Source organism: Rothia sp. HMSC072E10, from assembly GCF_001813965.1.
Lineage (GTDB): Bacteria > Actinomycetota > Actinomycetes > Actinomycetales > Micrococcaceae > Rothia > Rothia mucilaginosa_A.
In genome coordinates this window covers 33,299-90,969 of record NZ_KV814491.1, presented here as the reverse complement: position 1 = coordinate 90,969, position 57,671 = coordinate 33,299, and the positions used below count along the sequence as shown (strand labels likewise).

General features: G+C 63.7%; 42 protein-coding genes. 7 read left to right on the top strand and 35 right to left on the bottom strand.

All coding sequences use genetic code 11. The features are described 5' to 3' along the window. Window positions 1-99 precede the first annotated feature (99 nt). Both map and ppgK read left to right on the top strand, forming a co-directional pair. Complete coding sequence (gene map / locus HMPREF2944_RS05825) at window positions 100-1,011, top strand: type I methionyl aminopeptidase (protein ID WP_049332674.1); 912 nt, start codon at window positions 100-102, stop codon at window positions 1,009-1,011. 99 nt (window positions 1,012-1,110) lie between these two features. Beyond that, window positions 1,111-1,962: a polyphosphate--glucose phosphotransferase gene (ppgK, locus tag HMPREF2944_RS05820; RefSeq protein WP_049346112.1), complete on the top strand. Its 852-nt coding sequence runs from the start codon at window positions 1,111-1,113 to the stop codon at window positions 1,960-1,962. Between the two features lie 137 nt (window positions 1,963-2,099). On the opposite strand, the gene nrdR is transcribed toward ppgK, so the two are convergent. The 24 genes from nrdR to dinB form a co-directional block, all read right to left on the bottom strand. Beyond that, window positions 2,100-2,555 carry a transcriptional regulator NrdR gene (gene nrdR, locus HMPREF2944_RS05815; protein WP_005506525.1) on the bottom strand — a complete coding sequence of 152 codons (456 nt, stop codon included), beginning with the start codon at window positions 2,553-2,555 and terminating at the stop codon, window positions 2,100-2,102. Window positions 2,556-2,762: 207 nt separating this feature from the next. Continuing rightward, window positions 2,763-6,305 carry a DNA polymerase III subunit alpha gene (gene dnaE / locus HMPREF2944_RS05810; RefSeq protein ID WP_070649067.1) on the bottom strand — a complete coding sequence of 1,181 codons (3,543 nt, stop codon included), beginning with the start codon at window positions 6,303-6,305 and terminating at the stop codon, window positions 2,763-2,765. A gap of 171 nt (window positions 6,306-6,476) precedes the next feature. Next, window positions 6,477-7,451 carry an RluA family pseudouridine synthase gene (locus tag HMPREF2944_RS05805; protein ID WP_070681436.1) on the bottom strand — a complete coding sequence of 325 codons (975 nt, stop codon included), beginning with the start codon at window positions 7,449-7,451 and terminating at the stop codon, window positions 6,477-6,479. Between the two features lie 79 nt (window positions 7,452-7,530). Then, window positions 7,531-8,178 carry a signal peptidase II gene (gene lspA, locus HMPREF2944_RS05800; RefSeq protein WP_070681433.1) on the bottom strand — a complete coding sequence of 216 codons (648 nt, stop codon included), beginning with the start codon at window positions 8,176-8,178 and terminating at the stop codon, window positions 7,531-7,533. A gap of 265 nt (window positions 8,179-8,443) precedes the next feature. After that, window positions 8,444-8,977 (bottom strand): DivIVA domain-containing protein, encoded by a 534-nt coding sequence (locus HMPREF2944_RS05795; RefSeq protein WP_070681430.1) that lies wholly within the window; start codon window positions 8,975-8,977, stop codon window positions 8,444-8,446. A gap of 325 nt (window positions 8,978-9,302) precedes the next feature. Beyond that, on the bottom strand, window positions 9,303-9,602 hold the full coding sequence (locus tag HMPREF2944_RS05790; RefSeq protein ID WP_049332665.1) for a YggT family protein: 300 nt from the start codon (window positions 9,600-9,602) through the stop codon (window positions 9,303-9,305). A gap of 10 nt (window positions 9,603-9,612) precedes the next feature. Further along, window positions 9,613-10,419, bottom strand: coding sequence for a cell division protein SepF (locus HMPREF2944_RS09505; protein ID WP_070681425.1), 807 nt, complete (start codon window positions 10,417-10,419; stop codon window positions 9,613-9,615). A 225-nt stretch (window positions 10,420-10,644) separates the two neighbouring features. Then, window positions 10,645-11,496: a YggS family pyridoxal phosphate-dependent enzyme gene (locus HMPREF2944_RS05780; RefSeq protein ID WP_070681423.1), complete on the bottom strand. Its 852-nt coding sequence runs from the start codon at window positions 11,494-11,496 to the stop codon at window positions 10,645-10,647. Between the two features lie 20 nt (window positions 11,497-11,516). Further along, on the bottom strand, window positions 11,517-12,368 hold the full coding sequence (locus HMPREF2944_RS05775) for a purine nucleoside phosphorylase YfiH/LACC1 family protein (RefSeq protein WP_070682494.1): 852 nt from the start codon (window positions 12,366-12,368) through the stop codon (window positions 11,517-11,519). Window positions 12,369-12,507: 139 nt separating this feature from the next. Then, the gene (gene ftsZ, locus HMPREF2944_RS05770; protein ID WP_049332658.1) at window positions 12,508-13,689 is read right to left on the bottom strand and encodes a cell division protein FtsZ; all 1,182 of its coding nucleotides are present in this window, start codon (window positions 13,687-13,689) and stop codon (window positions 12,508-12,510) included. Between the two features lie 198 nt (window positions 13,690-13,887). Beyond that, a complete protein-coding gene (locus HMPREF2944_RS05765; RefSeq protein WP_083313082.1) occupies window positions 13,888-15,411 on the bottom strand; it encodes a cell division protein FtsQ/DivIB in 1,524 nt (507 codons plus the stop codon). Between the two features lie 9 nt (window positions 15,412-15,420). Beyond that, complete coding sequence (gene murC, locus HMPREF2944_RS05760; RefSeq protein ID WP_070681418.1) at window positions 15,421-16,923, bottom strand: UDP-N-acetylmuramate--L-alanine ligase; 1,503 nt, start codon at window positions 16,921-16,923, stop codon at window positions 15,421-15,423. Continuing rightward, window positions 16,923-18,023, bottom strand: a complete 1,101-nt coding sequence (murG, locus tag HMPREF2944_RS05755; protein WP_070681415.1) for an undecaprenyldiphospho-muramoylpentapeptide beta-N-acetylglucosaminyltransferase — start codon at window positions 18,021-18,023, stop codon at window positions 16,923-16,925. The genes murC and murG overlap by 1 nt, the downstream gene beginning before the upstream one ends. A 174-nt stretch (window positions 18,024-18,197) precedes the next feature. Further along, on the bottom strand, window positions 18,198-20,201 hold the full coding sequence (ftsW, locus tag HMPREF2944_RS05750; RefSeq protein WP_083313081.1) for a putative lipid II flippase FtsW: 2,004 nt from the start codon (window positions 20,199-20,201) through the stop codon (window positions 18,198-18,200). 175 nt (window positions 20,202-20,376) lie between these two features. Further along, complete coding sequence (gene murD, locus HMPREF2944_RS05745) at window positions 20,377-21,966, bottom strand: UDP-N-acetylmuramoyl-L-alanine--D-glutamate ligase (protein WP_070681409.1); 1,590 nt, start codon at window positions 21,964-21,966, stop codon at window positions 20,377-20,379. Next, the gene (gene mraY / locus HMPREF2944_RS05740) at window positions 21,966-23,171 is read right to left on the bottom strand and encodes a phospho-N-acetylmuramoyl-pentapeptide-transferase (RefSeq protein WP_070681406.1); all 1,206 of its coding nucleotides are present in this window, start codon (window positions 23,169-23,171) and stop codon (window positions 21,966-21,968) included. The genes murD and mraY overlap by 1 nt, the downstream gene beginning before the upstream one ends. Before the next feature lie 6 nt (window positions 23,172-23,177). Further along, entirely contained in the window at window positions 23,178-24,788 is a 1,611-nt protein-coding gene (murF, locus tag HMPREF2944_RS05735; RefSeq protein ID WP_070681403.1) for a UDP-N-acetylmuramoyl-tripeptide--D-alanyl-D-alanine ligase, read from the bottom strand. Then, complete coding sequence (locus tag HMPREF2944_RS05730; RefSeq protein WP_070681400.1) at window positions 24,781-26,526, bottom strand: Mur ligase family protein; 1,746 nt, start codon at window positions 26,524-26,526, stop codon at window positions 24,781-24,783. The genes murF and HMPREF2944_RS05730 overlap by 8 nt, the downstream gene beginning before the upstream one ends. Window positions 26,527-26,694: 168 nt before the next feature. Next, window positions 26,695-28,560 carry a peptidoglycan D,D-transpeptidase FtsI family protein gene (locus tag HMPREF2944_RS05725; RefSeq protein ID WP_070681397.1) on the bottom strand — a complete coding sequence of 622 codons (1,866 nt, stop codon included), beginning with the start codon at window positions 28,558-28,560 and terminating at the stop codon, window positions 26,695-26,697. Between the two features lie 54 nt (window positions 28,561-28,614). Beyond that, on the bottom strand, window positions 28,615-29,535 hold the full coding sequence (locus HMPREF2944_RS05720) for a cell division protein FtsL (protein WP_246826272.1): 921 nt from the start codon (window positions 29,533-29,535) through the stop codon (window positions 28,615-28,617). Between the two features lie 62 nt (window positions 29,536-29,597). Further along, the gene (rsmH, locus tag HMPREF2944_RS05715; RefSeq protein WP_070681393.1) at window positions 29,598-30,656 is read right to left on the bottom strand and encodes a 16S rRNA (cytosine(1402)-N(4))-methyltransferase RsmH; all 1,059 of its coding nucleotides are present in this window, start codon (window positions 30,654-30,656) and stop codon (window positions 29,598-29,600) included. A gap of 163 nt (window positions 30,657-30,819) precedes the next feature. Further along, complete coding sequence (gene mraZ, locus HMPREF2944_RS05710) at window positions 30,820-31,251, bottom strand: division/cell wall cluster transcriptional repressor MraZ (protein WP_049332640.1); 432 nt, start codon at window positions 31,249-31,251, stop codon at window positions 30,820-30,822. A gap of 640 nt (window positions 31,252-31,891) precedes the next feature. Continuing rightward, the gene (locus HMPREF2944_RS05705; RefSeq protein ID WP_049332637.1) at window positions 31,892-32,293 is read right to left on the bottom strand and encodes a DUF3040 domain-containing protein; all 402 of its coding nucleotides are present in this window, start codon (window positions 32,291-32,293) and stop codon (window positions 31,892-31,894) included. A 266-nt stretch (window positions 32,294-32,559) separates the two neighbouring features. Next, window positions 32,560-33,948 (bottom strand): DNA polymerase IV, encoded by a 1,389-nt coding sequence (gene dinB, locus HMPREF2944_RS05700; RefSeq protein WP_246826271.1) that lies wholly within the window; start codon window positions 33,946-33,948, stop codon window positions 32,560-32,562. Window positions 33,949-34,231: 283 nt separating this feature from the next. On the opposite strand from dinB, the gene HMPREF2944_RS05695 reads away from it, so the two are divergent. Then, window positions 34,232-35,314 (top strand): polyprenyl synthetase family protein, encoded by a 1,083-nt coding sequence (locus HMPREF2944_RS05695; protein ID WP_371440419.1) that lies wholly within the window; start codon window positions 34,232-34,234, stop codon window positions 35,312-35,314. 211 nt (window positions 35,315-35,525) lie between these two features. Here HMPREF2944_RS05695 and HMPREF2944_RS05690 read toward each other — a convergent pair whose 3' ends face one another. Beyond that, a complete protein-coding gene (locus HMPREF2944_RS05690) occupies window positions 35,526-35,894 on the bottom strand; it encodes an Rv2175c family DNA-binding protein (protein ID WP_049332634.1) in 369 nt (122 codons plus the stop codon). A gap of 166 nt (window positions 35,895-36,060) precedes the next feature. Here HMPREF2944_RS05690 and HMPREF2944_RS05685 point away from each other — a divergent pair, with 166 nt between their 5' ends. Then, window positions 36,061-37,818, top strand: a complete 1,758-nt coding sequence (locus HMPREF2944_RS05685) for a serine/threonine protein kinase (protein WP_083313079.1) — start codon at window positions 36,061-36,063, stop codon at window positions 37,816-37,818. Window positions 37,819-38,075: 257 nt separating this feature from the next. Here the strand turns inward: HMPREF2944_RS05685 and HMPREF2944_RS05680 are convergent, their stop codons facing one another. Together HMPREF2944_RS05680 and HMPREF2944_RS05675 are read right to left on the bottom strand one after the other, a co-directional pair. Next, window positions 38,076-39,449, bottom strand: coding sequence for a class II 3-deoxy-7-phosphoheptulonate synthase (locus HMPREF2944_RS05680; protein WP_070681387.1), 1,374 nt, complete (start codon window positions 39,447-39,449; stop codon window positions 38,076-38,078). A 173-nt stretch (window positions 39,450-39,622) separates the two neighbouring features. Next, window positions 39,623-40,381, bottom strand: a complete 759-nt coding sequence (locus HMPREF2944_RS05675) for a lysophospholipid acyltransferase family protein (protein WP_070681384.1) — start codon at window positions 40,379-40,381, stop codon at window positions 39,623-39,625. 276 nt (window positions 40,382-40,657) lie between these two features. Between HMPREF2944_RS05675 and HMPREF2944_RS05670 the strand changes: the two genes are divergently transcribed. Next, on the top strand, window positions 40,658-41,587 hold the full coding sequence (locus HMPREF2944_RS05670; RefSeq protein ID WP_049343469.1) for an alpha/beta hydrolase: 930 nt from the start codon (window positions 40,658-40,660) through the stop codon (window positions 41,585-41,587). Window positions 41,588-41,669: 82 nt separating this feature from the next. Next, the gene (locus tag HMPREF2944_RS05665; RefSeq protein WP_070681379.1) at window positions 41,670-43,865 is read left to right on the top strand and encodes an AMP-binding protein; all 2,196 of its coding nucleotides are present in this window, start codon (window positions 41,670-41,672) and stop codon (window positions 43,863-43,865) included. 144 nt (window positions 43,866-44,009) lie between these two features. Here the strand turns inward: HMPREF2944_RS05665 and HMPREF2944_RS05660 are convergent, their stop codons facing one another. The 6 genes from HMPREF2944_RS05660 to HMPREF2944_RS05635 all read right to left on the bottom strand — a co-directional run bounded on the left by HMPREF2944_RS05660 (window position 44,010) and on the right by HMPREF2944_RS05635 (window position 53,753). Then, window positions 44,010-45,470: a mycothione reductase gene (locus HMPREF2944_RS05660; protein ID WP_070681376.1), complete on the bottom strand. Its 1,461-nt coding sequence runs from the start codon at window positions 45,468-45,470 to the stop codon at window positions 44,010-44,012. A gap of 219 nt (window positions 45,471-45,689) precedes the next feature. Further along, the gene (locus tag HMPREF2944_RS05655) at window positions 45,690-46,502 is read right to left on the bottom strand and encodes a ParA family protein (RefSeq protein WP_070681373.1); all 813 of its coding nucleotides are present in this window, start codon (window positions 46,500-46,502) and stop codon (window positions 45,690-45,692) included. A gap of 297 nt (window positions 46,503-46,799) precedes the next feature. Then, the gene (locus HMPREF2944_RS05650) at window positions 46,800-47,369 is read right to left on the bottom strand and encodes a MerR family transcriptional regulator (RefSeq protein ID WP_141754217.1); all 570 of its coding nucleotides are present in this window, start codon (window positions 47,367-47,369) and stop codon (window positions 46,800-46,802) included. Between the two features lie 816 nt (window positions 47,370-48,185). After that, window positions 48,186-48,959: a transcriptional regulator FtsR gene (locus HMPREF2944_RS05645; protein ID WP_049332614.1), complete on the bottom strand. Its 774-nt coding sequence runs from the start codon at window positions 48,957-48,959 to the stop codon at window positions 48,186-48,188. 580 nt (window positions 48,960-49,539) lie between these two features. After that, window positions 49,540-49,932, bottom strand: a complete 393-nt coding sequence (gcvH, locus tag HMPREF2944_RS05640; RefSeq protein ID WP_049343473.1) for a glycine cleavage system protein GcvH — start codon at window positions 49,930-49,932, stop codon at window positions 49,540-49,542. Window positions 49,933-50,261: 329 nt separating this feature from the next. Beyond that, window positions 50,262-53,753, bottom strand: coding sequence for a bifunctional proline dehydrogenase/L-glutamate gamma-semialdehyde dehydrogenase (locus HMPREF2944_RS05635; protein WP_070681370.1), 3,492 nt, complete (start codon window positions 53,751-53,753; stop codon window positions 50,262-50,264). 564 nt (window positions 53,754-54,317) lie between these two features. Here HMPREF2944_RS05635 and HMPREF2944_RS05630 point away from each other — a divergent pair. Further along, window positions 54,318-55,256: a LysR family transcriptional regulator gene (locus tag HMPREF2944_RS05630; RefSeq protein ID WP_070681367.1), complete on the top strand. Its 939-nt coding sequence runs from the start codon at window positions 54,318-54,320 to the stop codon at window positions 55,254-55,256. Here the strand turns inward: HMPREF2944_RS05630 and HMPREF2944_RS05625 are convergent. Next, entirely contained in the window at window positions 55,253-56,017 is a 765-nt protein-coding gene (locus HMPREF2944_RS05625; RefSeq protein WP_070681363.1) for a transcriptional initiation protein Tat, read from the bottom strand. The genes HMPREF2944_RS05630 and HMPREF2944_RS05625 overlap by 4 nt on opposite strands. 13 nt (window positions 56,018-56,030) lie before the next feature. Further along, the gene (locus tag HMPREF2944_RS05620) at window positions 56,031-57,407 is read right to left on the bottom strand and encodes a 6-pyruvoyl tetrahydrobiopterin synthase (RefSeq protein ID WP_070681360.1); all 1,377 of its coding nucleotides are present in this window, start codon (window positions 57,405-57,407) and stop codon (window positions 56,031-56,033) included. Window positions 57,408-57,671 lie beyond the last annotated feature (264 nt).

Here is a 57,671-nt window from a genome sequence, read left to right as displayed (position 1 = left end):
TTTATTCACAATCTGGGAAAAAGGTACGGGTTTCGGTTCGCCCGATTTTCCGCGTCCCCGCACCGGACAGATACCCCTTAAGCCCGGTAAGATGAAGCTATGTCTTCAACCAAAAAGAATACTTCGCACAACCTGCCCGCCGAACCCGGTCACGCACCTGTCGGTTGCCTGACCCCCGGACGCGTCAGCCCGATGCGCCCGGTCCCCTCGCACATTGTTCGCCCCGAGTACGTGGGTAAGCCCACCGCCAACGAGGGTAACGACTCGAACATGTACACCCCCGAGGAAGTTGAGCGGGTCCGTGCCGCCGGCAAGATTGCCGCCGGCGCCATCGTTGAAGCATCTAAGATTTGCGTGCCCGGCACCACCACCGACGAGATTGACGTGCTGGTCCACGAGTACATCTGCGATCACGGCGCCTACCCCTCGACCGTGGATTACCGCGGCTACCCTAAGTCCGTGTGCACCTCCCTGAACGAGGTCATCTGCCACGGTATTCCGGACACCACGGTGTTGGAGGACGGCGATATCCTCAACCTGGACGTGACCGCCTACCTGGACGGCATGCACGGCGATACCAACAAGACCCTGCTCATCGGCAACGTGGACGAGGAGTCCCGACTGCTGGTCGAGCGCACCGAGGAGGCCCTCAACCGCGCGATTAAGGCCGTGAAGCCCGGCCGCCAGGTGAACGTCATCGGCCGCGTCATCGAGAAGTACGCCGCCCGCTTCGGTTACGGCGTTGTCCGCGACTACACCGGTCACGGCGTGGGTCGTGAGTTCCACTCGGGCCTCATCATCCCCCACTACGATGCGGCCCCCGCCTACGACACCGAGATTCGCGAGGGCATGATTTTCACCATCGAGCCCATGCTCACCCTCGGCACCATCCAGTGGGATCTGTGGGATGACGACTGGACCGTCGTCACCCGCGACCGCAAGCGCACCGCCCAGTTTGAGCACACCCTCGTGGTAACCGCCGACGGCGCGGATATCCTGACCCTCCCCTAGGTCAGCCCAGTTCTTTCGGCGAACGCGCCGAATCGATTCATTATCACTCGTTATCACAGACACGTGCCTCCGCGAGCGCGGAGGACAGAAAGGGAAATCATGGCTAACTACGCCGAGCCCGGCGTCATCACCGAGCTGCCCGCCCCCACCCCCAAGGACCTGCAGATTGGTGTGGACATTGGAGGCACCGGCATTAAGGGCGGCATCGTTGACCTGCGCACCGGCGACCTCGTGTCCGACCGCTTCCGCATCGACACCCCCAAGCCCGCAACCCCCGAGGCTGTGGCCGAGGTCGTACGCCGCGTAGTCGATGAGCTGCAGGGCCGTGACCTGGCTCCGGATCCCGAGTCGGCCGTCGGCATCGACTTCCCCGCCGTGGTGAAGAACGGCATGGTCTTCTCCGCAGCGAACGTGGACGACTCCTGGATTAACACCGACCTGGAGCAGGTCATGAGCGAGGCGCTGGGCGGCCGCACCGTCTACGGCCTCAACGACGCTGACGCAGCCGGTCTGGCTGAGGCAACCTACGGTCAGGGCCGTAACCGTGACGGCCTGATCGCTGTCATCACCCTGGGCACCGGCATCGGCTCCGCCCTCATCAACGACGGCGTGCTGATCCCCAACACCGAGCTGGGTCACCTGGAGCTCGACGGCCACAACGCCGAGTCTCAGGCTTCTGCCCGCGCCCGCGAGGTGCACGAACTGTCCTGGAAGAAGTACGGCAAGCGCCTGTACCGCTACTTCGAGCACGTTCAGATGCTCTTCTCCCCCGACCTGTTCATCATTGGCGGTGGCATCTCCAAGAACCCGGAGAAGTTCATGCCCTACTTTGAGGATCAGATTCGTACCCCCATGGTCATGGCTGCCCTGCGTAACAACGCGGGTATTGTGGGTGCGGCGCTGTGGGCCGGCGGTATGTTGCCCGAGCGTAAGCGCCGCGGCGAGGCGTAAAGTGTAGCTACAGCTAAAGGGGCTGTTCCTGAGATAGATATCTCGGGAACAGCCCCTTTCTGTATGCCGCCGCTCATGTAGCAACGGCTGAGCTCATTAGTTGCTGGGCTGGGCTAACTAGTTACTCTGCTAGTCAGTTACTGGGCGATGCGGTCCTCACGCAGACGGGCAATTGCCTCTTCAAAGTCCTCAAGGTTCTCGAAGGCCTGGTACACGCTCGCGAAACGCAGGTAGGCGACCGCGTCCAGCTTCGACAGCGGCTCCAGAATGGTCAGGCCCACCTCGTGAGCGTTAATTTCCGCCAGGCCGCGGGCACGAATCAGCTCCTCGACCTCCTGGGCCAGCTTGGCGAGGTCGTCCTCCCCCACGGGGCGGCCCTGGCAGGCCTTGCGCACGCCGGCGGCAATCTTGGAGCGGTCGAAGGGCTCGGTCACGCCGGAACGCTTAATCACCGAAATGGTGGTGGTTTCGACCGTGGTAAAGCGGCGAGCGCAGGAGGTGCACTGGCGGCGGCGGCGAATGGCGGCGCCGTCATCGGTGGTGCGGGAGTCGACAACGCGCGAATCGGTGTGCTTGCAATAGGGGCAGTACATGCGTTTCTCCTTGGCTGGGCGCGCGGTGTGGCGCCCGTATATACAGCGCTCAAGAATATTTATACCCATTCTAACGCGATAGACGGCGGTTGAGCCGAATAGTGACGTTGAATATACGCAAATATACGCTCAGGGTGGACTCCAACGTTTAAGAACGTTCGGAATCCGCCCTGAGCGTTGCCCGCCCCTCGCGGAGGTCTTCTTCTTTTAGCGACGAATACAGCTCGGGCCGAAAATCGTCTTGATTTCGCCGAAGAGGCTCGGGTTCGGCTCCACGCGCACGCTCGAATCCAGCAGCACCAGCTGTTCCTTATCGCGGGTACGGATGAGCATGCGCACGTCCGCAGTACCCTTGTGGTCGCGCAGGGTCTCCTTCAGCTCGCGCAGCTTCGCCTCGGTCACCAGGTACTCGGGCACCGCAATCGTGATGGGTGCGGCGCGGCCGTCATCGCTGATTTCCAGGATCTGCAGTTCCTGGGCGCTCATGTTCACGCTGCCGTCGTCGCGGCGCTGCACGCGGCCACGAATCGAGCAGATGAGGTCGTCCGCCAGAGCGGCCCCCATCGTCTCGTAGGCGCGGGAGAAGAACATGACCGTGATGGTCGCGCCCGAGGGGTCCTCCAGCTCCACCGAGGCGTACTGGTTACCGCTGGACTTGGCGATGCGGCGCGAAACGCCGGTGAGCATGCCGGCAATCGTGACGGTTTCGCCGTCGCGCACGTGCGAGTCCTCGCTGATGATGTCGTGCACCGAGTGCGAGGCGGCATCCGAGAGGGCGCGCTCCAGGCCGCGCAGCGGGTGGTCCGAAACGTACAGGCCCAGCATATCGCGTTCGAAGTTCAGCTTCTCGCGGCGATCCCATTCGGGCACGTCCGGGATGGTCACGGTCAGCTCGTCGCCCAGGGCGTCGTCCATGCCGAGGGAGCCGAAGAGGTCGAACTGGCCCGCCGCCTCCTTGCGCTTGACGGCCACGGCCGCATCCACCGCCGCCTCATGGATGAGGGACAGCGAACGGCGGGTGTGGCCCAGGTCGTCAAAAGCGCCCGCCTTAATGAGCGATTCGATGGTGCGCTTGTTGCACACCTGTAGCGGCACCTTCTTCAGGAAGTCGTTGAAGGACTCGTAGCGGCCCTTCTCCTCGCGGGCGGCGACCATGCCCTCGACCACGTTCGCGCCCACGTTGCGGATTGCGCCCATGCCGAAGCGGATATCCTCACCCACGGGGGTGAAGGTCAGGGCGGATTCGTTGACGTCCGGGGCGAGCACGGTGATGCCCATGGCGCGGCACTCGTTCAGGTACAGCGCGAGCTTGTCCTTGTTATCGCCCACGCTGGTCAGCAGCGCGGCCATGTACTCCTGCGGGTAGTGCGCCTTCAGGTAGGCCGTCCAGTAAGACACCAGGCCGTATGCGGCGGTGTGCGCCTTGTTGAACGCGTAGTCCGAGAAGGGCAGCAGAATATCCCAGAGGGCCTTCACGGCGCCCTCGGAGTAACCGTTAGAAATCATGCCGTCGTGGAAGGTGGCGTACTGCTTATCCAGCTCCGCCTTCTTCTTCTTACCCATCGCACGGCGCAGCAGGTCTGCCTCACCGAGCGTGTAGTTCGCGACCTTCTGGGCAATCGCCATCACCTGCTCCTGATACACGATCAGACCGTAGGTGGTGTCGAGGATGTCCTTGAGCGGCTCGGCTAGCTCGGGGTGAATCGGCTCGATCTCTTGCTTGCCGTTCTTACGCAGCGCGTAGTTGGTGTGCGAGTTCGCACCCATCGGGCCGGGTCGGTAGAGCGCGAGCACTGCCGAAATGTGCTCGAATTCCTCGGGTTCCATGAGCTTGAGCAGCGCGCGCATGGGGCCGCCGTCGAGCTGGAACACGCCGAGGGTGTCGCCTCGGGCCAGCAGACGGTAGGATTCGGGGTCATCCAGCGAGAGGGACTCCAGCTCCAGGTCGATGCCTCGGTTATTCTTAATGTTCTCGATGGCGTCGGAAATAATCGTCAGGTTACGCAGACCCAGGAAGTCCATCTTGATTAGGCCCAGGCCCTCGCAGGTGGGGTAATCGAACTGGGTGATGACCTGGCCGTCAGCCTCGCGGCGCATCACGGGAATCACGTCCACCAGATTCTTGCTGGACATAATCACGCCCGCGGCGTGCACGCCCCACTGACGCTTCAGGCCCTCCAGGCCCTTCGCGGTTTCGAACACCTGGCCGTAAATCTTATCGACCGGGTCTTCGATGAGGGCGCGTAGGTCGGCGGCCTCGGCGTAGCGTTTATCCTCTTCGTTGTACACGTTGGCCAGGGCGATGTTCTTACCCATGACGTCCGGTGGCATCGCCTTGGTCAGGCGCTCGCCCACCGAGTACGGCTGGTCCATCACGCGGGAGGCGTCCTTGAGCGCCTGCTTCGCCTTAATGGTGCCGAAGGTGACGATCTGCGCGACCTTGTCCTCACCGTACTTATCGGTCACGTAGTCGATGACCTCGCCGCGGCGACGATCGTCGAAGTCCACATCGAAGTCGGGCATGGAGACGCGGTCGGGGTTAAGGAATCGCTCGAAGATCAGGTCGTGGTCGAGCGGGTTCAGCTCGGTGATGCGCATCGCGTACGCCACCATCGAGCCCGCACCCGAACCACGACCGGGGCCCACGCGAATACCATTGCGCTTGGCCCAGTTGATGAAGTCCGCCACGACCAGGAAGTAGCCGGGGAAGCCCATGGAGGTAATGACCCCCACCTCGTACTCGGCCTGCTTGCGCACCCTATCGGGAATACCCTGCGGGAATCGGTAGTGCAGGCCCTTCTCGACCTCCTTCACGAACCAGGATTCCTCGTTCTCACCCTCGGGCACGGGGAAGTTCGGCATGTAGTTCGCCTTGGTGTTGAACTCCACGTTGCAGCGCTCGGCAATCTCGAGGGTGTTCTCGCAGGCACCGGGAATGTCACCAAAAATGGAGTACATTTCCTCGGGCGAGCGCAGGTAGAAGTTATCCGCGTCGAACTTGAAGCGCTTGGGGTCGGTCAGGGTCGATCCGGACTGCACGCACAGCAGCGCCGCGTGGGCGGTGTGGTCTTCCTGCCGGGTGTAGTGCAGGTCGTTGGTGGCCACGTAAGGCAGGTTCAGCTGCTTGGCCAGGCGGTGCAAGTCCTCCTGCACGTTGCGTTCAATGTCGAGGCCGTGGTCCATGACCTCGCAGTAGAAGTTGTCCTTGCCGAAGATATCGCGGAAGTCGCTGGCGGCCTGCAGCGCCTCGTCGAACTGGCCCAGGCGCAGGCGCGTCTGAATCTCGCCGGAGGGGCAGCCGGTGGTTGCAATCAGTCCCTTCGAGTAGGTCTGCAGCACCTCACGATCCATGCGCGGCTTGTACAGCTGCCCCTCGAGCGAGGCGATGGAGGAGGCACGGAAGAGGTTGTGCATGCCCTCGGTGGTCTCGGCCCACATGGTCATGTGGGTGTAGGCGCCACCGCCGGACACGTCATCGCGCGAGCCATCGCCCCAGCGCACGCGGGAGCGGTCGGTGCGGTGCGTGCCGGGGGTCAGGTACGCCTCCACGCCGATGATGGGCTTAATGTCGTGGGCCTTGGCCTGGCGCCAGAAGTCGAAGGCGCCGAAGAGGAAGCCGTGGTCGCTGGTGGCCATGGAACTCATGCCCAGCTCCTTGGCGTAGCTGAAGAGGTCGCCCAGGCGCGCGGCACCGTCCAGCATGGAGTACTCGGTGTGCACGTGCAGGTGCGCAAAGTCTTTGGTTGCCACGGATATCTCCTGAAGGTGTGGGGGTGTTCCGACCGATTCGTTTGACGGTCGGCGGGGCGGGGCGGTCCCGGGGTAAGCCGTGCGGTCCCGGGGTAAGCCGTGCGGCCCCGGGGTGAGCCGTGCGGTACCGGGGCCCGGACGGCTCTCTTAACTCAGCTAGGTATGCGGTACCTACCCGAGCTGCACGCGGCCCTCGCGCAGGGCGTCAAGCGCGTAGGCCAAATCCAGCGGGTACTCGCTGGTGAAGCTCATGCGCTCACCGGTGGCAGGGTGGTCGAAGCTGAGGCGGTGGGCGTGCAACCACTGGCGGGTCAGGCCCAGCTCGGCGCTGAAGCGCGGGTCGGCGCCGTAGGTCAGGTCGCCGCAGCAGGGGTGACGCATCGCCGAGAAGTGCACGCGAATCTGGTGGGTTCGTCCGGTCTCCAGGTGCACCTCCACGAGGGAGGCCGGGCCGAAGGCCTCGATGACGTCGTAGTGGGTGATGGAGTTACGGCCGCCCTCAACCACCGCGAACTTCCATTCGTTGCCGGGGTGACGGCCAATCGGCGCGTCAATCGTGCCGCGCAGCGGATCGGGCAGGCCCTGCACCAGCGTGTGGTAAATCTTGTCGACCGTACGTTCCTTGAAGGCGCGCTTGAGCTCGGTGTAGGCGCGCTCGCTGCGGGCCACGACCATCAGGCCGCTCGTGCCCACGTCCAGGCGGTGCACGATGCCCTGGCGTTCGGCCGCGCCGGAGGTGGCCACGGAGATGCCCTCCCCCATCAGCGCGGAAATCACGGTGGGGCCGTGCCAGCCGGGTGAGGGATGCGCCGCAACGCCGGCGGGCTTATCCACCACGACGATATCGTCGTCCAGGTACACGATGCCGAAGCCGTCCACCTTCTCGGGTCGAATATCGGCCAGGTCGCGCGGCGCGGGGGCGTCCACGACGACCAAATCTCCGGCGGAGAGCTTGTAGGATTTGCCGACCTTCACGGCACGCCCACCGTTGGTGATGCTCACGTGCCCGTCGCGAATCCACCCGGAGGTGCGGGTGCGGGGCGCGTCGAGGGCTCCGGCGAGGGCAGCGTCCAGGCGCATGCCGGCCAGGGCGTCCTCAACGGTGAATTCGGCGCTGATGCGCTCCGCGGTGGTTTCCTCGCTCATGATTCTCTCCTCGCGCTGCGGTCTGTGCTGTGGTCTATGCTGTGGGTTGGCGGTCTGTGCTGTGCGTCGTGACGTACCGTTAGGCGCCGGTGTTCTCGCCGTCGGCTTCCGCGCTCTTTAGGGTCTTAGCCTTCTTCGAGGCGCTCTCCTGCGGAGCCTTCGTGCCGTTGAGGTTCAGGCCCATGAAGTTTAGGAGCACGACGAGCGCCATGCACACGCAAATCGCCGAGTCCGCAACGTTGAAGATGGCGAAGTTCGGTACCGAGATGAAGTCAACCACGTGCCCGGAACCGAAGCCGGGCTCGCGGAAGAGGCGGTCAAAGAGGTTGCCGCAGATGCCGCCGAGCAGGCCGCCCAACGCGAGGGTCCAGGACAGTGAGCGCGTGCGGCGCAGCAGGTAGAGCACCACAATCGCGGCGGCCACCATGACGAGGGTAAAAATCCAGGTCACGTTCTCGCCCATGCTGAACGCGGCCCCCGAGTTGCGAATCGAGTACCACCACAGCAGCCCGTCGATCACGGTGATGCGCTCCCCCAGCTGCATCTGGGTGACGACCAGGTACTTGGTGCCCTGGTCGATGGCGAACACGACGGCGGCGAGCACCAGGGCGCTCAACCAGGCGGTGCGTCCGCTCAGGATGCGCGATGCGCGGCCGGTGCTCTCGGTAGCGGTTTCCGCGGTGCGTACGGGGACCGAGGATTCAGCGTGATTCGGGGTGGTGGGCAAGGCTCTCCTCGGGTCGTGTGAATAGTGGCGCCGACAGCGGGGCGGTCCCCGCGACGACGCACTACGGTGCCCCTCTAGCTTAGCAAATGAGGGGAAATTCTCGTGCCCCGCCCGTCGCCTCGCGAACGGGGTCCACGGGGTTTCCGAGCCCTCCCGAGAGCGCAAAATACCGCCCGGTTCCTTATCCGCGGCTTAGGCTGAACCCGGCAAAACGGGCCGATAAGAATCCGGACGGTAGCGCCCCTCGGCGGGGTCGCGCGGTGCTTTAGGCGGAAGCCTCGATGGACTTAAGGTTCTTCAGCTCCTCCACCTGGTTGTTCAGGTGGTCCAGCAGCTTGGTGCGGTAACGGCTCTCGAAGCCGCGCAGTGCCTCCACGGCAATCTCCAGCTCTTCCTTCTCGTCGGTCAGGCGGGCCAGAACCTCTTCGCGCTGCTGGCGAGCCTCGCTCACGAGGGCGTCGGCCTTCTTCTCTGCCTCGTCCAGCAGCTCGGCCTTGGCCTTTTCGCCCTGGGCCACGTAGTCGTCGTGCACCTTCTGGGCCATGGCCAGCAGGGCTGCGGCGTCCTGGGCGCCGGCGGCGGAGGGAGCCTCCTGGGAGACGGCGGCGGCCGGGGATGCGGGAGCCGAGACGGAGAGCTGCTCCACCTGGCGCTCCAGGGCATCGCGCTCGGAGTACAGGGCACGCAGGTCAACGACGAGCTCGTCCAGGAAGTCGTCGACCTCGTTGCGGTCGTAACCGGACTCCTCGGTCACAATCTTAAAGCTCTTCGTAATCAGGTCTTCGGGGGTGATGGCCATGTGGCTTCTCCTCTAGTACGGGTTGGGTTCGAAGTTGAGTGCGCCGATGGGGCAACCCGGCGGGAGCGTTCGGCCCCCGCATCGGGCGCGGTGTGCCGCATCGCGCAGACAGTCGTTGGCACCCATTTTACTATCATTGGACCTCGGCTCCGGGGTTTCTGTCGTACAGACAACAAAATATGCGCATGGCGCAACGGCCCCGGCCCCCGCTCCCCCGGAGCGTTTGCGCACGTCCGTGGCCCATTAAGCGCGTGTATCCCGTTAAACGTGTGCGCCCCGCGGAATGTTGAGTAACATTCCGCGGGGCGCATCCAGGCTCCGGTCGTTAGGAGAATCGGGCGGTCAGGCTCATCATGGGGCCCAACAGCATCGAGACGACCACAATCAGGATCAGAAAACCGGTATCCAGCGCGACGTTGCCCACACGCACCGGGGGAATCACTCGGCGCAGCTTCTCCATGGGCCAGTCCGTCACAGCGTAAACGGCGCTTGCGCACAGCAGGGCAATCCCCTTGGGACGCCAGCCGGGTGCGAACATGCGTACCCAGTCGAAGAGCATGCGCAGCAGCATGAAGACGTAGAACAGGTACAGCGCAATCGTCACGAGAGCGAAAAGATAACCCATTAATCAGTCCTTAGCCCTGGTCGAAGGGGAATTCACCCTCGGAGTTGAAGTCTGCGGTGTTCTCGGAGTTGGCGACGCCCAGCACCTCGAGGTTGGAGGGGGTCAGCAGGAAGACCTTCGAGGTCACGCGCTCGATGCGACCCTCCAGCGCGAAGGCCAGACCGGAGGCGAAGTCCACCAGGCGCTTGGCGTCGGCGTCCGGCATTTCCTCGACGTTCATAATCACGGGGATGTTCTCGCGGAACGCCTCACCGATAATCTTTGCGTCATTGTAGGAGCGGGGGTGGATAGTGGTAATACGACGCAATTCGTCCTCTTCTTCCTCGTAACCGTAGGTGTATCCGTTGGTCTCTTCGGGCTCGTAGCCCTGGTCGTAGTAGCCGTCGTTCGAGTAGGTGTCGGCGTACTGCTCGGTGTATTCGGTGTTCGGCACCGGGGCGTCCTCCCAATGGTCTGCGGGTTCGCTCGCGGGCTCGTGCCGGGGCTCATCGCCTCGGCGATCCTCGCGGGGTTCCTCCGCCTCGTCTGTGGTTTCGGGTGTGTACGGGTGTGCGACTGCGGGCGCACCGTGCTCGGATGCGGTGTGCTCCCCCAGCGAGCGGTCTCGCGCGGCGCGGTCGTCGGCTCGAGGCTCTTCGGCGCGGGCCTCTACACGGTGGGCCTCCGCGCGGTGGTGCTCCCCGCCGCGACCCGACTGCTCGTGGGAGCGGGGCTCCTCGGGCGCGGTATCCGCGGTGTTGGAGTCCTGGGCGTCAGAGTCCTTGGCGTTGTAGGGCTCCAGGCCGAGGAAACCCGCCAGGCGGCTTTGCTTCGGCATGTTTCTCTCGCTTCGCTAGGGTACAGGGACAGGCTACTGAACGCGGGCGGCCGCCTGTTGCGGCGGTGCCTCTCGAGGAGCACCGCGGGCGGGCCCCTCGTTCAGAAGGTTCGGTCGCACGTCAAAACGTCGTGCACCGGCATGTATATATTACCAGCGTACGGGCTCTTCCAGCCGGTATAACAGCGTCCGGCTTCTCACAGCGCGGCATATCCGCCCGCCGCTTTAGCGTGCGGGGCGTCGGCCCATGATGTCGCTGCCCACGCGCACGCAGGTGGAGCCCCAGCGAACAGCCGCCTCCAGGTCGCCGCTCATGCCCGCCGAGATTTCGGTCGCGTGCGGCAGGTGCTCGCGCAGCCGGGCCGCCAGTCCATAAAGCTTCTCGAAAGCGGCGTCCGGGTCCGCGTCCAGGGGTGCCACCGCCATTACGCCGGCGCACCGCAGGTTCGCGTGGTTCTCGATGCGTTCGGCCAGCTCCAGAAGCTCCGAGGCGCTCGTACCGCCTCGCGCTCCCTCGGCGGCGTGGCCGGCCGTCGCCTCCTCGGCCAGGGAGACCTGCACCAGGCAGTCCAGACCGCTGTTTTCCAGGGCCGCGGGGGCCGGCGCCTCCCCCGCCTCGTAGCGGGTCAGCTGGTTCGCGTAGGCCTTCGCCAGCGCATCGGCCAGGGAGGGGCGGTCCACCGAGTGAACGCTGGAGGCGTACTTCACCACGGACTTCGCCTTGTTGGTCTGCAGCTGACCGATAAACGCCCAGTGCGGGGGCTGTACCGCACGCTGCTCGCAGTAGGCGGCCAGCTCGCGGGCCTTCGCGCTGGCCTCCTGGTCGCGGTTCTCGCCGAAGAGGGTCACGCCGCCGTCCAGCAGGGCCGCCGCGTCGGAGGCAGGGAAGAACTTGGTCACCGTCACCAGGCGCACGGGCGCGCTCTGCTCGGTGCGCACCCCGCTGCGGTCCTGCTCCGCCGCTCGAATTCGCTCGAGTACCCGGCGGTAGTTCTGCAGCAGCTGCTCGGCGCGCTCGGGAGTGTACTTCAAATCCTGCGCTTCGACGTTCACGTCAGGTCCCTTCAGTTCAGACATTTTGTTCTCCTTCAGCGACTCTATTCGGCGGGTTCCGCCAGCTTCTCAACCCACACCAGACCCGCGATGCGCCCGGGCTTCTCGCCGCGATTCGTAAACCCGCGGTGCGAGTACACGCTCGGTTCCTCGTACGTGCAGCGGGCGCACTCCGTGGATACCTCCACTCCGGCGGCCTCCAGCACCGCGCGAGCGCCGGCCGGCAGGTCTAGACCCGGGGTGTTCGCGCCCGTCACCGAGTGAACCTGCGGGATCAGCTCGGTCGATTCGGCTCGCATCGCCTCGGGCACCTCGTAGCAGGCACCGCAGATGCTGGGGCCCAGCCACGCGGTGATGTGCGCAGCGCCCAGCTCCCGCATGCGCGCCACGGTGGTCTGCAGTACCCCGTCCAGCAGGCCGCGGCGGCCCGCGTGAGCCACCGCCAAAACGGGCACGGTCTTCTCACCCTCGACGGAACCGACCAGCACCACGGGGATGCAATCGGCCACCATAATCGCCAGCGGGCGACCCTCGACGCTCACCGCGGCATCGGCCACGGGGGCCAGCTTCGCGATGGCGCGGGCGCGCTCGACGGTGCGTTCTGCGGGGGTGCCCGGCGCGTAGGAGGCCGGGTCGTAGTCCTCGGGGCGAGCCACCTCAACGCCGTGCACCTGGTTCAGGTAGAAGAACGGTCCCGCACCCAGCACCTCCTCGAGCGCCGCACGGTGGTTGAGGGTGCGCACCATGGAGGCGTCCATGCCACCACCCAGCTCGTCGTCCACGTGCAGGCCCAGGTTCCCCGCCTCGCGGGAGGTAAACCCCACCCGCACGCGCCAGGGACCCAGGATGCGGGTGTCGGCGGTGGCCAGCAGCGGAGTTTTAGGGGCGTTGCTCATCATTATGTCTTTCTCGGGGCTGTACGGGGTGCTCGGAGCAAAAGCGGGTAGAGCGAAGGGGAGCTGAGAACAGTTGGACTATTCTCAGCTCCCCTCCATCAAAACCCTACGGGGCGGCGTGCTGACGCACGCGGCGCGACTACTTCAGGAAGTCGGGGACGTCCAGGGTGTCGCGGCGAGCCGGTGCTTCCTCAACGACCGGGGGCAGATCAACGTCGAAGCCAGCGGCGCCGGTGGAAGCCGGAGCGGCGGCGGGAGCGTTGAAGCCGTAGCCGTTAGAAGCCGGAGCGGCAGCGTTCGAGCCGCCGAAGGAGCCCTGTGCACGCTGGGGCTGAGCGGAAGCCGAAGCGTTCGAGTTGGTCTCGGGGTTCACGGCGTCAAAGCCAGCGGCAATCACGGTCACGCGAGCCTCGTCACCCAGGGCATCATCAATGACGGCACCGAAGATGATGTTGGCGTCGGGGTGAGCCACTTCCTGAACCAGGCGTGCAGCCTCGTTGATCTCGAACAGACCCAGGTCGGAACCACCCTGAATCGACAGCAGCACGCCGTGCGCACCGTCGATGGATGCTTCCAGCAGCGGGGAGGCGATAGCCAGCTCGGCTGCCTTCACGGCGCGGTCCTCACCCGAGGCCGAGCCGATACCCATCAGAGCCGAACCGGCACCCTGCATCACGGACTTAACGTCTGCGAAGTCAAGGTTAATCAGGCCCGGGGTGGTAATCAGGTCGGTAATGCCCTGAACACCGGAGAGCAGCACCTGGTCGGCGGACTTGAAGGCGTCCAGCATCGACACGTTGCGGTCCGAAATCGACAGCAGTCGGTCGTTCGGGATCACAATCAGGGTGTCGACCTCGTCGCGCAGAGCGGCAATACCGGTCTCGGCCTGGTTAGAGCGACGACGACCCTCGAAGGTGAAGGGGCGGGTCACAACGCCGATGGTCAGAGCGCCCAGGGAGCGGGCGATGCGTGCCACGACGGGTGCGCCACCGGTACCGGTGCCACCACCCTCACCAGCGGTCACGAAGACCATATCTGCGCCCTTGAGGACTTCCTCAATTTCCTGCGAGTGATCCTCGGCTGCCTGACGGCCAACCTCGGGGTTTGCGCCCGCGCCAAGACCGCGGGTCAGCTCACGACCGACGTCCAGCTTGACGTCTGCATCGGACATGAGCAGAGCCTGGGCGTCAGTGTTAATAGCAATGAACTCAACGCCGCGCAGGCCAACCTCAATCATTCGGTTGACTGCGTTGACGCCACCGCCGCCGATACCAACGACCTTGATGACTGCCAAGTAGTTCTGGGGAGTTCCAGCGTCCATGTAATCCTCGATTGTTCCGTGTTCCAGCTTCGGAAGACCCCCAGCTCAATCTAAGCCTAAAGGTTTCCTCTAAAGAATGACTTTATCTGTTAGGATACCAAACTGTTTTTGGTGGTTCCTAGCTACACAGCGCAATTACCCCCTCTTTTTGCGGAATTCACACAAAAAGGGGAGGGAAAGCGCCCATTGGTAGTTCCCCTAACGGGTCACCGGTACGCGCGGGGCCGACACGTCATAGACGGTCACCTTCTGCGCCTGGGCACCTGAAGAGGCTTCTTCCTGAGCCCGTTGAGCTACCGCCTGGCGGAGCGACAGAAGCACCTTAGCCTTCAGCTCGCTCTCCTGGGCGGTACCCCACTGCACCGTCGTATTATCCCGCAGCGTGAGGGTAATACTCGAGGTTGAGGTCGCGCTCGCTTCCTTTACCTGAGCCAGAAGCTCAGCCGGCATCGCTGACAAGGCCGTCGAAATCGTGCGGAACTCATCCGAATGCTGCGGGTCATCACCATTCAATCGTACCAGGGGAACCGAGGTGCTCGGCTCGGAGGAAGACTCCATCAGGCTCACCCCGTCGGTATCCACTGTATGGTAGGTCTCCCCCACCTTGACGATTGCAATGGCGGCGCGTTCCTTCAGGGTCACCACCAGCTCGTGCGGCGGGCGGCTCTCCACCTGAACGCTGCGAAGCACATTGTCCTGACCAATCAGCTCGCGCACGCGCTTCTCGTCGATGCGTGTCAGCGGAACCCCGCGCAGGGGCTCCAGCTTCTGCTCCACCTGGGTGGTTTCCAGCAGGGAGGCACCGCGCACCGTGATGGTCTGAGTGGCCAGCAGGGGCGAGAAGAAGACCAGCACCACGTACAGCACCGCCACGAGGGCCAGCGCAATCGCCGTGTACAGCAGCTTGCGGGCCCGGGTGAGCGGGGTGCGCTCCTTGCGCGGACGCTCCTCGGCACGCAGGCCGTCCAAGCCGGGATCCTTCAGGATGCGCTCGTGCTGCGCCTCCCGGCGCTCGCGCTCGCGTTCCTTCTCGATCTCGGCGGCGCGCTGTCGTTCTCGCTCCACGCGCCAGCGGCCGAAGCGGCTTGCGGGGCGGGCCTGCTCGGCGGGCTCTGCGGGCTCGGTCTCAGCGGAATCGTCCCCCGCCGACGGGGAGTCGGCGGAAGTCTTCCGCTCGGAAGAAGCATCACCGTCGCCGGTCTTTTCGGCCCGGTCGGCGCCCTTTTCGGTCTTCTCGCCGTGCTTATCGCTGGGCTTCTCCCCCGCCGCGTCCTTCGCATTTTCAGTCCGCGCGCTTTCAGCCTGCGCCGACCGACCGGATGCCTTCTCGGTCTCCTTGGGAGAATCTTCGAAGGCCTCCACGTCGAAGAGCTCCTGCGAACCGGAGGTAGCCGCGGGCACGCGACGAATCGCGCCGTCCACAAGGGCCACGCTCTCGGCACGAGCCGGGCTGGTGGGGCGAATCGTAGCCCCCGAGGGGCGACGACCCACGGTGGAGGCAGTGCCTGAGTGAGAACCAGAGGTCTGAGACTCAGACCCGTGAGATTTCTTCTGCTCGGGGACACCGGCCGCGGGGGTCTGCGCGTCAGCAGTGGGCTGCGCCTCCGCCGTGTGCTGAGCCGCAGGCTGTTCCTGCGCAAGCTCCTGAGCGCGCCGACGAGCACGCGAGCGCGGGGCCTTCGGCGCGCGCGAATGCCCCTCCGACGGGGGCATGGGACTCATCGGCACAGCCTAAGCCTCCGACTTCTTGGTCAGGTCGCCGTCGTGACGAATCTGCAGGGCCTCCAGCAGGCGCGGGCCCAGAGCCGTCACGTCGCCGGCACCAACGGTCATCACAATGTCGCCACTCTGAGCGTACGAGGCGATGTCCTCGATAGCGTTCTCCGCGGTCGCGTAGCGCACCTCGGAGAAACCGGCGCCCGTAATCAGCTCGCTGGTCACACCCTCAATGGGCTGCTCGCGAGCCGGGTAGATATCCAGCACGTAGGCGCGATCGGCCATCGACAGAGACTCCGCGAACTCCTTCGCGAACTCGCGGGTGCGCGAGAACAGGTGCGGCTGGAAAATCACGTACAGGTTGTGACCATCGGCAACGGTGCGGCCGGTCTGCAGGGCACGGAACACCTCGGTCGGGTGGTGTGCGTAGTCGTCGAAGACCTTCACTCCCGCGACCTCGCCGCGCAGTGTAAAGCGGCGATCAGCACCCACGAACTCGCCCAGGGCGGCGGCGATTTCGGGGCCCTGAGCACCGGTCAGCAGCGCGGTGATGAAGGCGGCCGCGGCGTTCAGCTGATTGTGGATGCCGGGAACCTTCAGCGCCAGCTCCTGCTTGCCCTCGAAGCGCTCACCGCGACATTCGAAGGACCACTCCACCGTCGACGAGGAGGAGGAACCCGCGCTCGTAATCTCGCGGATGCGCAGGTCGGCATCCTCGGACTCGCCGTAGGTCACGACCGGCACGCCGGCCGCGCGGGAACGGGCGGCTAGGGAGACGGCACCGGCGTCATCGGCGCAGGTCACCAGCACGCCGCCGGGGGCCAGCGAACCCACGAAGCGGTTGAACGCCTCAAAGACGCGCTCGTCGGTCTCGTAGAAGTCCAGGTGGTCGGGCTCAACGTTCGTCACCACGGCAATAGCCGGGCGGTAACGCACAAAGGAGCCGTCCGATTCGTCGGCCTCGGCCACAAAAATCGAGTCGGGGCCCTGCGCGCCCAGGTGCGCGTTCGTGCCGCGACCGGCGATCACGGTGCCCACAGCGAAGGAGGGGTTGCGGCCCAGCTGATCGAACATCACGGAAATCATGGAGCTGGTCGTGCTCTTACCGTGGGTACCGGCCACCGCCACCACCTGCGAAAGCCCCATCACGGCGGCCAGCGCCTCGGAGCGGTGCAGAACCGGAAGGCCCTGCGCGCGGGCAGCGGCCAGCTCGGGGTTATCCTCGCGAATCGCGGTGGAAATCACCACGGTATCGACGTCAACGATGTTCTCAGCAGACTGGGGCACGCTCACGTGGGCGCCGGCGGCACGCAGCGATTCAACGGCCGAAGATTCCGCGCGGTCCGAACCGCTCACGGTCACGCCGGCCTGCAGCATCAGCGCGGCGATAGCGCTCATACCCGCGCCACCGATGCCGATGAAGTGCACGCGACCCAGCGCGTCCATCGCGTGGCGCTCGGGGAACGGCGGGTTCAGGGGTGCCGGCAGCACCATCTCAAGATTCATCAGTTCAGTCATTAGTTCTCAGCTGCCTTCAATACTGCTTCGGCCATAACGCGAGCCGCGTCACGGATACCAAGTTTATAGGCTGCAGCGCCCATGCGCTCCAGTTCTTCGGGGTTTGCCATCAGCTCCGGAATCTCACGGGCAAACCACTCACCGGTGACTTCTGCGTCCTTCACCAGCAGGGCCGCTGAGGCCTCCACCAGGGAACGAGCATTCAGGGCCTGCTCACCATTACCAATGGGAAGCGGCACAAAAATAGCGGGCACACCCACCGCGGCAACCTCACTCACCGTGGCCGCACCGGCGCGCACCAGTAGCAAATCGGCGGCGGCGTACACGTCCTGCATGCCGTTGCTGAACTCAATCTGACGGTAGTTCGGGGCGCTCAGGGGTTCGCCGTTCTCGTCCAGAACGGTCTTGCCCTTACCGGTGATGTGCAGAATCTGGAAGTCCCACTCTGCGAAGCGATCACGGCAGGCCGACACGGCGTTGTTCAGGCTCAGCGCGCCCAGCGAACCACCGGTCACGATAACGGTGGGCTTCTCCGGGTCCAGGCCCAGGTTGCGGCGGGCTTTCGAACGGTGCGCGTCGCGGTTCAGGTAGGCAATCTCGTCCTTCATGGGCATGCCCACCAGGGTCGCGTGCGGGAAGGGTGTATTGGGGAAGGCCACACCCGTAAACTTCGCGAAGCGGCCACCCAGACGGTTAGCCAGGCCGGGCTTCGCGTTCGCCTCGTGAATGACCACGGGAATCTTAGCGCTCAACGCCGACAAATACGCAGGCGGGCACACGTAGCCGCCCACGCCAACAACCACGTCTGCATCTACATCCTTGAGGATGCGGCGGGTCTTCGACAGGCCACCAAAGAACTTAGCGGGGAAAGCCAAAGCGGCACGGTTAATGCTGCGGGGGAACGCCGCGCGAGGAATGAACTCAATATCGAAGCCGGCCGCCGGAACCAGGTCGGCTTCCATCTTGTCGGCGGTGCCCAGCATCAGAATCTTGGCGTTCGGTTCAAGGTCGCGAACGGCGCGGGCAATCGCAAGCATCGGATTAATGTGACCGGCGGTGCCACCACCGGCGAAGACTATAGAGGGTGCCTTCTTCGTCATAGGTCTCTCTCCCAATACATCGGTACAGCATCATTTTACGCTATCGTCCCGCACCGCAGAGCGCGGCGGAACGCCCCCGACCACGAGCTGTAGCTCAGGTCGGGGGCGCTTTGAAGGAACGCGGGGCCGAGAGGTAAGGCCGTTCTCGTCCGCTGTCCACCTCGGAAAATCTCTCTACCGCTCTCCCCCACCGGGCTGACGGCGCGACGACTGACCGTGCTGACGCTGCTGACGCTGAGCTCGGCGGGCGCGGTCCTCGGGATGCAGAGGCTGCAGGCCGGCGGGCAGACCACCGCGCTGATTCTGCGGACGACGACGCTCCCCCTGCCCGGGACGCCGGCCTCGGGTCTGCTGTTCCTTCGAGCCCTGCTCGGCCGGACGCTGAACCGGGCGGGCGGGTCGGGGCTGCTCGGCGTTGCGGGGTGCAGCCTTGCCGGGGGCTCGGCGCTCTCGGGCCTTCTGCTCTCGGGTTTCCCTCGTGCGGGCCGCCTTCTCGCGGTCCGTCTTCTGCCGCTCGGCCTCCTCCAGGGCCTTCTGCCGCTCGGCCTCCTCACGGGCCGCCTCCTCACGGGCACGGCGAGCCAGCTTCTGCCGCTCAGCCTTCTCACGGGCCGCTTCCTCACGAGCCGCACGGGCCTCCTCACGAGCCGCGCGGGCCTCTTCGCGGGCGCGCTCCGCCTCACGCTGCTGTTCGATGCGCTTCAACTCGCGACGCTGCTCCGGATCAAAGCCCAACCAGCGCCGGACAAAACCGCTCAGGCTGCCCAGCTTCGACAGCGGATGCTGCTCCTGCATCAGGTGGCCACCGGCCTCGGCACGCTCCGCGGCCTCCTGCTCCACCACAGCCTGCAGGGGCAGGCGGCGCTTCCAATCGGCGTTTGCGCGGCGAATCTCGCGAGCGCTCTGGTTCTCAACGCTCGACGGGGCCGTCGCGCCTCGCAGGGGCGTCTGCCGGGCAAAGGCCAATAGTAGGCCCGCCGCGCACAGCGAAGACAGCAACGAGGAACCACCGTAGGAGACGAAGGGCAGCGGCACGCCAATCACCGGCAGAATACGGGACACCATACCCATATTGATGATGGCCTGAGAGGTCAGCCACACCATAATGCCGCCCGTCGCCAGGCGCACCAGCGGATCGGCGGTGCGCAGCATGATACGCACCGCACAGTACACCAGACCCACGTACAGCAGTAGAACCGCCATCGTGCCCAGAAGGCCCAGTTCCTCGCCAATAATCGCGAAAATGTAGTCGTTGTGGGCCTCTGCCAGGTAGTTGTACTTCTGGCGCGACTGGCCCAGGCCAACGCCCAGGAAGCCGCCGGTCGCCAACGCCACCTCACCCGAGTTCGCCTGATCACAGTTAGCGTTCGTGCACGAACCCCAGATGCCGAAGATACGGGCCACTCGGTTCGGGCTACTCAAAACGCCCAACAGGGCCAGCGCGGCAACCGCGCCGCCAATCTGCAGCATTGACCGACGTGAGGCACCGGCCATCCACATCATGCCCAGGAAAATGAAGCCGTACACCAGGGCCGTACCCATATCACCGCCGACCATAATCAGCAGAATCAGGGCGCCCACACCGTAGATGGAGGGGAACAGGGTACGCCAGAGGCTCCGCGAAATATCGCCCTGGCGGTTATACACCCACGCCAGCCACATCACGATTGCAAGCTTCGAGAACTCCGAAGGCTGCATCTGCACGGGGCCCAGCTTAATCCAGTTACGGTTACCGTTCACCTCGACGCCGATAACCACCACCGCCAACTGCAGCACCAGGGCCACCGCAAGCATCGCGTTCACCACGACCTGCTTGTGATACCACCCCACCGGAATATTCGTAATGACGGCCATCGCCACCACACCGAGCACCAGGAAGAGAATCTGCGAGGACACCTGAGAGAACGGTGACTGGCCCTGCGAAATCATGGTGACGCTCGAAGCCGAGAGCACCATGATGCAGCCGAAAATCGCCAAACCCAGGGTCGTCACCAGTAGCATGACCGGCACATCCCACAGGTCAGCCTTCAGACCGCGACGGTACAGGCGCTTGCCAAACGAACGGGCCGGTGCCGTCATCTCCTTCAGGGCAGTCCACGGGGACGAGGCGTGCCCGGTCTGTTCGGAACGGCCAGCCCGCGAAGACGCAGAACGCTTCGAGGATGCGCTGGTACTCACATGCCCTCCTAAGGCTTGGAACGCCACAACCCACAGCGATGAATCGCGGCGGCGATAACAATTGAGAAAAGAGGCGGGGGTGGAACCCAAAACGTCCCACCCCCGAGAGCGCGGCTTAGGCGGCACGGGCCGCGAACGCCGCTACGCGCTAGGGTACCGGCCGGGGCCGAATAGGCTACGACTGGGCCAGCTGATCGGCCACGGCGTTCGCAAACGCCTCGCCGCGCACCGCGTAGTTCTTGAACTGGTCCATCGATGCCGCGGCCGGTGCCATCAGCACCGTATCACCCGGCTGAGCGATCTCGGCGGCCTTCGCCACCGCGGCGTTCATGACGGCGATGCCGTCCGAGGGGTCGGCCACCGAGGCGGTCAGGTTATAGGTCGGAACCTGCGAGGCGTGGTTGGCCAGGGCAGCCTTGAGGCCTGCGGTATCCGTGCCGATGATGAGCACGGCCTTCAGGCGCTTAGCGTGATCGGTAATCAGCTCGTCGTACTCCACGCCCTTCGACAGGCCACCGGCAATCCACACCAGCGAGGGGTAACCGCTCATCGAGGCGTTGGCCGCGTGCGGGTTCGTGGCCTTCGAGTCGTTCACCCACATGATGTCGTTGGCGTACCCCACCAGCTGGTTGCGGTGCGCACCGGTCTTGAAGGAACGCAGACCCGCACCCACGGCCTTCGGATCGACGTCGGCGGCACGGCACAGGGCGGCCGCGGCCAGGGCGTTCTCGACCGTGTACTGGGCAGGCATCTTACCCGGCGCGGGGGCCAAATCCTGCACGACGCCCAGTTCGAGCGCCTCGTTGTAGCGGTTCTTCAGGAAGGCGCGGTCCACGATGATATTCTCAGCCAGGCCGAGCATCGACACGGCAGGCATCTGGGTGGCGCTGAAGCCAATCGCGCGAGCGCCCTCCACCACGTCGGCATCCTCCACCATGCGCAGGGTGTCGGCGTGGTCGGTGTTGAAGATGCAGGCCACCTGGGTGTTCTCGTACACGCGGGCCTTATCGGCCTTGTAACGCTCGAAGGAACCGTGCCAATCCACGTGATCCTCGGCAATGTTCAGCACGACCGAGGCGTAGGGCGACAGGGAGAAGGTCCAGTGCAGCTGGAAGCTCGACAGCTCCACCGCGAAAAACTCGTAGGGCTCATCGTCGGCAATCGCGTACACAATCGGCATGCCCACGTTGCCCACCTGAATGGACTTCTTGCCCGCGGCCTTCAGAATCGAATCCGTCATGCCCACGGTCGTGGTCTTGCCGTTCGTGCCGGTCAGGCACAGCCACTTGGGGCTGGGGCGGCCGGCACGGTCGTTGAGGCGCCAAGCCAGCTCCACGTCACCCCACACCTGGATACCGCGCTCGTAGGCGTCAAGCATCACGGGGTGGTCGGGGCGAATACCCGGAGAGGTCACGACCAGCTCGGGGTCCTCGCCCTCAATCTGCGGCAGGGCGAGCATGTGCTCGGGGCCGAACAGGCCGCTCACCGGTCCGTACGCGTTACGGTAAACCTCGATGCGCTCACGCTTCTCGGGGGTGTCTGCCCCGTCGATAACCGTGATGCGCGCACCCAGCTGCGCGAGCACATCCGCGGCGGCGTCACCGCTGGTGCCCATCCCCACGACCACGACGCGCAGACCGGCCCAGGGGGCGTCCCAGCTGGTCAGCTGCGCGAGGCGCTCGTTCTCGTACACCGGGTTGACGGCAATCGCCTGGGCGTTTGCCTCGCGGCGGGCGCGCAGTGCGTCCTGTTCCATAGTTGACATTAGTGAATCACTCCAGAAGTCTGAGAGAACCAGTCGCCGAAGAAGAGAGCCAGGGCCACCAGCACGCACAGGGCGTTGACAACCCAGAGGCGGAACACGGAGTTCACCTCGCCGCTGCTGACGGTGCCGGGCTCCAGGCCCTTCTTATCGATTGAGTACTTGCCGTTCAGACCGGTCTTCTCCATGTGGTGGTGGAAGGGGGTCATACGGAAGTAACGGTGCGCGTGCAGGGGCTTCTCCCCCGCCGCAACCGAGCGCTTGCGGCTGACCTTGAAGACAAACTTCTGAACGATTACGGAGAAGACCTCCAGCACCGGAATCAGTGCCATGACCAGCAGCAGGAGCTCGGTGCGGGTGAACAGGGCGAAGGCAACCATCGCACCGCCCAGGGCCAGGGAGCCGGAGTCGCCCATGAAGATCTGCGCCTTCGAGACGTTCCACCAGAGGAAGCCGGCCAGGGAACCGATCAAGGATGCGGCAATCAGCGCCAGTGAACCTGGGTCGCGCACGTCGTAGCAGGCGGTGCCGGCGCCCGCGGTGCAGGCGTGCACGTACTGCCAGATGCTGATGGTCAGGTAGCCCGAGAAGATCGTCATCATCACGCCACCGGCCAGGCCGTCCAGGCCGTCGGTGAAGTTCACGGCGTTCGTGCCCGACAGGGAGATGAGGGTAATCCACACGGCCACCAGGATGGACCCAAACACCGCACCGGCGGCAAAGAGGTCAATCGGCAGGTCGCGCACAAAGGAAATCGCGGTGGATGCGGGGCGCGCGCCAGACTCGTTGGGGAACTGGAAAGCCAGGAAGGCGAAGGGAACGGTCACCGCGAGCAGGCCGATGGTCTTCTGACGCTCGGTCAGACCCTCGTTGCCCTTGTGCCGGAACTTCATGATGTCATCCGCAGCACCCACGCCAAGCATGCCCAGGGTAAAGGCGATGGTCAGCCACGCGGTGGCGCTCGGCAGTGGCGAGGTACCGAAGAAAACGGCGCTAATGCCCATGGTCAGCAGGTACGCAAGAATCGCCGCCGGGATGAAAATCAGGCCTGCCATGGTGGGGGTGCCCGCCTTGTACTGGTGGGCGGCGGGGCCCTCATCGCGGATCAGCTGACCGAGCTTGAGGGACTTCATCTTCTTGATGAACACCGGAAGCGCGGTCAGGGAGATAAGGAACCCGAGGATTCCTGCAATCAACACGGTAATCATGAAGCGTTACCCTTCGTTGGTGGTCTGTGCGGAGGTGCTGGACTCGGTACCGTCCAGGTGGGCGGCCAGGTGCTCGCTCAGGTCGGTAGCCTCAACAAAGTCGCCGGCGGAAAGCCAGGTCGGGGCCTCGTCCTCGGCGGAGCCGAAGCTCTCCTCGGCGAAGGCGAATTCGTCGCCCAGCAGGCCCAGCTTCGCGCCGTTCGAGGACTTGAAAAGCACGATATCGCCGGGACGCAGCTCGGCGCGCAGAATCTGGGCGGCCTCCTGCGGGGTCTGAACCCAGGTCGCCTCATTACCCCAGGAGCCTTCCAGGTGCGCGGCGTTGTAGATGGGCTTAGCGATGTCACCGACCGCGATGAGCTTCGAAATGTTCATGCGCACCACGAGGCGGCCGAGGTGATCGTGTTCCTGAACGGACACATCGCCCAGCTCCAGCATGGCGCCCAGCACGGCCCAGGTGCGGTGCGGCTGACCGGTCGCCGGGTCCACGGTGCGGCCCAACTGTGCGAGGGTGCGCAGCGCCGCCGCCATGGACTCGGGGTTGGCGTTGTAGGCATCGTTAATGACGGTCACGCCGTCGGCACGGTCGGTGCGGGCCATGCGCCACTTGGAGGCAGCCGCCGCGCCGTTGAGCGCGCGGGCAATCTTCTCACCCGCAATACCGCTGTTGTAGGCGACAGCCGCAGCGGCCAGCAGGTTGTGCACGTGATGCTCACCGATCAGGCGGGAGGAAATCTCGTACTCGCTACCGTCAGGCAGGCGCAGAGTGAACTCGGGGCAACCGGCATCGGTGGTGCGCAGATTCAGTGCCGCCACGTAACGCTCGTAGGGCTGACCGTTCGCGCCGGTCTTCTCGCCCACGCCGAAGTACGTAATGGGTGCAACCGAACGCGACGCCATGCGTAGCACGCGCTCATCGTCAGCGTTCAGAGCCAGGGAGCCGGTCGGCTGAACGCCCTCAGCCAGCTCACCCTTGGTGCGCTCAATATTGTCCACGCCGCCGAACTCGCCAGCGTGCGCGGTACCAACCTTCAGGATTGCGCCGTGATCAGGGTGCGCAATATTCGCCAGGTACTCGATGTTGCCCACGTGGTCGGCCCCCATCTCAATGACCAGGTAGCGGGTGGACTCATCCGCACGGAAAACGGTCAGGGGCACGCCCACCTCACTGTTGTAGGAACCAACCGGGGCAACGGTCGGGCCCTCCGGGGTGAAAATGGCGGCAAGAAGGTCCTTCGTCGTGGTCTTACCGGCAGAACCGGTAATACCGATAACGGTCAGCTCACCCTGAGCACGCATCTGCTCAATGGAGTAGCGCGCCAAATCACCCATCGCCAGCACCACATCGGGCACCTGGATGCTCGGGTAGGGCATGCCCTGCTCGTCGAGTACTTCACGCTCGACCAGCGCCAGGGTCGCACCCCTCTCAAACGCCATGGGGATGAACCTGTGACCGTCAGTGACCGCGCCGGGCTTCGCCACGAACAGGGTACCGGTCTGCACCTCACGGGAGTCGGTGGTGGCGAAGTCTGCGTACACCTGATCCTCACGGCCCTCCAGGCCGATAGCGGTGCCGCCGGTTGCCTCAATAATCTGGGCGGCGCTGAGCTTAATCATTCTTCACCATACCTTCAGCGGTCTTAGAGTCACTTTCATCGAGCATGCGCTGGTAGTCAGGCAGAATCTCGAAACCGTGCGCACGCAGGGCACGGGCGGTTTCAACGCGGTCGTCCAGGGCGATATCCACGCCGTCAACATCCTGTTCGGTTTCGTGGCCGCGGCCAGCAATCAGGATGGCGTCATGCTCGCCCGCCAGGGCAATTGCCGCATCAATAGCGGCGGCACGCGGAGAAATATTCAGGATCTGGGTGGCTCGGCGGTTCTCAGCCTTCTGCGCGCCCTCCTCAACGGCGGCACGAATCGGCTCGGGCGCCTCACCGTGCGGATCGTCATCAGTCACAATGACGATATCTGCGTACTGTGCCGCAATCGCACCCATAATCGGGCGCTTGAGCTGGTCACGCTCGCCGGTCGCACCGAAAACAATCATGACCTTGCCGTCGCCGGGGCGATCCATCGCCTCCAGGGCACGGGTCAGGCCGTCAGGGTTGTGGGCAAAGTCCACAATCGCGTGCGGAGCCAAAGAAATCAGCTGCATACGACCCGGCACCACCGGGGTCAGAGCCGAACTGGACGCCAGCTCAGGCAGCAGACGCTCACGCTCAGCGGAGTCAGTGTCCAGGTACGCCATGAGAGCCGCCAGCGCAGCATTCGAAACGTTAAAGTCAGCGGGCAGACCGGTGTAGCATTCAACGCTCTCACCGGCGCCATTAGCCACGTGGAATCGGTGGCCCAGACCCTCACGCTGAACCTTCACCACAGCCCAGTCGCGGGCACCAAACTCTGCGGGCACCTCAGCCAGACCGGCACCGCGCGCAGTCACCAGGCGGTGCACCTGCTCAGCGCCCATCTGCTCGCAAGCGGCGGAGAACATCTTCTCGCCCCACTCGTCATCAGCAGTAATCACCGCAAGCTCAGCACGTTCGGGGGTGAACAGCTGCGCCTTCGACTCAAAGTAATGCTCCATGGTGCCGTGCAGATCCAGGTGGTCTTGGGTCAGGTTCGTGAAGCCAGCAACCGCATACTTCACGCCGTCCACACGGTGGTAATCAATCGCGTGCGAGGACACCTCCATTGCGGCGCAACGCACCTGATGCTGACCCATAATCGTCAGCAGAGAATGCACGTGAGGAGACTCCGGGGTGGTCATCTTCGAAGGAACCGACACACCATCAATCAGAATCTGAATAGTGCCAATCAGACCCGTCTTCACACCCAGGCCGGTGCGGAACACCGACTCCAACATGTAGGTGGAGGTGGTCTTACCGTTCGTACCGGTCACCGCGTAACGGTGAGTAGCGGGGAACGAAGCCGAACCATAAATCAGCGCAGCCAACGGACCGACATACTCGCGCAGGTTCTCAGTCACCAGGACAGGCACCGGCGCCTCACCCAGCAGCTGCGCACCGGCAGCATCCGTCAAAATAGCGGAAGCACCCAGATTCAACGCGGCCTCAGCAAACTGCGCACCGTGCACCTTCGCACCGGGCAGAGCCACGTACAGGTCCTGCGGACGAACACCTCGGGAGTCCATGCTAATACCGGTAACCTCAACAGAATCACCGGATTCAGAACCCTGAACGCCACTAGCCAGCTGGGAACTCACCTGAGCACCCAATCCCTGCAGATGTTCGCGAAGGTGCGCCAAACTCACCGGGCGCACAGAATTCGGGCGCAGAGTCTGAGCGTCGCCGCCCAGCAGGTTCTGGCCGGGTGCGTGAGATGCGGTATCCATCGTCCTTCTTTCCTCTCCGCTGTCCGAAGCGGTGAGCTCTGTATGGTCAATGCGCTCAAGGCACACAGGGTCATTCAATATTCTACGGGCTTTAGGCTTCGACAGGTGTTCAGTCCCGGGGCTTCTTCATCACGAATCAGCTACCGGGAACCTCTCCCCCGCTCGCCTTTAGCTCGTCTTATTGGGGCTATCCTCAGCAAAAAGCGGAATCAACTCCGGTTCACCGGTAGAACGCGGCACATTATAGGTGTGCAGGGTCTTCTCCATAATCTTGGAGAACTCAGCCGTCGTACCGTTCGCACCCACGCTACCCTCAGGACGCTGCATGGTCACCGCCACCAAGAACTGCGGGTTCTCAATCGGCGCCACACCAATAAAGGACGTCGTGTTGCCGTCGTAGCCGCCCTTCTCACTCGGAGTTTCCGCAGTACCGGTCTTACCGCCCACGCGGTAGCCGGTCACCTTCGCCGGACGGGCGTGGCCTTGCTCCACCACATTCTCCATGAGAGTCAGGCAGGAAGCGGCAGTCTCCTCGCTGACCATGCGTTCGCCAGGCTCTACGGCACGCTTATGTTCGGTACCGTCGGCGTCAATGATCGCGTCCACAATGCGCGGCTTCAGACGAACGCCCTTATTGCCCAGCGCCTGGAAAATCATGGCGGTCTGCAGCGGAGTCTGCGCAACACCCTGACCGAACAGCACAGTGTACTGCTGACGGCCATCCCAATCACGCCAATCAGCGATTATACCCTGCTCCTCACCGGTCAGCTCAATGCCGGTAAACTCGCCGACGCCGTACTTCTTCAACCAGTTGTAGCGCTCTTCCTTGCTGAGCTTCTGACCGACCAGCACCGTACCGGTGTTCATCGAGTCATGAATAATGCCCGAGAAAGTACGCCGCTGCGCCCCGTGCTCAAACGCATCCTTGAAAGTCTGGCCGTCAATCGTGAGGGTCGCGGGCACATCATACACACTAGTCGGAGTCGTCAGGCCCTGCTCAATCAACGCCGAAGAAGTCAGCATCTTCTCGGTCGAACCGGGCTCCACGTTCTGCGAAATAGCGCGCGGAGTCATATCCGCCGCATCCTCAATGGTTGCCGCACCCGGGTCCATCGTAGAGGAATCAGCGAGAGCCAAAATGGAGCCGTCACGCACATCCATAACAATGGCGGTACACCATTCAGCCTTCAGCTCCTCAGCGCGAGCACGTACCACCTGCTGCGCAAAATACTGCACATCACGGTTAATGGTCAGACGAATATTCTTACCGTCCACCGCCAGGCGCTGCTCTTCCTTCGCCACGGGGATACGCACACCATCAGCACTAATCTCGTAGGTGCGCTCACCGGGGGTACCGGCAAGCTCCTTCTCAAAGACACGCTCAATGCCCACCGAGAAGTTACGGGACACCGTGCCACCCTTGCCGTTGCCGTCAGCCTCTTCAACAATGTTGTACTTGCCGACCACGGAGCCACCCACACTACCGTTGGGGTACAGGCGCTGCGAGAAGGCCTCGCCGTAGATGAAGGGCGCGCCAAGGTCGTCAATCTTGTGGAAAATCTCGGGAGAAACGTCGGTCTTGATGACCGAGTACTTGGAGGTGCCGTCCAGCTTCGACTTGATGAATTCGTCGGTGATGCCCGGGTCCACGCTCTTGAGGATATCGGTCATCTCGTAGACCAGCTGGCTCGGGGTCACCTCAATCTTCTCGGTGCGGTCCTCGTTGTAACGCTTGAAGGTCGCCACAGCGCTCTGATCTGCGGTCAGGTTATAACGCTGCACGGTACGCGCCATAACGTTACCGTTGATATCGAGAATCTGCCCGCGCACGGCGGGAAGCACCTGCGAGCGCAGACGCTTCTGACGGGACGCATTCGCCACCGCACCGGGGTCAAAGCCCTGGCGGATAAACAGGTTCGCACCGATAACGCCCAGAGCGCAGGTGGCTGCGGCGCCTGCCAGGAAGCCTCGGCGGGTCAGGTCCGGCTTCCCGGATGCCGGTTCGTTCGCGTGATGGCGCGCGTCGAAGCTCATTCGGGGATATCCTTTCGCGGTTCTCGTGCTGTGTGGGGTGTCGGTTGGGGGCGGCTAGCGGGTGGCCTGGCCGTTCTGTGCGGTGCCGTTAGCGGCACCGTTGTTCGTGTTCGCGGCGTTATTGGCCGCGGCGGGGCTAGCCGTTGCGCTCGCCGAGGCGCTCGCGGTCGCGCTTGCGTGACGTTGCTGGGTGGTCTTATCCGCATCCACCACGCTCTTGGCGTAGCTCTCCTCGGAGCCTGCGGCCGGGGGCGCAATCAGGTTTTGTTCCTTGGTCGCGGCCTTGCCGGTGGGGCTGGCCACGGGGGCGGGGGTTCCCTCAATCTTGGAGGTCTGCAGGTTCAGGGTGGCCTGCGAGGAGCTGGCGAACATGCCCAGGGCGCTCGCGCGCACCGCCAGGTCCTGGGGCGCCTCCTTGAAACCGATCTCCTGCTGCAGGGCCTGGTTCTCCTGCACGAGACGCTGTTCCTGCGCGCGCAGGTCCACCATGTCATACTGTCGGGTCACGATTAGCACGTTGAGCAGCAGGATAAAAATCAGGGTCAGCGGGATAGCGGCAAAAACGGCCAGCATGGTCGGCGGGCTCAATCGGCGGGCGCGGCGGGTCACCGCGGACAGCGGCGTGCGTCGGGTGACGACCTCTTCCTCGCGCGGTTCCTCGGTTCGGGCCGCGGCACGTACCGGTCCGGGAACGTGGCCCGCGGTGCGCTTACCCCCGTGGGAGGCTGCGGTGCTTGCCGGGCGAACCACGGGCTGAGAAGCGGTAACCGGATCCACCCGCGCGCTACGGGTACGGCCGGAATGTACGCCCTTGGAGGTGCGGGTCACGCCCGCACTGTGCGAGGCGTTCGAGGAGCCCAGGCTCGAGCTCAGAGCGCCGGATGCACCCGCCGAGGGGCGCGAAGAACCGGCGCGTCGAGTCCGCGGGGTACCCTGGGCGCGGGTGGGGCGCTGGGATGCGTGCTGGGTGCTCATTCGCTCTCTAATCTTCGTCTTAGGTGGTTACTAGCGTCTGTCGCCTGCGGGCGGGCAAATCGCTACTGGGAGGGGATTCGAATCTTCTCGGCTGCGCGCAGCTTGGCGCTGGCCGCGCGAGAGTTTTGCGCAATCTCTTCCTCGGTGGGCGGCTCCGCGCCGCGGGTAATGATCTTGATCGTGGGCTTATGTTCCTCGAGTTCCACAGGGAATCCCTTCGGCGCCTTGGAGGTCGCCTCGGCTGTGAGGGCGCGCTTCACGATTTTGTCTTCCAGGCTGTGGTAGCTCATCGCAACGAATCGGCCGCCCAGGTTCAGCGCATCCAGGGCCGCGGGAACGGCCCGTTCGAGCGCCTCCAGCTCGTGGTTGACCTCGATGCGCAGCGCCTGGAAGGTGCGCTTGGCGGGGTGGCCGCCGGTACGCTGGGCCGCGACGGGAACCGCCTTCTGAATAATGCGCACGAGCTCGCCGGTAGTCTCCAGGGGCGCGTTGGCGCGGGCAGTGCAGATGGCGCGGGCGATGCGCGAGGCGAACTTCTCCTCGCCCCAATTACGGATAATGCGGCGCAGCTGGTCCTCGCTGTACTCGTTGACCACGATGCGCGCGGTGAGCTCGTCCTCGGAGTTCATGCGCATGTCCAGGGGCGCGTCGTAGGAGTACGCGAAGCCACGGGCGCGTTCGTCCAGCTGCATGGAGGAGACACCCAGGTCCAGCAGGACGCCGTCAATTCCCTGCACCCCGGCGGTTTCCATGGCGCGGTCGATTTCGTCGTAGACCGCGTGTACAGGCACAAAACGCTCGCCGAAGCGTGCCAGACGCTCCCCCGCGATGGAGTGGGCCTGCAGGTCCCGGTCGATACCGATGAGCACCAGGTTCTCGAACCGCTCCAGCAGCGCCTCGGAGTGGCCGCCCATGCCCAGGGTTCCGTCAATCACGTAGGCGGTTCCGCGTTCCTCCACGGCACGCTCAATGCCGGGTGCCAGCAGGTTGATGCAGCGGTCCAGCATGACGGGCACGTGGCGCTCGCTGGCGTCACGCTCGGAAAGGTTGTCGATGGAGGCGCCGGTGACCTTCACCGAGGAGCCGGAGGTGCCGGCTTCGGGGGCGCGTTCTACGCTCATGGGTGCTCCTGTGTGAGGTAATCCTGCGTGGTGGTGAGTGGTGTGTCGATAAAGCGTGTGGGGGGCGCAGACCGCGCATCGGGTCCACACCGATTTACCGCCCTGCCGGCTCGGCGTTCCTGTCGTCTCCGTGTCTCTGCCGATTCGACGAGCCGTCGAGTCGTTAGAGCAGGGGGCTGAAGGGGTCTTCATCCAGGGCCGCGAACTCGGCTTCCGTGCGGGCCAGGTACTCCTCCCAGGCGGAGGCGTCCCAGATTTCCGCCCGGGTTCCGGACCCGATGACCACGAGCTGGTCGCCAAGCCCGGCGTACTGCCGAAGAATCGGAGGGATGGTGATGCGCCCCTGTTTATCGGGTAGCTCATCCGAGGCTCCCGAGAGGAATACTCGCAGGAAGTCGCGGGCGGCTCGCCCCGGCAGGGGTGCGCTGCGCATCCGCTCGTGGATGCGCTCGAATTCCGCGGAGGGGAAAACGTACAGGCATCGTTCCTGACCGCGGGTCAGAACGAGGCCTGCTGAGAGTTCCTCACGGAATTTGGCGGGGAGGATGATGCGCCCTTTGGCGTCCATTCGTGGCGAATAGGTTCCCAGGAACATTCGCGTCACCTCCCCCGTGTGTGCCTGATGCTGAGCCTGTCGTGCGCCCTCGCCTCACGTCCCTTCCGATGGCGCTTGCGGAGCGAGCGGAAGAATACGACGTGCGCCCTGCACCACAGCGGAAACGGGTGCGGAGCACGGCTGAGGGAGGGGGCTTCAGCCTTCTCCTCCACTTTACCCCATTTTCCACCACCTCCCCCACCTCGAGGAAGGTCTTTTAGGGTTTTTATTCCTTCTTTTGCATTTTTTATCTCAGCGCACAGCTTCTACACAGGTTAGAGCCGTTTAGCGGCAGAACTTAGATACACAGCAGCAGAGTGGCACGAGGCACACATAAAAGGAGTTAGCGCCTATTCCGGGCGGGCTATATATGCCTTCACCCGGGGCAACCAGCTTGCCATACGCAGAAGGATTGAAAGCGAAGCCCACAAGCCCCCAAGCAAGAAAAGGCCACTTGGAGAAAGACACCGGGCACGAAAAAGCGGAGGCGAGACATACGTCTCGCCTCCGCTTGGGAAAGTCATTATGAGTTCCGGCTTGAACCCTTCAACTCGGCATCCCTAGCCAGGTATTTTCACCTCGGTATTTTCACCTCGGTATCTTCGGTCCGAAACCTGCTGTCCCGGGCCATCAGCGGGTTTTAGTTCTGACCGTTGTTGCGCTCGTCCCAGCGCTCCTCCAGGCGGTTCATGAAGGCCGAGCGCTCCTTCTGCTCGCGGGAGCGGGCGCGGGCGGCACCGCCGGCTTTGCCTCCCAGGAAGGAATCCACGGGGGTCTTCTTGCTGGTGCTGGCGAAGTACACGCCGAAGGCTGCAAAGAGGAAGCCGAGCACGCCCAGCCAGATGAGGTGAGAGGCGACGGCACCAATGATAATGCCCAGACCGATTAGCACGCAGAGAATTCCGAGCGCCAACTGTCGAGCGCTAAATACGGGAGCAGTATTGCCGGTGGAGGACATGGACGAGGCAAAGTTCGGATCCTCATTGCTCATGAGTTCTTCGAGCTGCTCAAGAACTTTCTGTTCACGCTCGGACAGTGCCATCGTGTTCTCCTTTGTCTTTCTGACAACGCGTTCGCGCCGGTATCCGCAGCGGGTTGAAACGCATCCCGTGGCGCGTGCGCACTCTTTGGTTCCATCCTACCGCGCAAGGCGCGAGCAACGCACTATTTTTAGCCTATCAGCTACTTATTTTACGAACCATTTTGGGGCTATTTCGACACGTGGATGCGACGGGGCCGGGGAACTCACCAGCCGCCCGTTTCTTTCAGCCTTCGCTGCTGCGATGGTCCACCGATTCTCCTGTCCCTCTATCCGTCACGAGCCTCTTCCGCGGAGCCCGCCTCGGCCCCTCCCGAGCGGCCGTCGGCCTTCCGGTCGGGTAGCGCAACCCTCGAGGCCGGTTTGATGCTCTCGGCCGAGTACTTCCGCTGAATCGCGTCCATGACGTGCTCAACCTCGGACCAGCGACCGGCCTTCACGAGCACCGCCTCGGTAGCCTCCGGCGCGAGCTTCGACGATCGAGAGTTCAGATCCCCGAGGTTCACCGCACCTCCGCTCCCCCAATTCCTCGACCCCCGCCCGGCGGGCTTGTACTCGATGGATTCGAAGAGAGCCTGCTGCACCCCGTCCTCGGCGCGAGCCAGCTTCTCGGCCCGCACGCCAACCAGGCGGATGGGTCGCGGTGCCTCGTCCCCGGTCAGGATCCCGTCGGCCCGCAGCGCCTCCAGCGCCAGCTCGGCGATGCGCATCCCCGAATCCAGGGGCGAGCTGAGGGGCACGGATCGAGTGCGGGTCTCGAAACCCGCATAGCGAATTTTCAGGCTCAGCCGCCCCGCGAGGCGACCGGATTCGCGCAGACGCCGCCCGAGCTTGAGACTCAGCTCGCGCACAACCCCGCTGATGGCGGCGGCATCGGCGGTATCTTCGGAGAAGGTATGCTCGCCACCCATGCTCTTCTCATCGCGTTCGGTCAGGACGGGCCGGTCATCAATACCCCTCGCAACAGTCCAGAGGTATTCCCCGTGGGAGGTGCCGAAACGGTCCCGAAGCCACTCGATGCTCATGGACCGCAATTGCGCAATGGTCTGGATTCCGTAGCCGGCCAAAAGCTTTGTGCTTTTCGAGCCCACGCCCCACAGCGCCGAGACCGGGCGCGGGTCGAGGAATTCCTGCACGCGGCCGGGCGGCACGACCCATAGGCCGTTGGGCTTACTGCCGGTCGAGGCCATCTTGGCCAGCAGTTTATTGGGAGCCACCCCCGCTGAGGAGGGCAGGGAGAGTTCCCCTGCGATGCGCTCACGCGCCCGCTGCGCCAATTGCACGGGGTCCTGCCCGTGCCGGTGGGCGCCCGTAAGATCCACGAAGGCCTCATCCACGCTCACCTGCTCTACCAGCGGGCTAAGGTCACGCAGAATACCCATGACGGCTCGGGAATAGTACCGGTAATCCGCGCGCAGGGGAAGGACCGTAGCGTGCGGAACCTCGGAGAGGGCACAGCTGAGAGGCATGCCCGAATGAACCCCGTGGGCGCGCGCCTCATAGGAGGCCGAGCATACCACTGAGCGAGGGCCCGTCGGCGCAACGATAATGGGCTTACCCTGAAGCGAGGGGTTCTCGAGGAGTTCGACGTTAACAAAAAAGGCATCCATATCGAGATGCATAATGACGCGCGCATTATCGCGGCCCGGCTTACTCACCCCTCAACCTCCCTTCGATAGCTTTCACCACACCCCAAATATAGCACACGTCTACGAATTAAGCTCCCAAATATTAGTAAACATATTCGCAAATACCCCGTGTGACGCGTTTCTCCACTAAGCTAGAGGGGTGCACACCGCACCCATGCCCATCGTCCCCACGTACACCGAGGATAGTATGACGACCCCTTCCCCCGCCGGAGGCTCCGCAGAGCTACCCGCAGGCATCGCCGAGGCTCTCGAACATGAGCAGAGCGCCTACCTGAACGCCTTCAATACCCTGATGGCCGAGTTCTTTGCCGCGCAGCGCGAACTATTGGAGGGCATCTCCCCCGAGACCCTCCCCCTGCTGGAGGCCATCGAATCCCTTTCTACCGGCGGCAAGCGTCTGCGTGCCCTGCTGAGCTATTGGGGTTGGCGCGGGGCGGGAGGCGCACCCGTGACCGAGAACCGCGGCACCTGGTCCATCGTGAAGGCCGGCATGGCGGTGGAGCTATTCCAGACCTCCGCGCTCATTCACGACGACATCATCGACCGCTCCGACACCCGCCGCGGCGCCCCCTCCGTGCACAAGCGTTTCGAGGCCGCGCACGAGCAGAATAACTGGCGTGGCGACGCCTTCAACTACGGTCTGACCGGCGGCATCCTGGCCGGCGACCTGACCCTCGTCTGGTCGGCGGAGGTCTTTGCGTCCTTGGGCGAGGGCGCACTATACGGTTCCCCGGCGCGCACCATTTTTGACCGTATGCGTTCTGAGGTTCTGGCCGGGCAGTACCTGGACGTCTACTCCGAGGTGCTCGACACCGAAGATGCCAGCTCGGCCCTGCAACGAGCGCTCAACGTGATCCGCTTCAAGTCCGCCAAGTACTCGTGCGAGCACCCCTTCACGATCGGTGGGAGCCTGGCGCTGCAGGCGCGGGCTTTGGAGAGCGGGGCCGGCGCAATCAGCGAGGAGCATCCGGTGCTGGCAGGCTACCGGGCCTTCGGTCTGCCGCTCGGTGAGGGCTTCCAGCTGCGCGACGACGAGCTGGGCGTTTTCGGTCGTCCCGAGGTGACCGGCAAGCCCGCCGGTGACGACCTGCGCGAGGGTAAGCGCACCGTCCTGGTGGCGCTGACCTCCGCGGCCCTCAGCGAGCAGGAGGCAGCGCTCCTGCACGACAGCCTGGGCAACCCCAACCTGAGCGATGAGCAGGTGGAGCGCATCCGTGAGCTCATGGTGTCCTCGGGTGCTTTCGCCGAGCACGAGCGGCTGATTGAGCAGAAGTCCCATGCGGTCTTTGAGGCTCTGGATGCGCTGGAGCTCGACGAGCTCGTGCGCGCGGCGCTGAGCGATATCGTGGACCGCGCGCTACGTCGCAAGTCCTAAACGGGCGTGTTTTCAGCCCGCGGGGCGTGAAAAAGACGTAGGAATAGCGGCGAGGCGCAGCGAAGAGACCGTTAAACGACAGCGGATGGGGTAGCGTGAACGCTACCCCATCCGCTGTTTTATCAGTTGAGTTCCCGCCGTGCGAAGAGCACCCGGGCCAGCGTGTTTACCGGCCCCCTGCGCCTCCGCGTTGCGGCGCTACCCTCCGGTGCTACCAGGCCAGGGCCTGGGCGCGGCGACGAATCTCGGTCTTGCGGCCGTCAATCAGTGCGTCGATCGGGCGGCCGGGCAGGGATTCGTCCTCGGTGTACAGCCAGACGATGGCTTCCTCATCGCTGAAGCCGGAGTCCTTCAGCACCACGAGGGTGCCCTTGAGGGATTCCAGCACGCGCGAACCGTTCAGGAACAGCGCGGGAACCTTGCGCACATTGGTTTCGGGGTCGCGCAGGGCGATGAGCGTACCGTCAGAAATCAGGTTGTGCACGCGGGTCACCTTCAGATCGAGGGCCTGCGCAATATCGGGAATAGTGACCCAATCGCCGACGAGGGCGAAGGTCTGAGCAATATTTTCGTTAGTCACCTTTTAAGAGTGCCAGAGCCGACTCATATTTACCACTTTCGACCCGCTCAGCCGCGCGGAGCGTCACATTCTGCTCAGGCGGTTGCCTTAGAATCAGCTGAGTATTGCCCTCCCGATAACCTTTTCCCCGCCGCGCGATTGGGCCGAGCGATAAGATAGAGGCCGTATGAATATTCCCCTCCCGCGCCCCCGTTCTTCCGCGCACACTCACTCATCGCCCTCGCATCCTCCCGCCTCTTCTACTGTTCCTCCGGCCACCACCGCGCCCGCACAGGGTGCCACGGTCGGCTCTTCGGAGTGGCTGAGTGGCGCCATTATCGAGGGACACTACCAGGTGGGCTCGCTGATTGGGCGGGGCGGCATGAGCGAGGTCTACTACGCGCTGGATCTGTGGTCGAACAATCCTGTGGCGCTCAAAATCCTCTCCCCTTCCCTGGCACAGGACGCCGCCAACCGGCAGAAATTCCACCGCGAGGAACGCTCGATGCGCCAGGTGGGCGGCGGACACACGGTGGGTGTCATCTCTTCGGGCACCGAGTACGTGGCCGGGCAGATGGTCATGTATATCGTGCTCGAATACGTGCACGGATGCACGCTCAGCCAGCTATTGCGCACGCGGCGCGCCCTGAGCCTGGGCGAGGCGCTGGATGTTCTGCTGCCGGTGGTGGATGCCCTCTCGGAGGTGCACGCCAACCGCTACCTGCACGGCGATATTAAGCCGGGCAATATTCTTCTGGACGCCAACGGCCAGGTGAAGCTGACGGACTTCGGTCTGTCACGCCGCGACGATCAGGTGGATTCCGGCGCCCCCATGGGTACTCCCGCCTACGTGGCGCCGGAGGTCCTGGACCCGCAGGTGAAGGTGGGCGCGCAGGCCGATATCTTCGCGCTCGGCGTCATGATGTACCGCATGCTGGCGGGGCGACTGCCCTTCGTGGGTTTGGAGAACGACCAGCAGGTGCTGTATCACAATGCCAATATTGAGATGCCCCCGCTCGGCGATATCGCCCCGGGTATTGACCGCGACGTGGCCGGAATTATTGCCTGGTGCACCCGCAAGCAGCCGCAGGCCCGCCCCGAGGACGCCACCGAGCTTTTCGCCTCTCTCAAGGAGGTTGCCGAGTCTCTCGGCGAGTCCGAGCTGTCCTGGCGCGCTCCGAGCGTCCCGGAGCCTACCTCAAGCCTGTGGGAGGCGGTGGCCGAGATCGCCGAGCGCAGCGGCGCGGGGCAGATGGTGCGCAACACCCCCATCAGCGCGTTTAGCGATGCCGGAGACCTGCTCGCCTACGACGTTTATTCTCCGGATAGCCTGCTCACCGGTTCCCGAGAGGAGGTGCATCTGGCCGACGTGGACGCGGAGGACTCGGTGCTCAACCCCGAGGGTATTCCCCCGCTCAAGAGTTCGGCACCCGAGGCTTCGGCTGCCTCCGATGGCGGCGAGCCCAACGAGGCCGATGACTCGCGGGGGTCGAAGGGGCTTCAAAGCTCCGGCGCCTCATCCGATGCATCCGATGCACCGTCCGTCGGCATCGGGCCGCAGACCGAGCAGGAGTTTATCTCGACCTTCGGTGAGTACGCCCCCATCTACGCCGAGCGCGCGCTCAACGCCTACCCTGACTACTCCGATGCCGCGCAAAGCCCGGACGGGGCGCACACCCCTGATACTTCTCGGCGGGATTCCGGCGGGAGCACCGGTTCCACCGATTCCTCCGGCTTCACGTCGCGGGATGCTCTCCACCGCGACCGCCGACTGCCGGTACGTGAGCTCACCCCTCCCCCCTCAGGCGCGGCGATGGGTGTGTGGGCGCTGATGGTGATTCTGCTGGGCATGAGCGCCAGCTTCAGTGGGTGGTGGCTTGCGACCTCCATCCTGCAATCGGAGTGGTGGAAGAACTTCGCGAGCTTCTTCGGCCTGGGCTACTAGATGCTCAGCCGCCGGGATTCATCGGGAATCGGGGTTCATCGGGATCCCGCCGGGGACCAAACCGTTAGGAGCTCAGAATCTCTCCTCACCCCAGGACGCTCCAAGCACCCTCGCCGCTAAACGCTGTCTTCGCTAAGCGCCGTCTCAGCTAAGCGCCGTCTTCACTAAACGATACGGGCCCGGCCCCTCACTCTTGAGGGGCCGGGCCCGTTAGTACGTCGCAAGGGCGTACGAGAAGCGATGACGCGAAAACGTCCTTAGCCGCGGCTACCGCGGTTCTTGAGGTACTCGGAGACCAGGAACGCGATTTCCAGGGACTGCGAGTGGTTCAGGCGCGGGTCGCACAGGGACTCGTAGCGGTCAGCCAGTGCTGCCTCGTCGATAGCGTCGGAGCCGCCCAGGCACTCGGTCACGTCGTCGCCGGTCATCTCCACGTGAATACCGCCGGGGAACGAGCCCAGAGCTTCGTGCACCTCGAAGAAGCCGCGAACCTCGTCGAGCACGTCGTCGAAGCGGCGGGTCTTGTAGCCGGAGGGCACGGAGATGGTGTTGCCGTGCATCGGGTCGGTCACCCACACGACCTTCGCGCCCTCGGCCTGCACGCCCTCGACGATGGAGGGCAGCTTCTCGCGAATGTTCTTCGCGCCCATACGGGTGATGAAGGTCAGGCGGCCGGGCTCGCGGTTCGGGTCGAGCTTGTCAATCAGCGCGAGTGCGTCCTCGGTGGTGGTGGTCGGGCCGAGCTTCACGCCGATGGGGTTGCGGACCTTGGAGAGGAAGTCCACGTGGGCGTCATCGATGCCGCGGGTGCGCTCACCAATCCACAGGAAGTGTGCGGAGGTGTCGTAGGGCAGCTGGGTGCGCGAATCGATGCGGGTCAGGGCGCGCTCGTAGTCCAGAACCAGGGCCTCGTGGCCAACGTACATGTCGGTGGTCTTGAGGGCCTCGAAGTTCACGCCGCAGGCTTCCATGAACTTGAGGGCGCGGCCGATTTCGTTGGCGGTCTTCTCGTAGCGCTCGTGGGCGGGGTTAGAGGTGAAGCCCCGGTTCCACTGGTGCACGGCGCGCAGGTCTGCGAAGCCGCCCTTGGTGAAGGCGCGCACCAGGTTCAGGGTGGAGGCGCTGGTGTGGTAGCCGCGCAGCATGCGCTTGGGGTCGTGTACGCGTGCTTCGGGGGTGAAGTCGAAACCGTTGACGGTCTCGCCGCGGAAGGAGGGCAGGGTGACGTCGCCGCGGGTTTCCATGTCTGCGGAGCGCGGCTTGGAGAACTGGCCGGCCATGCGGCCCATCTTCACCACGGGCATGGAGGCGCCGTAGGTGAGCACAGCGGACATCTGCAGGATGGTCTTCACGCGGCCGGAGATCTTGTCGGCGGTTGCACCCGCGAAGGTTTCTGCGCAGTCGCCACCCTGCAGCAGGAAGGCGCGACCTTCAGCCACCTCGCCGAGCGCCTGGCGCATGGCGTCCACCTCGCCGGCAAAGACGAGCGGGGGAACCGAGTTCAGCTCTGCGATGGTGCTGGCGAAGTCTTCGTGCTCGCTCCAGGTGGGCTGCTGGTCAATGTGCAGCTCGCGCCAGTTATCCAGACCGTGGTCGTCGGTCTGCGCGGTGTTGAGGTTCTGGGTGCTCATCATTCACTCCGTTGGGATGGTCTTGTGCGTCGTCTCTCGACCCCGCGCGGACGGGGAAGAGATGGGTATATTGTACTCTTACGGTGTTTACGAACGCCCCGGGCCGGGGCTTCATCTCAGGATTCAGATAACCCCTAGTCGGCCCGTGTGGCCGTGCCGTCCGCCTATGCCTTCTAGCGTTTCTCGTTCTGCAGTCGGGACACGGCCTCGTCGGCGCTCAGGTGCTCGTCGGCCATGAGCTTCTTGACGCGATCCGCGTAGACGTCCACGTACTCCTGCCCGCTCAGGGCGCGAATCGCCGCGCCGATGGTATCGGCAACCTCGCGCTGGGAGCGGTAGCTGATCTCGACGTCGGCGGTGTACTTCTCGAAGGTGAGGGGCTTGCCGATGACGGTGCGCACGCGAATCGGCTCGCCATCGTGGCGCAGGTGGATGCGGTTCGAACCGGAGGGCTGAATCAGGTCGGTGCCAATCTGCCCGATGGGAACGACGGGCACCCGTGACTCGAGGGCCAGGCGGGCCACGCCCACCTTGGGACGGTAGCCGCGGCCGTCGGGGCTACGCGTTCCCTCGGGATAAATGCCGATGATGCCGCCCTCGGCGAGAACCCGCGCGCCGGCGTCGAGGGATTCCTGGCTCTTCTGACCGCCGGAACGGTCCATGGGCAGCTGGCCCACCCCGCGGAAGAATGCGGCCATCGCGCGGCCCTTGAGCCCCGGGGTCGTAAAGTAGTCGCTCTTGGCGAGGAAGTTCACGGTGCGGGGCAGCGCAAGCGGAATAAAAATGGAATCGCAGAACGCCAGGTGATTGCTGGCGACGATGAAGGGGCCCTTGGGCAGGTTCTCTAGCCCCGTCACCTCGTGGTGGTACAGGCCCGGCAGCAGTGGCGAGCCAAGAATCTTGAGGCTTCGGTACAGGGCGGTGGTCGGCATGGGGATCTCCTCTCTGAATATTCCCGGCTCAATTCTAGCCTGTCTCTGCGGCTCTCCCCGACCGTCACCGTATTCGGCGTTCGTATTACGGCGAATGTGCGACACGAGTCGGCTACCTGCTCCGCCCTCCGCTGAATCCGTCGTCCTCCCCCGCCGGCAGGCTCACCTCACAGGTGCCGTCGAGGCGGGCGAGGTATTCTAGGGCCGAGGGGCGATGCGCGTCTCTCCCCCGCGCCGGCCGTTAGCCCGCGCCCCCGGCATTGTCTAAGGAGGGCCATGAGTATTTTTGATAGCTCGCTTGAGCCGATTAAGCGTATGCGGCGTAAGGCCCGCGAGCGCCGCCTCCTGGCCACCCGGGAGGTGCGAGAGATGCTGGAGCACCGTTTCGGGGGCGACCCCAATGTTTTCGATCATTCCCCGCTATCCTTCCGTCCGGAGCCCCAGAGCGCCGAAGGTTCCCGCGGGGTTGGGGCCTCTGAGCCCGGCGTGGGCATCCTTATCGTGCACGGTTTCACCGGTTCCCCGCACAGCATGCGCCCCATCGCCGAGCGTTTCGCGGCGCTGGGCTACCCCGTGGAGATGCCGCTACTCGCGGGGCACGGTACCCGCTGGCAGGATATGCGCCTGACGGATTACCGCGACTGGCTGAACTCGGTCGAGTCCGCCTACCGTCGCCTCACCGACGAGGGCCTTCGGGTCGTCGTCATCGGCATGTCGATGGGTGGCACGCTGGCCGTGAACCTCTCCGCGCGTCTGCCGGTGCTCGGCACCGCAGTCATTAACCCCTACATGGTGGATGTGAACCCGCTGATGCGCCACGCCGGGGTCGTCTCGAAGCTTCTGCCGGCGCTTAAGTCGGTGGGCTCTGACATCGCCATTCCGGGCGTGAGCGAGGGCGCGTACCGGCTGACGCCCACCGCCTCGGTGTACCAGCTACACCTGCTGGGGGCCGAGACCCGCGAGCTGTTGCCGCGCCTGAAGGCGCCGGTGCTGTGCCTTCGCTCGTTAGGCGATCACACTGTGTCCGATAGCTCCCATAAATATTTTCTCGAACATTGTTCAGCTCCTGTAGAATTTAGATGGCTAACCCGTAGCTACCACGTGGCGACGCTCGACTACGACGCCGAGTACGTGCTCGCCTCGCTCCAGGATTTTGTCACCGAAATAGCCCACCGCCCTGCTCCCGCGGACCGCATCACCCCGTAGGCGCAGTACCGTATTCCACCCCGCGACTCCCGTAGAGCCGCACCGGGACCGTGCAGAGGCCGCCCCAACCGAAAGGCGCATCATGAAAGTCTTTTCTTCCCCCGCAGAGGTCATTGTCGACCCCTCGTTGAACCTCACGAGCCTCGTTGAGCGTCACCGCGCCAACAGCGCGGACCCCGTGCTGTACCGTCGCCAGATGTCCCCGGGCAATTGGCAGCCTGTACGCGCCAGCGAGTTTTACCGCATGGTGGCCGACCTGGCGAAGGGCATGATTGCCGCGGGTATCCGCCCGGGTGACCGCGTGGGCATTATGAGCCGTACCCGCTTCGAGTGGACCGTAATCGACTTCGCCATCTGGTACGCCGGTGCTATCTCCGTGCCGGTCTACGAAACGAATGCCCCCGCCCAGGCCTCCTGGGCGCTCTCCCACTCCGAGGCCACCGCGGTCTTCGTCGAGGATGAGAAGCTGCTGGCGCGCATCGCGGAGGCTGAGGAATTCGCCTCCACGACCGAAGAGCCCATGCAGCTGAAGCACCGCTGGGTCATCGAGAACGGCGACCTGGATGAGCTGAGCGCCCGTGCTTCCGAGGTCAGCGACGAACAGCTTGAGCAGGCACGCACCCGCGCCACCTGCGATGACATCGCGACCATTGTGTACACCTCCGGCACGACCGGCCGTCCCAAGGGTTGCCCGCTCACCCACGGCAATTTCCTGAACCTGAGCGCCAACACGCGCTTCGTGGAAAGCGAGATTGCAAACCCCCGCAACTCGTCGATTCTCTTCCTGCCGCTGGCCCACGTGCTGGCTCGCCTGATTCAGGTGCTGGCCCTGGACGCTGGCCTGGTCATCGGCCACTCCCCCAACATCAAGAACCTCGCGGCCGATCTTGATAGCTTCAAGCCGACCATGCTGCTGGTGGTCCCCCGAGTCTTCGAGAAGGTGTATGAGGGGGCCAAGGCCAAGGCCGAAAAGGGAGGTTCTCTCAACAAGGCTCTTTTTGACCGCTCGGTGGACATCGCGATTGCCTGGTCGAAGGCGAAGGTCACCGGCCATGTATCTTTCAAGCTCGCGGCGCAGTACGCCCTGTACGACCGTCTCGTGTACTCCAAGCTGCGTGCGGCCCTGGGCGGGCAGCTACACTACGCTGTCTCCGGAGGCGGCCCGCTGGGAGAGCGCCTCGCGCACTTCTTCCACGCGGTGGGCGTGCAGGTCATTGAGGGCTACGGCCTGACCGAGACCTGCGCTCCCATCGCGGCCGGGCGTATCAACCCGTATCAGATCGGTAGAATCGGCCCGCTCCTTCCGGGTGCCGAGGGCACCATCGCCGAGGACGGCGAGCTGCTGGTGCGCGGTGTGGGCGTCATGAAGGGGTACTACAAGAACCCCGAGGAGGATGCTCAGGCATTCACCGAGGACGGCTGGTTCCGCACCGGCGACCTGGCCGAGTTCGACGAGGCCGGGTTGCTGAAGATTGTGGGACGCAAGAAGGAAATCATCGTCACCGCCGGCGGCAAGAACGTCATTCCGGGCATTGCGGAGAACCATCTGCGCACCTCTCCCCTGGTCTCTCAGGCCATGCTGGTGGGGGATGAGAAGCCCTTCATCGCGGCCCTCGTGACCCTGGATCCGGATACCCTGCCCGAGCAGCTCGAGCACCTGGGGCTGCCGCGTTCACTGTCCATCCCGGAGGCGGCCGTGCATCCGGCGGTACGCGCCGCCGTGCAGCGAATTGTGGACGAGGCGAATCAGCTGGTCTCGCGCGCCGAGGGTATCCGTGAGTTCCGCATCATGAACCGCGACCTGACCGAGGAGGACGGCTATCTGACCCCCTCGCACAAGATTCGCCGCGCGAAGGTGCTGCAGGATTTCTCCTCCTACGTGGACGAAATGTACGGCCGAGTTACCGCCACCACCTCGGATTCGCTGTCCCGCCTGCAGGACTACGCCGCCGAGCAGACGGAGCGACTCGTGGAGCTGCGCGACCAGGCAACCGAGCGCCTGGCCGAGTACGCCGATCAGCAGGCCGAACGTCTGGCCGGGTTCCGTGACCAAGCAACCGAGCGCCTGGGCGAGCTGCGTGAGCAGGCCGTCGAGATGATTCAGGAATACCAGGAGAACCGTGCGGTAGCCGCCGGGGATTCTGAAGAGACTGAGGAATCCGCGGAAAGCACAAAAAACGCGAAGGGCGCCGACACGTCTGCCGAGACCGCAGAAGAGCCGGGTTCGAAGGATGCTCCGCGGGCAGAAGCTCAGCGCGAAGAGAAGAAGCCCGAGTAGCGGAGCTAGGGCCGCACCGCTCTAGTCCTGGCCAAAGCAATAAACGCAAGTAGGAGGGGGTCGCACCGATTCGGTGCGACCCCCTCCTTTGCTGTTTTACACCCAGAGATTCAGGGCTTCAGAGGCGTTCCGTGTGCCCGGGCGTTAGGCCTGAGCGGGCTCGTCGAATTCCAGGCCGAGCAGCGCGTTCTCAATGATTTCGGTCAGGGCCGGGTGAATCCAGTACTGACCGCGGGCCAGGGTGCGGGCATCCTGGTTGAAGCTCATGGCCTGAATCAGCGGCTGGATGAGCACGGAGGATTCCTCACCCACCAGGTGCGCACCGAGCAGCTCGCCGTTGTCCTTGCGCGCGATGAGCTTGCACAGGCCAATCTGATCTTCCATAGCCCAGCCGTAGGCGGTATCGCCGAAGTTCTGGGCCTTGACGGTAATCTCGAATCCTTCGCGAGCGGCAGCCTCGCGGGCCTGCTCCTCGGTCATGCCAACAATGGCGATCTGCGGGTTGCTGAAGATCGCGCCCGGCACGTAACGGTGATCGCTCGCACGCAGATCCTCGGGGTGGCTGAGGTTGTACTGCACGACGCGCGCCTCGTGGTTGGCCACGTGCTTGAGCTGGTAGCGGCTGGAGACATCGCCCAGGGCGAAGACGCCGGGGACGGGCGCGCCGTTGTAGAGCACGCGCTGGTACTTGTCGACGCTGAGCAGGCCGCCGTCCTGCACGTCGAAGTAGTTCTTTGCGTTGAGGGTGTCGGTGTTGGGGCGGCGGCCGGTTGCTACGAGCACCGCATCCGCCGGGATTTCGAGCAGCTCTTCACCGTTCTCGGAAGCACGCTTCGCCACGACGGTCACGCTGCCGTCGGCGTTCTCACGGATTTCGGCGAGGGAGGCTTCCTTGACGATGTTCCACTGCTTGCTTGCGGCTTTCTCGAAGCGTTCCACGACCTCCGCATCCACCCCGCGCAGCAGGCGGGAGGAGCGGTTGAGCTGGGTGACCTCGGTACCGAGGGCGGAGAAGACGTGGGAGAACTCGGCCGCAATCACACCACCGCCGATGACGACCATGCGGGCGGGTAGCTCGTCCAGGCGCATGACGTTGTCGTTGGTGTAGACCTTGGAGGAGTCGATACCGGGCACGGGAGGCAGCACGGCGCGCGAACCTGCCGCAATGACAATCTGGCGACCCTGCAGGCGGGTGCCGTCGGTCAGCTCAACGGTGTGGGAGCCGACGAAGCGCGCGTACTGGTCGTAGAAATCGACGTTGGGCAGACCGGCACGCCATTCGCGGCCGCCTTCAACAATCTGGTCAATGCGAGAGGCAAAGATGCGGTCACGAATCTGTGCCCAGTGCACGGCATCCACGTGCGCGTCAATGCCAAGGTGCTTAACCTCGCGAGTCTTCTGGGCGATGGTGGCCGGATAGACGAACATCTTGGTGGGAATACAGCCCACATTCAGGCAGGTTCCGCCAAAGATGCCGCCGTCGACCAGTGCAACCTTCTTATCGTCCCATTCGGGGCCGATAAGGGTGTTGCCCGAGCCGGAACCAATCACGATGAGGTCGTACTGGGCTACCCCGTCGATGCGTTCCAGGTGTTCGATGCTCACGATGTTCTTCTCTTTCTCCGTCTTACCTGCGGCACGACCGCGGCCCTGTACAACGTTCGGGGATTCCTGCGAGCGTGCGGCTCTTTTACTGCTACTATAACGCGTCGAGGAGCACGGCTATTCCCGCAGAAGTACATATCGCCAGAGCGACCCGGAACACGATGCGGCACGCAACTCGAACGTTCACCTCTTCGCCCGGTCGACAATCCGGTTGACGGCCTACAGGTCGGCCATGAGCCCAACCAGCAGTCGGGTAAAGTCCACGGCGGGTTCGACGGATTCTTCGTCGGGCCAGAAGTGAATCGGGTAGGCTGCACCCTGAGCGCGCTGCAGCACGGGGCTTTCTCGCAGGACGGGTTCGGCCACGAGGTCGCCAAAGAGCGAGCGCATCTCGTCTCGACGGTACTGGTGCTCGCTGTCTTCCGGGCGCATCTTGTTGATGACGACCCCGGCCCCGTCGATACTTGTGCCGCTCTCCTGCTGGAAGCGCAGGATGGCGCGCAGGGTGCGTTCCGTGCCGGCCACAGAGAAGAGGGAGGGCTCGGCCACGGAGAGGATGCGCTGGCTGGCGGCCCAGCCCATCGAGGAAAGCGTCCCCAGGAAGGGCGGGCAGTCAATCAGAATCACGTCGTAGGCGCCCGCCGCGGCGTCCACCATGCGCTTGAATCTGCGAATGAACGGTGCGGCTTCCTGACGGTCCACGAGGGTGGAACGTGCCGACCCGCGGGCAACCCGCACGCTACCGGTGTCGACGGGGGTGTTGGTTAGCAGGGTTGGTTTACCCACCAGCCTGTTCCAGGCGGACTCTCCGGCTTCATCGGCGAAGGCTCGTTCATTGGTGCTGGCAATCAGGGATGCCACGTCGGGGATGCTTTCGTCGACGGCTAGGCCGGTGCTGGCGTCTCCGTGAGGGTCGAGGTCAATAACGAGTGCGGAAAGGCCGCTGTGTAGCGCCGCGGAGGCGAGCCCCAGGGTGATGGAGGTTTTACCCACGCCGCCCTTGAGGCTACTGATACTAACGATTCGGGACATTGAGAATCCGTGATATGAGTGAGGTGTAATGCTCCTTCATTCTAGCGAATCCGTGTGCTTCTTCCGGACCTGACAGGGGGTAACGTGAGTTTTTTCTCAACCTGTCCTTGAATATTTGCTCGTTATGCCCACCATGCGGTCTCGATGCGCCTTTTTGGACCCTGAGTGTTCTTACCCTCTCCCCCGAAGATAGCGTTCTGCCCGCCCATGCATCGTTGGTGCTCGGGCGGGCAGAAGAAAAAGTATGGGTTTATGAGGCTGGACCCCCGCAACTATGACCGACGGGTCAGACGGGTATTAGGCCTGGGCGCGGCGGGCGCGGCGGGCGGCGAGTTCGTCACCTTCGAAGGATTCGTGCATTTCCTCGCCGGGCTGGCCATTGAGGTTCATCTCGATTTCTCGCCACACGCGACCGATAGCGATGCCGAAGACACCCTGACCGGCCTGTACCAGGTCGATGACCTCGCTGGGCGAGGTGCACTCGTACACGGTGGTGCCATCGCTCATGAGCGTAATATCGGCCAGGTCATCCAGGCCTCGGCTTCGCAGGTGCTCGATGGAGAGGCGAATCTGCTGCAGGGACACACCGGTATCGAGCAGGCGCTTCACGATCTTGAGCACGAGAACGTCGCGGAAGCTGTAGAGGCGCTGGGTACCGGAACCGGATGCGCCGCGCACGGTGGGAACCACAAGGTCGGTGCGGGCCCAGTAGTCGAGCTGGCGGTAGGTGATACCGGCTGCCTTGCAGGCGACAGCACCACGGTAACCCAGGTTTTCCTCCACCACAGAAACGGGGTCCGCAAAGAGCACGCCCTGTTCACCGCGAGGAGGCGGTGCCGCGGGAAAGAGCGCGTCGAATCCGTCCAGGGGCTGGTCGAAGCTCGGGTACGCCTCGTCAGTGCCTGCGCTCTCGCCGGTCTGGTGCTCCACCACGGCCCCTCCTTTTGTGTCCTCGTATGCGGCATCCGCAGAATGCCAGTCACGCGTCTTAGCTAGTTTTCGCCCGGTTCCCGGATGCCCGTTGGGCGTAGCGGGAGCCGTTAAGCGATACACCGCGCCCCATCAATCGGCGGCCGGTATCGCCCCGAATACGTCGTTCCGCTGGAGAACGATTCGAGGGTCGACAGAGCGACCGGTGCGCGATAGGCGCGGCTCATTCACTCCATTTTAACCGATACGGTGCCCTACTTAAAATCGAACGCACCGTGAGAGTCGTTCTTTCTCCTCTCAGAATCCGCTCAGGATGCCCCTCGCGCCCCCACAGCAAGCCCACGATATCTGCCCCAGGTAATCTCGGGGGTCGTCCCGAAGGCGAAGCTGCCACCGAGTTACAATTCTTCGTCGGGTATCGAGCCCACGGGCCTCCGCTTCCGCTCTCTCCCCCTCCCCCGGCCTTAAATAGCGAATGCGCGCCAATCCGGAGATTGGCACGCATTCACCGCTGAGTTAAGTGAATAGCCTTTGGCAGGCCGGGAGCCCCTGGTATAGAAGCTCTTCGTGTTGGACGAAGGGGTAGAAATCCGCGTTTTAGAAGCGGCATCGTCCAAATCTTGGGGGTTACCATCCGCGTACGGACGGTAACCACGGGCTTACGCCACAAAGGGCGTATCCCCGGGGAAAGGGCAGATAACACCACCCGGTCGCGACCGACTCTTTGAGGAACCGCGCCGCGGAGTCGCCCTCCTACTCGTAGGTGGGCATGGCCGACTCGACGAGAGTCGCATGCAACTGCAGGCAGAGCTTGCGAATCTTATCGGCTCGGTCCTGTGCCTGGGCCTGCGACGCCGCATCGCGACGAGAGGCCAGAGGGGCCACAGCGATTTCCACGAGGGAAATCTCGCGATCCGCGGCCGACTTGAAGGCGCGCAGGTGACGAGGCTGAATACCGTGCTGGGTCAGTTCCGCGCTAACGCGGGCAATCAGCACATCGTAGTCGGTGTACTCGTGGTCCGCTCCGTCTTCCAAAAGACCGAAGTCAATCAGGTCACGGATGAGCTCGGGAGTGGTGTTCGCGTACTCGGCCAGCTCGCGCAGGGTGTAGGTACGACCCTCCTGTGCGTTGGTACCGAGGACGCTGTCCAGGACTTCCTCGCTGACGGTGGTCGGCATGGAGTTCAGGACTCGACCGGCCTCCAGGTCATCCAGGTGCTGACGGATTACCTTCAGCGGCATGTAGTGATCGCGCTGCATGGTAAGGATGTAGCGCAGACGCTCGATATCCGTCTGGGAGTACTTGCGGTATCCGGTTTCGGTACGGCTGGGATGCACCAGGCCTCGCTCCTCCAGGAATCGGATCTTGGAGGCGCTGATCCCGGGGAATTCCAGGTCGAGCTGGCTTAGAACCTGACCGATGGTTCGGCTCTTCACCTCGCGCGGGTTACGGTCAGAGGCACCGTGCTCCGCGCTGTCCAGTGCGGCTTCAGACTTGCTGAAGCCATCATCGATGCGTGAGGTCATCTATGTCTTTCGGGTATGTACCGGCCGATTACGTTACGCACCGAGTTGAGTGAGTAGTGCGCCCCTTCGAGGAAAAGGTATCGCTTCGTGCCGGTTGTCTTTGCTTCTTGTGTTGAGAGTGTGATAGATCGGCTCATTTGTTTATCACGAAATGATAAACCGTGAACCTTCCAGATAATCTTATAGCCTCACAAGGCATTTCGCTATTCAGAAGGGTCATTTCAAGCCCTTCTGGAACCCAAAAATAACCACAAATTCAAACACAATTCCGCAGTAACGGTACCAATTTTAGCAAGAAACCCGAAAGCTAAACATAACCTCCAAATATTGGACTGCTTTACAAGGAAAATTTTATCTTCTCGCGATGGTTGAAGTTTTCATCACATTTAACCTCAAAGAGCCCCCCACTTGGGGTTTAGCACTATTTCACCCTCCTTCAATGACTTCAGAAATCCTCGCAAAGAACCTTAAAGATGCCCGTTTATTTGCGTTTGTGTGCACCTACAAAGAAAAGCGACGAGACCAATTTGGTCTCGCCGCTTTAACTCTAGACACCCCTACAGGGGCGGGTTCTTAAGGCTTAAAGCTTGTCCAGCTCTGCCTGGTAGCCCTCTGCAGTCAGCAGGTTTGCCAGGTCATCAGCGTTCTCGGGACGAATCTCAACGATCCAGCCCTCACCGTAGGGATCGGAGTTCACCTGTGCGGGGTCGTCCTCCAGGCCCTCATTGACGGCGACAATCTCGCCGGAGATGGGTGCAAAGAGATCGGAGACAGACTTGGTGGACTCGATCTCGCCAAAGCTTTCCTCGGCGGCCACGGAGTCGCCAACGCTGGGAAGGTCAACATACACGACGTCACCCAGAGCGTCCTGAGCGTGGTCGGTAATGCCGACGCGGACGGTGCCCTCAGCGGTGAGAGCAGAGACCCACTCGTGCTCGGAAGTGTACGAGAGTTCTGCGGGAACGTTGCTCATAGCAGCGGTTTCCTTTCAGTGTGTTCTTGCGTGGCGCGGGCCTTCCCGCGTCCCGGTCCGCTCCGCACGTGGGATAGCGGAACGTTGTATCACAATTATCACATAAGAAGTAACGCGGGGCACGTTCAAACACCCCGGTACCGCATCAATGACACCATATTTCCAGGCCGTGCATCGGAGCGAGCTCCGTCCCCTCCACCGTTAGACAGTGGCCTCCCGCAGGTCGCGCCCGTTAACAGCGATGAGCCCCGCATCCACGAGGGATGCGGGGCTCATCGCCCGAAGCCGGTGCCTAAGCCTCTCTTACAAGAGGCTCAGAGCATCAGACCTTAGCGGGAAGAAATGACGCGCTCGGAGAAGCGGTTCGGGTTACCGAAACGGTGTGCGGTAATCGAAACAGCCTGCTCGCGGAGGAAGGGCAGCATCTCGATGCGGCCAGCCTCGGTGACCGGTGCGAAGTACACTGCAACATCCGGGCGACCACCCAGTGCCGAGTAGATGGACTTCACATCGTTGCCGATGTAGCGGATGCGGGTACCTTCCAGCGGGGTACCGGCCAGTGCGCGAACCGGGGTCTTAGCGTTCGAAGCCAGGTACTCGCGGAACTGTGCATCCGACTTGACCTCGTACTTGACACCCTTGTTCTCCAGGACGCCGCGGACGTCGACCGGCAGGTCCTTACCGACGGACAGAGCGACCGGTGCGTTAGCTGCCAGGCCGGCGAGCACAACGCGCAGGGTCTCTGCCGGGGATGCGGACTCGTCGGCACGAACCAGAACCTGGGTGGGAACGTAGCGCAGAATGTTGCGCTCGACGCCCAGCTTCGAGGGGTCGTGGCCGAAGCCGAACTCGGTGTCCCAAGCGTGTGCGTCAGAGGAGACACCGCGCTTGATGAAGGCGAAGTCATCGCGCTTGCCCAGCTCGGAGTTCTCGATGGTAGCCAGAGCCTCGCGAACGGTCACCGAGTGGGTGGTTGCGGTTGCGGTGGACTGGACGGGCTCCCAATCGGACAGAGCGATCAGGTAGCTGGGGCCACCGGCCTTGGTACCCGAACCCACGGTGGACTTCTTCCAACCACCGAAGGGCTGACGCTGAACGATTGCACCGGTAATTGCACGGTTCACGTACAGGTTACCTGCCTGGACCTTGGAGAGCCACAGCTCGAGCTCGTCGGCATCCAGCGAGTGCAGGCCGGCGGTCAGACCGTAGTCGGGTGCGTTCTGCAGCTCGATTGCCTCTTCCAGGGTGTCAGCGGTCATGATACCCAGGATGGGGCCGAAGTACTCGGTCATGTGGTACTCGGAACCGGGCTTGACGCCTTCGCGAACACCGGGGCTCCACAGGCGGCCGGTCTCGTCCAGTTCCTTCGGCTGGATGAGCCAGCGCTCGCCCGGGCCGAGGGTGGTCAGACCGCGCAGCAGCTTCTCTTCGGGCTTCTGAACGACGGGGCCCATCTGGGACTCGATGTCCTGCGGGTGTGCCACGTGCAGGGAGTTGACCGAGTCGAGCAGCTGGCGACGGAAGCGCTCGGAGTGTGCCACGGAGCCCACCAGAATAACGGTGGAGCCTGCGGAGCACTTCTGGCCTGCGTGGCCGAATGCCGAGTAGACGACGTCCTTGACGGCCAGGTCGATGTCAGCGTTCGGGGTGACGATGATCGAGTTCTTACCCGAGGTCTCACCGAACAGCGGCAGGTCATCACGCCAGGAGCGGAAGAGCTCTGCGGTCTCGTAACCACCGGTCAGGATCAGGCGATCCACCTCGGGGTGCGAGATGAGGACCTTACCGGCCTCGCGGTCGACAACCTTGACCAGCTTCAGAACTTCCTTGGGGACGCCTGCATCCCACATGATCTCTGCGATCAGGGCACCGGTGCGAGCGGTGATGGTTGCGGGCTTGAAGATCACTGCGGAGCCGGCTGCCAGACCTGCCAGAACACCACCGGCGGGAATAGCGGTCGGGAAGTTCCACGGGGGAACAACCAGGGTCAGGTCCACGGACTTGGGCTTTGCGCCGTCAATCTTCTCGAGGTCCTCGGCCAGCATTGCGTAGTAGTATGCGAAGTCGATTGCCTCGGAGACCTCGGTGTCGCCCTGCTCCAGGGTCTTGCCAGCCTCAGCTGCCATGACCTCCAGCAGATCGCCACGACGCAGGGCGATAGCCTTACCGACCTTACGCAGAATCTCTGCGCGCTCGTGGCCGGAGAGCTTGCCCCAAGCCTTGCCTGCTTCCTCGGTTTCCTTGATCAGCTTCTCGGCCTCAGCAACGCTGGTCAGCTCGTTAGCCTTCAGGGTGTCGATGCCCAGCTTGGTGGTCTTGGAGCGCTCGAGGATTGCGCGGCCCCACTCGCGGTTACCTGCCAGTGCGGGGTCGGTGTCGGGGGTGTTCTCGAAGCGGCCAGCCGGCACGAAGACGTTGTCCTCGTTCTCGGTCAGACGGTTCTGGGTGCGCTTGGATGCGGGAACCTCGTCGGTGACGGAGTTCAGTGCACGCATGAAGCGGTCCTCTTCGCGCTTGAAGATGGACTCGTCGGTTGCCAGGTCGAAGATACCGGACATGAAGTTCTCGGAGGAGGCGTTCTCCTCGAGACGACGGATCAGGTATGCGATAGCAACGTCGAATTCCTTGGGGTTCACGACGGGCACGTACAGCAGCAGGTGACCCACGCGGCGGCGGATAATCTCTGCCTGCTGCTCGGCCATACCGATCAGCATCTCGAACTCGACGCGATCCTTCACGCCGCGGTCCTCAGAGAGCAGCAGTGCGAAAGCAACGTCGAAGAGGTTGTGGCCTGCGATACCGAGGCGGATGTTCTTCACGTGCTCGGGGCGCAGTGCGTAGTCCAGAACGCGCTTGTAGTTGGTGTCAGCAGCCTGCTTGGTGTCCCAGGTGGTCAGCGGCCAGCCGTGCATGACGGCTTCCACGATCTCCATGGAGAGGTTTGCACCCTTCACCAGGCGGACCTTGACGCCGGAGCCGCCAGCCTCAACACGCTTAGCAGCCCATGCCTGCAGGCGCTGCATAGCGCCCAGGGTGTCGGGCAGGTATGCCTGGAGCACGATACCGGCTTCCAGGTCCTTCAGGTGCGGCTGGTCCAGAATCTTGGTGAACACCTCGATGGTCAGGTCGAGGTCCTTGTACTCCTCCATGTCCAGGTTGATGAACTTCTTGGGGGAGGAAGAAGCAGCCAGCTCGTACAGCGGGGTCAGGCGGCGAACAGCGGTCTCAACGACCTCGTCGAATGCCCAGTGCTGGTGGGGGCCGGAGACTGCGGACACCTTGATGGAGACGTAGTCGACGTCGTCGCGAGCCAGCAGACGCTTGGTCTCGGACAGGCGGTGCTCAGCTTCCTTGTCACCCAGCACGGCCTCGCCGAGCAGGTTGACGTTCAGGCGGTTACCACTCTTGGTCAGCTCTGCGATAGCGTCGCCCAGCTTCTCCTCGGAAGCGTCGACAATCAGGTGGCCAACCATCTCACGCAGAACGCGGCGTGCGACGGGAACGGTGGGCCAGGCAACCTTGCCGGCCAGCTTGCCGCCGAAGCCAACGGCGGACTTCATGTACCAGGGAAGGAAGGACGGTGCCAGGCCAGCGATGCGGGACAGGTTACGACCGGAGACGTTGTCGTCCTCGGGGCGAATCACGCCATCGACGAAGCCGACGGTGAAGGGAAGACCGTTCGGGTCCTTCAGAACGCCTGCCAGCTGCTCAGCCGCGAAGGTGGGCTTAATCGACTGGGACTCGTTCACCCACTGACGAACAAGCTGACGAGCTTCCAGAGCCATCTTCTGGTAGTGCTCAGATGCGAAAGGATGGGTCATCCTTGACTCCTAACTAATTTCACTGTGTGCGGTACACACCACGTTTGGCGATGTCTCTATTTCACCACAAAAGAGTGCTGAACACCTCATTAGAAAAACTGAATGTTTTTTCCAAAGTTTGTTTAGATTTTCTAAATAAACCCGAGAGATGATTCCGCCCGCTCCCCTCACAAAACACCGTGTTCAGCGAGGACAGGCAAAAACGATAGCGACACCGCTATCCATCCCTCCCAGGCTAGCACTTCCGGGGCCAAACGACGAACCTAGAACGTAACAAACGAACACATCAAAAACAGAATCAAAAACACCTCGGAAAACCCCTCACAACCCGCCAAAAGCCCCGGACAAGACACTATCCGCAAGCTACTCGCCCGGAACGACCCTCCCCCGAAGCAATTCCCCCACGAAGGCGACGTATTTTTGGCGTTTGCCGAGCGCGCTACTATGGACGAGAGTCCACTATCAGAGACGCCCAGCCGCAAGGAAATTGACCCGCGCACAGCGTTCCCCCGCCGAAACGAAAACCTCGACGGGAGCACTCACGGGAGAAAGCAGGAGTACACCGTGTCCATCTACGACATCCGACGCATGCAGATGCTCCTCGAAATCCAGGAGCGGGGCACCATCATCGCCGCGGCAGAGGCGCTCAGCCTCACCCCCTCCGCAGTCTCGCAGCAGATTGCAGCCCTCGAAAAAGAAACCGGCACCGCACTCCTGCAACGCATCGGACGGCGCGTGCAGCTCACCAGCGCCGGGCTCATCGTCGTCGAAAGCGCCCGCAGCATTCTGCGCGAGCTCGATCGCATGCAGACCTCCGTCGCCAACCTCACCGGAGAACCCGCAGGACGCGTGCGCCTGGCCATCTTCCAATCCGCGGCCTTCGCCCTGCTGCCAGCCGCGCTCACCTACCTCGCCGAGCACGCCCCCTCGCTCACGCTACAGGTGCTGCAGATCGACCCCGAAACCGGCACTTCCCTCACCCGCAGCCGCGAGTACGATATGGTGCTCTCCGAGGCATACCCGCACCATCACATTCCCGAGTACCCCGAACTGCACTCCGAGCTGCTTACCGAGGACCCGCTCAGCCTCATCGTGCCCAGCGTCTCGAATATCACCTCCCTCGAGGAGGCGCACGCGCTGCCCTGGGTGCTCGAGATGGAGCAGAACACCTCGCGCATCTGGGCTATCAACCAGTGCCGCACCGCCGGCTTTGAACCGGTCATCCGCTACAGCGCCAACGACATGATTACGAACTCTAACCTCGTCAAGGCAGGATTCGCCGTCACCATCGTGCCCGGGTTCATCCTCTCCTCACTCTCGACGACCGAGGGGTTGCGCATCGTCGAGCTACCCGGCAAGCCCTCCCGCAAAATCTTTACCGCGGTACGCCGCGAATCCGCCGCCAACCCGGCCATCGCCATGGTGCGCGAGGCGCTCCACCACGCGGTCAAGGTGGCCTTCGGCGAGCACGAGGCCGACGGCGGACGCCAGGGCCGCGACTAGGCAAGCGCCGCGACCACGCCCGGGCTCTGCACCTCGTGGAAGCCCCGCGACAGCCCAGCCGCCGCCATGTCCAGGGAAGCCGAGCAGTGCACGCCCTTCAGGCGCGAGGCGCTCACCCCCGAAGCGACCGCGTAGCGCAGGCGCACCTCCAGGCGGTGACCCGCCGGAATGGCCACGCGTAGCTCCAGCACGCTCTCCCCACCCGCTCCGGCCGCACCGTTCAGCTCATCGCGGCCCAGGGCCTGCAGGCTGAGGGCGTCCGCAGGAGGCACCAGGACCGAGGGGCCAGACCCACCGGCCGCAACCGCCTCGCCGCCGGAGACGACCAGGCTTGCCTCCGGGGTGAGGAGCAGACCGGTCGCCGGATTCTGAGCGCGAGCGCGAATGAGCAGGCGCGTGCCCACCGGCAGAGTCGTATTTCCCTCGTTCACGATGCCCATAAGATTCGGCAGGTTCCGCAGGTTCAGGGTTCGGGCCGGCCGATCCTGCAGCGGCACCGGGCTGACCGCCTCGGGGTTCTGCGCGCGCAATTCCAGGCGCACGCTCGGTTCGGTAAACCGCACCGGGACCCGCGTCAGATAAGCCGATGCGGCACCCCCACCGGTTCGTTGCGTCACCGGTCGCGGGCTCGCCGAGCGACGGCCACCCGAACGGGTTGCGGCCTGCGCGCCCTGGGCGGCTCCGCCGGCCACCAGCATCGCCGAGGTGCCGGCCACCTTCAGGGCGGTACGGCGGGAAGTATTCATTGCGTGTCGTTCCATTCTTCTGCCCTTCCTAAGCCTTCGCGATGCGGTACACACCGCTAATCGTGCCCTGCCACCAGGTGCCAAAGCGATCAATCGTGCCCACCATCTGCAGGGTATCGCCGCCACCGAGCAGCAGGCTCACGTGCTGCGGCAGGCGTTGCTCGTGCACCGTGCGGCCGGTCTTCATATCCAGGGCCACCGCCCAGGCGTAGGCGCCGTTCGCCGCCCCCGCCGGGCCGCGGCGACGCTCACACGTATAAATCAGCCCGTCGGCCGCCGAATAGCGCGGAACCGCCGAGGAATACACATCCTTGCGGTCCCAAATCTTGCGCAGGCCGCGGTCGGTAATATCCCAGCGCTCCATGCCGGGCGCAAAGAGAGCCGTCGCCGGAACCGAGGGGCCCGCCCCCTCCGGATACTTGGGGTACGGATAGCCGTAGGTGTTCGCGCCCACCATCGTGTTCCCCACGCCAATCATGGAGTTCTCGGTGCCCGAAGCACCCGCGGTGAACAGCCCCGCACTCCCCACCTTCGAACCGTCCTCGGTGCGGTACACGATGACCGACTCCTGAACGTCCGCGTTATCGGTCAGCATCACGTAGTCCGAGCCGTTCGGGCCGAAGAACGTCGGGGACGCGCCCGAGCCCCAGGCGAGCTTGCCCGGCTTGCGGGCCGTGCCGCGGTCGTAGGCGTGCCACCAGCGCAGGGTCGGCTCACCCGCAGCGCTCGCCTGCAGCATGTAGATACCGTGTGAGGTCACAACGCTGACCCCGCGCGGGCAGGCCGAAATCGAGTTGTCGATGCGCTCGCCGGCCACCGCCGCCCTGTTCAAGCGCATGGAACGAATCGTGCCGCGCTCCGCATCAACGACCGCGACGTAGCCGTTCTTCGTGGCGACCCAGATGCGCCCGCCCCAATCGGGCACCAGGCCGACCACCGCGTCCTTGGGGCTCTGGGCCAGCATGCGGCTCAGGTCGATGCGCTCCTCCACGCGAATACTGCGGCCGTCGCTCGAGTGCCCCAGCTTCAGCAGGCACTGCGAACCGTCCACCAGAACCATGCGGTCCTTCGCGTCAAGGTAGGCGTACACGCCTCCCAGCAGGGCCCCCTTGGGTATGTCCAGGTGCGAAAGCTCGCGGCCCGTGTGCGGGTCAAGAATCGAAAGCTTCGGGGTGATGAATTCTCCGTGGGCAAAGACCTGGGTGCACAGTACCTGGATGAAGCCGTCGCGCCCGGCAAGGATCGTCGGGCAGGCGCCGCCAAGCTTGGTTCCGATGATGCGCCACTGCCCCGCGCCGGGGCCGGGCAGAGGGGTCGCGTCGGAGGACTGAGCCTCACCGTGCATGGTGGTGACGCCGGGAGCGCCCAGGTGCGGGTTCCGCTGGGCGTTATAGGTGATGTTCATGTGGCTGGTTCTTTCAACGGTGAGTGACTCGCCAATTCGTACGGTGCGCACGTAAGCGGTAGACATCGGTGTTCTGTATCGGTGTTCTGCAGGCGAATGTTGCATCCGCAAGCAAAAATTTGCACCGAGTGCAGTGCAAACGACTCACATTGTACGTCTAAGAACCGCCTCACGACGACACTCAGTGTCGCCTTGAAGCATCATTCAGGCCGAGCTCGAATAATTCGCGGCGGTCGAGGAGTCCCCCCCCCCCCCCCCCCCCCC

Bases quoted from the DNA above. Each gene is read 5' to 3' on its own strand.
- map (WP_049332674.1), top strand. From the start codon at position 100: ATGTCTTCAACCAAAAAGAATACTTCGCACAACCTGCCCGCCGAACCC.
- ppgK (WP_049346112.1), top strand. From the start codon at position 1,111: ATGGCTAACTACGCCGAGCCCGGCGTCATCACCGAGCTGCCCGCCCCC.
- nrdR (WP_005506525.1), bottom strand. From the start codon at position 2,555: ATGTACTGCCCCTATTGCAAGCACACCGATTCGCGCGTTGTCGACTCC.
- HMPREF2944_RS05805 (WP_070681436.1), bottom strand. From the start codon at position 7,451: ATGAGCGAGGAAACCACCGCGGAGCGCATCAGCGCCGAATTCACCGTT.
- HMPREF2944_RS05795 (WP_070681430.1), bottom strand. From the start codon at position 8,977: ATGGCCATCACCCCCGAAGACCTGATTACGAAGAGCTTTAAGATTGTG.
- HMPREF2944_RS05790 (WP_049332665.1), bottom strand. From the start codon at position 9,602: ATGGGTTATCTTTTCGCTCTCGTGACGATTGCGCTGTACCTGTTCTAC.
- HMPREF2944_RS09505 (WP_070681425.1), bottom strand. From the start codon at position 10,419: ATGCCGAAGCAAAGCCGCCTGGCGGGTTTCCTCGGCCTGGAGCCCTAC.
- HMPREF2944_RS05780 (WP_070681423.1), bottom strand. From the start codon at position 11,496: ATGTCTGAACTGAAGGGACCTGACGTGAACGTCGAAGCGCAGGATTTG.
- HMPREF2944_RS05775 (WP_070682494.1), bottom strand. From the start codon at position 12,368: ATGAGCAACGCCCCTAAAACTCCGCTGCTGGCCACCGCCGACACCCGC.
- ftsZ (WP_049332658.1), bottom strand. From the start codon at position 13,689: ATGGACGCTGGAACTCCCCAGAACTACTTGGCAGTCATCAAGGTCGTT.
- HMPREF2944_RS05765 (WP_083313082.1), bottom strand. From the start codon at position 15,411: ATGAGTCCCATGCCCCCGTCGGAGGGGCATTCGCGCGCGCCGAAGGCC.
- murC (WP_070681418.1), bottom strand. From the start codon at position 16,923: ATGACTGAACTGATGAATCTTGAGATGGTGCTGCCGGCACCCCTGAAC.
- murG (WP_070681415.1), bottom strand. From the start codon at position 18,023: ATGACGAAGAAGGCACCCTCTATAGTCTTCGCCGGTGGTGGCACCGCC.
- murD (WP_070681409.1), bottom strand. From the start codon at position 21,966: ATGTCAACTATGGAACAGGACGCACTGCGCGCCCGCCGCGAGGCAAAC.
- mraY (WP_070681406.1), bottom strand. From the start codon at position 23,171: ATGATTACCGTGTTGATTGCAGGAATCCTCGGGTTCCTTATCTCCCTG.
- murF (WP_070681403.1), bottom strand. From the start codon at position 24,788: ATGATTAAGCTCAGCGCCGCCCAGATTATTGAGGCAACCGGCGGCACC.
- HMPREF2944_RS05730 (WP_070681400.1), bottom strand. From the start codon at position 26,526: ATGGATACCGCATCTCACGCACCCGGCCAGAACCTGCTGGGCGGCGAC.
- HMPREF2944_RS05725 (WP_070681397.1), bottom strand. From the start codon at position 28,560: ATGAGCTTCGACGCGCGCCATCACGCGAACGAACCGGCATCCGGGAAG.
- HMPREF2944_RS05720 (WP_246826272.1), bottom strand. From the start codon at position 29,535: ATGAGCACCCAGCACGCATCCCAGCGCCCCACCCGCGCCCAGGGTACC.
- rsmH (WP_070681393.1), bottom strand. From the start codon at position 30,656: ATGAGCGTAGAACGCGCCCCCGAAGCCGGCACCTCCGGCTCCTCGGTG.
- mraZ (WP_049332640.1), bottom strand. From the start codon at position 31,251: ATGTTCCTGGGAACCTATTCGCCACGAATGGACGCCAAAGGGCGCATC.
- HMPREF2944_RS05705 (WP_049332637.1), bottom strand. From the start codon at position 32,293: ATGGCACTGTCCGAGCGTGAACAGAAAGTTCTTGAGCAGCTCGAAGAA.
- HMPREF2944_RS05695 (WP_371440419.1), top strand. From the start codon at position 34,232: ATGGCCGAGTTCTTTGCCGCGCAGCGCGAACTATTGGAGGGCATCTCC.
- HMPREF2944_RS05685 (WP_083313079.1), top strand. From the start codon at position 36,061: ATGAATATTCCCCTCCCGCGCCCCCGTTCTTCCGCGCACACTCACTCA.
- HMPREF2944_RS05680 (WP_070681387.1), bottom strand. From the start codon at position 39,449: ATGAGCACCCAGAACCTCAACACCGCGCAGACCGACGACCACGGTCTG.
- HMPREF2944_RS05675 (WP_070681384.1), bottom strand. From the start codon at position 40,381: ATGCCGACCACCGCCCTGTACCGAAGCCTCAAGATTCTTGGCTCGCCA.
- HMPREF2944_RS05670 (WP_049343469.1), top strand. From the start codon at position 40,658: ATGAGTATTTTTGATAGCTCGCTTGAGCCGATTAAGCGTATGCGGCGT.
- HMPREF2944_RS05665 (WP_070681379.1), top strand. From the start codon at position 41,670: ATGAAAGTCTTTTCTTCCCCCGCAGAGGTCATTGTCGACCCCTCGTTG.
- HMPREF2944_RS05655 (WP_070681373.1), bottom strand. From the start codon at position 46,502: ATGTCCCGAATCGTTAGTATCAGTAGCCTCAAGGGCGGCGTGGGTAAA.
- HMPREF2944_RS05645 (WP_049332614.1), bottom strand. From the start codon at position 48,959: ATGACCTCACGCATCGATGATGGCTTCAGCAAGTCTGAAGCCGCACTG.
- gcvH (WP_049343473.1), bottom strand. From the start codon at position 49,932: ATGAGCAACGTTCCCGCAGAACTCTCGTACACTTCCGAGCACGAGTGG.
- HMPREF2944_RS05635 (WP_070681370.1), bottom strand. From the start codon at position 53,753: ATGACCCATCCTTTCGCATCTGAGCACTACCAGAAGATGGCTCTGGAA.
- HMPREF2944_RS05625 (WP_070681363.1), bottom strand. From the start codon at position 56,017: ATGGAACGACACGCAATGAATACTTCCCGCCGTACCGCCCTGAAGGTG.
- HMPREF2944_RS05620 (WP_070681360.1), bottom strand. From the start codon at position 57,407: ATGAACATCACCTATAACGCCCAGCGGAACCCGCACCTGGGCGCTCCC.